General features: G+C 44.1%; 41 protein-coding genes, 1 tRNA gene and 1 pseudogene (1 of these 43 running past the window's edge). 24 read left to right on the forward strand and 19 right to left on the reverse strand.

Going from position 1 to position 57671, the window contains the following annotated elements:
* Together tuf and rimI are read left to right on the forward strand one after the other, a co-directional pair.
* Positions 1–126, forward strand: a pseudogene (gene tuf, locus ACQKCG_RS10645) (elongation factor Tu); the annotation flags it as partial.
* Positions 127–284: 158 nt separating this feature from the next.
* On the forward strand, positions 285–779 hold the full coding sequence (gene rimI / locus ACQKCG_RS10650) for a ribosomal protein S18-alanine N-acetyltransferase (RefSeq protein WP_134292731.1): 495 nt from the start codon (positions 285–287) through the stop codon (positions 777–779).
* A gap of 94 nt (positions 780–873) precedes the next feature.
* Here rimI and ACQKCG_RS10655 read toward each other — a convergent pair whose 3' ends face one another.
* The 3 genes from ACQKCG_RS10655 to trxB are packed head-to-tail and all read right to left on the reverse strand — an operon-like array spanning position 874 to position 3168.
* On the reverse strand, positions 874–1308 hold the full coding sequence (locus tag ACQKCG_RS10655; RefSeq protein ID WP_102078510.1) for a MerR family transcriptional regulator: 435 nt from the start codon (positions 1306–1308) through the stop codon (positions 874–876).
* A 30-nt stretch (positions 1309–1338) separates the two neighbouring features.
* Complete coding sequence (gene aat / locus ACQKCG_RS10660; RefSeq protein ID WP_134292732.1) at positions 1339–2145, reverse strand: leucyl/phenylalanyl-tRNA--protein transferase; 807 nt, start codon at positions 2143–2145, stop codon at positions 1339–1341.
* Positions 2146–3168: a thioredoxin-disulfide reductase gene (gene trxB, locus ACQKCG_RS10665; protein WP_134292733.1), complete on the reverse strand. Its 1023-nt coding sequence runs from the start codon at positions 3166–3168 to the stop codon at positions 2146–2148.
* A gap of 546 nt (positions 3169–3714) precedes the next feature.
* On the opposite strand from trxB, the gene ACQKCG_RS10670 reads away from it, so the two are divergent.
* Together ACQKCG_RS10670 and ACQKCG_RS10675 are read left to right on the forward strand one after the other, a co-directional pair.
* Positions 3715–7089, forward strand: a complete 3375-nt coding sequence (locus ACQKCG_RS10670) for a DNA translocase FtsK (RefSeq protein WP_227543703.1) — start codon at positions 3715–3717, stop codon at positions 7087–7089.
* A gap of 324 nt (positions 7090–7413) precedes the next feature.
* The gene (locus ACQKCG_RS10675; RefSeq protein ID WP_134292734.1) at positions 7414–8907 is read left to right on the forward strand and encodes an amidase; all 1494 of its coding nucleotides are present in this window, start codon (positions 7414–7416) and stop codon (positions 8905–8907) included.
* A 29-nt stretch (positions 8908–8936) separates the two neighbouring features.
* On the opposite strand, the gene ACQKCG_RS10680 is transcribed toward ACQKCG_RS10675, so the two are convergent.
* From ACQKCG_RS10680 to dapC, 8 genes are all read right to left on the reverse strand, one after another.
* Positions 8937–9827: a DODA-type extradiol aromatic ring-opening family dioxygenase gene (locus ACQKCG_RS10680; protein ID WP_134292735.1), complete on the reverse strand. Its 891-nt coding sequence runs from the start codon at positions 9825–9827 to the stop codon at positions 8937–8939.
* Between the two features lie 83 nt (positions 9828–9910).
* The gene (rlmH, locus tag ACQKCG_RS10685; protein ID WP_101204969.1) at positions 9911–10399 is read right to left on the reverse strand and encodes a 23S rRNA (pseudouridine(1915)-N(3))-methyltransferase RlmH; all 489 of its coding nucleotides are present in this window, start codon (positions 10397–10399) and stop codon (positions 9911–9913) included.
* An 85-nt stretch (positions 10400–10484) separates the two neighbouring features.
* Entirely contained in the window at positions 10485–11033 is a 549-nt protein-coding gene (locus ACQKCG_RS10690; RefSeq protein ID WP_134292736.1) for a DUF421 domain-containing protein, read from the reverse strand.
* A gap of 185 nt (positions 11034–11218) precedes the next feature.
* Positions 11219–11704 (reverse strand): ABZJ_00895 family protein, encoded by a 486-nt coding sequence (locus tag ACQKCG_RS10695; RefSeq protein ID WP_057758504.1) that lies wholly within the window; start codon positions 11702–11704, stop codon positions 11219–11221.
* Positions 11705–11773: 69 nt separating this feature from the next.
* A complete protein-coding gene (locus tag ACQKCG_RS10700) occupies positions 11774–13816 on the reverse strand; it encodes a D-alanyl-D-alanine carboxypeptidase/D-alanyl-D-alanine-endopeptidase (protein ID WP_134292737.1) in 2043 nt (680 codons plus the stop codon).
* A gap of 323 nt (positions 13817–14139) precedes the next feature.
* Positions 14140–14745, reverse strand: a complete 606-nt coding sequence (locus ACQKCG_RS10705) for a 3'-5' exonuclease (RefSeq protein ID WP_134292738.1) — start codon at positions 14743–14745, stop codon at positions 14140–14142.
* A gap of 82 nt (positions 14746–14827) precedes the next feature.
* Positions 14828–16777 (reverse strand): DUF294 nucleotidyltransferase-like domain-containing protein, encoded by a 1950-nt coding sequence (locus ACQKCG_RS10710; protein WP_134292739.1) that lies wholly within the window; start codon positions 16775–16777, stop codon positions 14828–14830.
* 153 nt (positions 16778–16930) lie between these two features.
* On the reverse strand, positions 16931–18160 hold the full coding sequence (gene dapC, locus ACQKCG_RS10715) for a succinyldiaminopimelate transaminase (RefSeq protein WP_134292740.1): 1230 nt from the start codon (positions 18158–18160) through the stop codon (positions 16931–16933).
* Between the two features lie 259 nt (positions 18161–18419).
* Between dapC and ACQKCG_RS10720 the strand changes: the two genes are divergently transcribed.
* On the forward strand, positions 18420–19091 hold the full coding sequence (locus tag ACQKCG_RS10720) for a hypothetical protein (RefSeq protein ID WP_134292741.1): 672 nt from the start codon (positions 18420–18422) through the stop codon (positions 19089–19091).
* An 81-nt stretch (positions 19092–19172) separates the two neighbouring features.
* Here the strand turns inward: ACQKCG_RS10720 and glnD are convergent, their stop codons facing one another.
* Entirely contained in the window at positions 19173–21929 is a 2757-nt protein-coding gene (gene glnD, locus ACQKCG_RS10725; RefSeq protein WP_134292742.1) for a [protein-PII] uridylyltransferase, read from the reverse strand.
* 239 nt (positions 21930–22168) lie between these two features.
* Positions 22169–22960 carry a type I methionyl aminopeptidase gene (map, locus tag ACQKCG_RS10730; RefSeq protein ID WP_371548431.1) on the reverse strand — a complete coding sequence of 264 codons (792 nt, stop codon included), beginning with the start codon at positions 22958–22960 and terminating at the stop codon, positions 22169–22171.
* A 298-nt stretch (positions 22961–23258) separates the two neighbouring features.
* On the opposite strand from map, the gene ACQKCG_RS10735 reads away from it, so the two are divergent.
* The 9 genes from ACQKCG_RS10735 to ACQKCG_RS10775 all read left to right on the forward strand — a co-directional run bounded on the left by ACQKCG_RS10735 (position 23259) and on the right by ACQKCG_RS10775 (position 37645).
* Positions 23259–24335, forward strand: coding sequence for an esterase/lipase family protein (locus ACQKCG_RS10735; RefSeq protein ID WP_057758519.1), 1077 nt, complete (start codon positions 23259–23261; stop codon positions 24333–24335).
* A gap of 46 nt (positions 24336–24381) precedes the next feature.
* Positions 24382–25488, forward strand: a complete 1107-nt coding sequence (locus ACQKCG_RS10740) for a lipase secretion chaperone (RefSeq protein WP_134292743.1) — start codon at positions 24382–24384, stop codon at positions 25486–25488.
* Positions 25489–25835: 347 nt separating this feature from the next.
* On the forward strand, positions 25836–26321 hold the full coding sequence (locus tag ACQKCG_RS10745; RefSeq protein WP_134292744.1) for an META domain-containing protein: 486 nt from the start codon (positions 25836–25838) through the stop codon (positions 26319–26321).
* A 276-nt stretch (positions 26322–26597) separates the two neighbouring features.
* Positions 26598–27569 (forward strand): PD40 domain-containing protein, encoded by a 972-nt coding sequence (locus ACQKCG_RS10750; protein ID WP_134292745.1) that lies wholly within the window; start codon positions 26598–26600, stop codon positions 27567–27569.
* A gap of 140 nt (positions 27570–27709) precedes the next feature.
* Positions 27710–28366, forward strand: coding sequence for a DUF1449 domain-containing protein (locus tag ACQKCG_RS10755; protein ID WP_134292746.1), 657 nt, complete (start codon positions 27710–27712; stop codon positions 28364–28366).
* A 278-nt stretch (positions 28367–28644) separates the two neighbouring features.
* Positions 28645–30720 (forward strand): flotillin family protein, encoded by a 2076-nt coding sequence (locus ACQKCG_RS10760; RefSeq protein ID WP_134292747.1) that lies wholly within the window; start codon positions 28645–28647, stop codon positions 30718–30720.
* 174 nt (positions 30721–30894) lie between these two features.
* Positions 30895–37161 carry a DNA repair ATPase gene (locus ACQKCG_RS10765; protein ID WP_264757034.1) on the forward strand — a complete coding sequence of 2089 codons (6267 nt, stop codon included), beginning with the start codon at positions 30895–30897 and terminating at the stop codon, positions 37159–37161.
* Between the two features lie 121 nt (positions 37162–37282).
* Positions 37283–37453: a DUF2256 domain-containing protein gene (locus ACQKCG_RS10770; RefSeq protein ID WP_010196547.1), complete on the forward strand. Its 171-nt coding sequence runs from the start codon at positions 37283–37285 to the stop codon at positions 37451–37453.
* A 45-nt stretch (positions 37454–37498) separates the two neighbouring features.
* Positions 37499–37645 (forward strand): DUF2256 domain-containing protein, encoded by a 147-nt coding sequence (locus ACQKCG_RS10775; protein WP_134292748.1) that lies wholly within the window; start codon positions 37499–37501, stop codon positions 37643–37645.
* Between the two features lie 247 nt (positions 37646–37892).
* Here ACQKCG_RS10775 and ACQKCG_RS10780 read toward each other — a convergent pair whose 3' ends face one another.
* The 3 genes from ACQKCG_RS10780 to metH form a co-directional block, all read right to left on the reverse strand.
* On the reverse strand, positions 37893–38720 hold the full coding sequence (locus ACQKCG_RS10780) for an LptM family lipoprotein (RefSeq protein ID WP_134292749.1): 828 nt from the start codon (positions 38718–38720) through the stop codon (positions 37893–37895).
* Between the two features lie 561 nt (positions 38721–39281).
* Positions 39282–40211 (reverse strand): bile acid:sodium symporter family protein, encoded by a 930-nt coding sequence (locus ACQKCG_RS10785; protein WP_134292750.1) that lies wholly within the window; start codon positions 40209–40211, stop codon positions 39282–39284.
* A 208-nt stretch (positions 40212–40419) separates the two neighbouring features.
* Entirely contained in the window at positions 40420–44223 is a 3804-nt protein-coding gene (metH, locus tag ACQKCG_RS10790; RefSeq protein WP_134292751.1) for a methionine synthase, read from the reverse strand.
* Positions 44224–44795: 572 nt separating this feature from the next.
* On the opposite strand from metH, the gene ACQKCG_RS10795 reads away from it, so the two are divergent.
* From ACQKCG_RS10795 to ACQKCG_RS10805, 3 genes are all read left to right on the forward strand, one after another.
* The gene (locus tag ACQKCG_RS10795; RefSeq protein WP_057758533.1) at positions 44796–45350 is read left to right on the forward strand and encodes a fasciclin domain-containing protein; all 555 of its coding nucleotides are present in this window, start codon (positions 44796–44798) and stop codon (positions 45348–45350) included.
* 214 nt (positions 45351–45564) lie between these two features.
* Complete coding sequence (locus ACQKCG_RS10800; protein WP_134292850.1) at positions 45565–46446, forward strand: IS982 family transposase; 882 nt, start codon at positions 45565–45567, stop codon at positions 46444–46446.
* 314 nt (positions 46447–46760) lie between these two features.
* Positions 46761–47366: a fasciclin domain-containing protein gene (locus tag ACQKCG_RS10805; RefSeq protein WP_134292760.1), complete on the forward strand. Its 606-nt coding sequence runs from the start codon at positions 46761–46763 to the stop codon at positions 47364–47366.
* Between the two features lie 407 nt (positions 47367–47773).
* Here ACQKCG_RS10805 and ACQKCG_RS10810 read toward each other — a convergent pair whose 3' ends face one another.
* Positions 47774–49321: an alanine/glycine:cation symporter family protein gene (locus ACQKCG_RS10810; RefSeq protein WP_101204950.1), complete on the reverse strand. Its 1548-nt coding sequence runs from the start codon at positions 49319–49321 to the stop codon at positions 47774–47776.
* Positions 49322–50277: 956 nt separating this feature from the next.
* Between ACQKCG_RS10810 and ACQKCG_RS10815 the strand changes: the two genes are divergently transcribed.
* The 4 genes from ACQKCG_RS10815 (at position 50278) to ACQKCG_RS10830 (ending at position 54017) form a co-directional block, all read left to right on the forward strand.
* On the forward strand, positions 50278–50910 hold the full coding sequence (locus tag ACQKCG_RS10815) for a LemA family protein (protein WP_057758539.1): 633 nt from the start codon (positions 50278–50280) through the stop codon (positions 50908–50910).
* A 123-nt stretch (positions 50911–51033) separates the two neighbouring features.
* Entirely contained in the window at positions 51034–52218 is a 1185-nt protein-coding gene (locus ACQKCG_RS10820) for a TPM domain-containing protein (protein WP_134292761.1), read from the forward strand.
* A gap of 71 nt (positions 52219–52289) precedes the next feature.
* Positions 52290–52814: a TPM domain-containing protein gene (locus ACQKCG_RS10825; protein WP_134292762.1), complete on the forward strand. Its 525-nt coding sequence runs from the start codon at positions 52290–52292 to the stop codon at positions 52812–52814.
* A gap of 204 nt (positions 52815–53018) precedes the next feature.
* Complete coding sequence (locus tag ACQKCG_RS10830; protein WP_134292763.1) at positions 53019–54017, forward strand: adenosine deaminase; 999 nt, start codon at positions 53019–53021, stop codon at positions 54015–54017.
* Between the two features lie 101 nt (positions 54018–54118).
* Here the strand turns inward: ACQKCG_RS10830 and ACQKCG_RS10835 are convergent, their stop codons facing one another.
* Positions 54119–54919 (reverse strand): NAD-dependent deacylase, encoded by an 801-nt coding sequence (locus tag ACQKCG_RS10835; protein ID WP_134292764.1) that lies wholly within the window; start codon positions 54917–54919, stop codon positions 54119–54121.
* Positions 54920–54954: 35 nt separating this feature from the next.
* Between ACQKCG_RS10835 and ACQKCG_RS10840 the strand changes: the two genes are divergently transcribed.
* Positions 54955–55317, forward strand: a complete 363-nt coding sequence (locus tag ACQKCG_RS10840; protein WP_134292765.1) for a hypothetical protein — start codon at positions 54955–54957, stop codon at positions 55315–55317.
* 241 nt (positions 55318–55558) lie between these two features.
* On the opposite strand, the gene ACQKCG_RS10845 is transcribed toward ACQKCG_RS10840, so the two are convergent.
* Positions 55559–55635, reverse strand: a tRNA-Arg gene (locus ACQKCG_RS10845).
* Positions 55636–55987: 352 nt separating this feature from the next.
* Here ACQKCG_RS10845 and ACQKCG_RS10850 point away from each other — a divergent pair.
* Both ACQKCG_RS10850 and ACQKCG_RS10855 read left to right on the forward strand, forming a co-directional pair.
* The gene (locus ACQKCG_RS10850) at positions 55988–56644 is read left to right on the forward strand and encodes a c-type cytochrome (RefSeq protein WP_101204943.1); all 657 of its coding nucleotides are present in this window, start codon (positions 55988–55990) and stop codon (positions 56642–56644) included.
* A gap of 317 nt (positions 56645–56961) precedes the next feature.
* Positions 56962–57671, forward strand: the 5' portion of a protein-coding gene (locus tag ACQKCG_RS10855; protein ID WP_101204942.1) for an ABC transporter ATP-binding protein. 253 nt of this gene lie beyond the right edge of the window; 710 of the gene's 963 nt are visible here — the first part of the coding sequence; the start codon lies at positions 56962–56964; the stop codon falls past the right edge of the window.

The following is a 57671-nucleotide window of genomic DNA, read 5'->3' on the forward strand; positions in this document are numbered from 1 at the left end:
GGTGATAACGTTGAGATGGGCGTAGAGCTTATCCACCCAATCGCTATGGACAAAGGTCTTCGCTTCGCTATTCGTGAAGGCGGCCGTACTGTAGGCGCTGGTGTTGTTGCTAACGTATTGAACTAATCCTTAAGTCTCAGCAATGAGCTTATGAATTAGTCATAAAAAAGGCCATCCTATCTAGGGTGGCCTTTTTTTTGTGATAAAAAATAAATAATTTGGTCACTTACTTATATAATCTAAGTACAACCAAATGATGAGACTAATTAAATGAAAGGAACATCATGTTTGCGATAGAAGCACTACCAACGAATGCAATAGAACTCGAAAACGTTATTCAAACCGTCGCTAATATAGAAGCGGTCGTGCAACCAGATGATGCTTGGAATCAGAAAACATTGACTGAGTTACTTGAGCAGGACAGTATTTGCCTACTGATTGCTTACGATCAAGCCAAAGAAGAGAGCGTCTCTCATCGTGAGATAGTTGGCTATTGTTTATATCAAACGACTTTTGAGCAAGCAGAAGTGTTGCGTATCGGAACTGATCCAAAATACCAACGCCAAGGCATTGCTTTACAGGTATTGAATAAATTGCATGAGCTGTTACAGCTTAATCAGGTAGAGAGTCTTTTGTTAGAAGTACGTGCCGATAATACAGCGGCGATAGCGTTATACGAGCAACAGGCATTCAATATTATTCATAAGCGTAAAGGATATTATAAAATGCCACATAAACCAGCAGTCGATGCATTGATCATGCAGCATAATTATATTTAATAAAGAAAATAAGGCTTAATAAAAAATAAGCGATTATGATAAAAGTGGCTACAACAGCTACGATATAAAAGCAGAGTTAACTAAGATTTAAGCTTTATTGCAAAGGAATTTTCTTTTTACAGACCTCTACATCAAGCTGATAATCACTATCTGCTTTCATTCGACCTAAAATATCCAAGCGTTCGCTCAGTAACTCCACCATTATGCTGATATTGGCTTGCTGTTTCTTAACCTGTTCTAGCTTCTGCTGAGTGAGTATGAGCTGCGAATCAATATCCAAGTGACCATCATAATAATCATTTAGACTATTTTTGATTTCGGTAAGCGTAAAGCCAATAGCTTGCGCGCTTTTGATCAGCTCTATGCGTTCGATACACTCTGGATGAAATTCGGTATATAAACGTGAGCCTGCCTGACGCTTGCGAGATTTTAGCAGGCCTAATTGCTCGTAATGGCGAACCGTATCTTTGGTCGTATTGGCCTTTGCTGCTAGCTCTCCAATCAATAGAAACGATGTATCAAGTGCCATAATAACCTCTTATTTTTTTCGCTATGATAATCATAACTCTAGTTGCCACGGCGATTCGCTATCCAGTAGCGATACGGCTAACGGTTTATGAGAGTGCCTTTGCCATGGCACAGACTGGCTGCCAATCAGGTTGTCTAACTGAGTCAGAAAGCTAGCACGCGGTAAAGTAGTGGCACCTAAGCTCATCAAATGATCGTTCGGTAACTGACAGTCGACGAGTGCGACATCGCTTTGTTCACATAAGCGCATCAGACCCCAAAACGCTAGCTTTGACGCATTAGATGCTCGATGAAACATTGATTCACCAAAATAGATGCCGTTTATTTTTAACCCGTACAATCCGCCAATCAGTTGACCTGCTTCGTCCCAAACTTCAATGCTATGAGCAAAGCCTTGCGCATGCAATTTGGTATAAGCTTCGATCATCTCATCATGAATCCAAGTATGCTCACCTTCGGGATGATTGTCATTAAGGCCATCACTGCGCGGTAAGCTACAGGCATGTATGACATCGTCAAAAGCTTTATTAAGCGTCAATTGCCAACGTTCGCGATTTGCTTGCTTACGTAGAGACTTACTCGGTTGATAAGCCGAGGGGGCGATCACACAACGCGGCTCAGGACACCACCAAGCAATAGGCTCATCTTCGTTAAACCAAGGAAATAGTCCTTGAGCATAGGCTGATATCAGTGTTTCAGGTGCTAAATCACCCCCCATAGCGACGATGCCAATACCATCAGGATCGATAGAAATGGGATCAGGAAAGTCATAACGCCCAAGACTTTTTAAAGTCTCAGGCGTAATGTGTTTATCGTGCTGTTGAGTAAAGTTGCCCATTTAGGCTTCTTTATCTGCAGTTAGTGTTGAATCATAAGTGTGGTCACGAGCGACGGTTTCGCCCAGTGCATCCAAGTACTTTTCAGCATCTAGCGCAGCCATACAACCCGTACCAGCAGAAGTGATGGCTTGACGGTAAACGTGATCGGCTACATCACCTGCGGCAAACACACCTTCAATACTGGTCTGGGTAGCATTACCAGTCAAGCCACTATTAACGATCAGATAGCCATCTTTCATATCCAACTGACCTTTGAACAAGTCAGTATTTGGCTTATGACCAATAGCGACAAACATACCCATTGTGTCTAGTTGTTTGGTGCTGCCATCAATCATTGATTCGATAACGACGCCATTGACGCCCATGTCATCACCGACCACTTCTTTTACTTGATGGTTCCATTCGATTTTGACATTGCCGCTTTTGGCTTTTTCAAATAGCTTGTCCTGCAGAATTTTTTCAGAGCGTAGGCTGTCACGGCGATGTACTAAGGTCACTTCAGACGCAATATTAGATAAGTACAAAGCTTCCTCAACCGCTGTATTACCACCACCAATCACCGCAACTTTTTGGTTTTTATAAAAGAAACCATCACAAGTGGCACAGGCTGATACGCCAAGCCCTCTGAATTTGGTTTCCGATTCTAGCCCCAAGTACTGTGCAGAGGCACCAGTTGAGATAATGAGCGCGTCACAAGTATAGCTACCGTTGTTACCTGTCAATTGAAAAGGACGCTCGTTTAGGTTTACTTCATTGATATGATCGTAGACCAGTTCAGTACCGAAACGCTCTGCATGCGCTTTCATACGTTCCATCAATGCAGGACCTGTCAAATCATGCGCATCGCCTGGCCAGTTGTCGACTTCGGTAGTGGTGGTTAATTGTCCACCGACTTCCATGCCAGTAACCATAACCGGCTTAAGGTTAGCGCGCGCTGCATAAACGGCTGCAGAGTAGCCAGCAGGGCCTGAGCCTAAAATAATGAGCTTTTCGTGACGTGGAGCAGTAGTGTCAGTTGCCATGAGTTGTTCCTTGCTAAATATACGAATTAAAAATGTAAGTTATAAATATAATAAAAGAGGAATATCAAAAATGACTACGAATATGCTTCTTCTAATTGCTGTGTGATAATAACATAAGGGCACAGCGCACAAAGTGCAAGTTTGCTAAAACAAACACAGGTATCATTAGAATCAAAGAATAAATAACTTTGGAACATAAGTGCAAAACAGAGACTATTTTATAGAATTTAGGCAATACAGTTAGCCATATTTTGCCACTCGTGTTTCGCTAACCAGCTGTTTTCTTACGCAAAGTGTCTACTGATTTACTTTCTTACACGCTTTCTTGATAAGACTGTCGCCACTGTACCTATGTATTTGTTATTATAAGAAGTTATGCCAAGTGTAGTAGGAGCCAAGCGATAACGGTTGTTTAAAGGCTCTACAATCGGCACATGCCAAACAAACACTTCGCTCGGTACATTTATGTCAACACTTTATGTCAGCATGATTAGGCTTAGTCATGCATTGGCGACCATTTAGTATTAATAACAAGGCAGATCTTACGTGATATCAGCACCGCTTATTGAGTATTTAAAAAAGGGAATGTTTACCCTCCTTGGGTTAATACTGGCCGTTTATTTGTTTGTCATTTTGATGACTTATACAGGCAACGATCCTAGCTGGTCGCACATCAGTAGTGATATGACCACGATTAATAATATGGGCGGCGAGGCAGGCGCATGGTTATCCGATTTGCTTTACAGCTTTTTTGGGTTTGGTGCTTGGTGGTTTTTGGCATTCGTGGTTTATGAATCTATTTTGATTTGGTGGGAAAACAAGCCAACGTTTTGGCTCATGCGATTGGTCGCTTATGTGTTTTTGCTATTAAGTGCTAGCGCATTATTTGCACAATTGGTTTCTCTAGTTCAGCAAGTCACAAACCCTGACGCAATCGGTCTTGAAGGCGTCGCTGGTGGTATCATCGGGCTAGAACTACAAGCGCGTTTGGCACAGCTACTATCGCAGTGGGGGAGTGTGATTTTCTTAGCAGTATTCGTTGTGATTACCGCTACGTTTGCCTTTAATATCCATTGGATGACGATATATCAAAAGGTTCGTGCGCTGTCATGGCTTGGTTCAGGTGTAAAAAGTCAGGATGCTATCAACGCTACTGAACCGAGCAGTACATCACAAGATGATAGCCAAAACTTAGATGAGTCGGTAGATAAAAAAGTAGAGCATGAGCAACTGCCACTTGAGTTACAGTCTGCGGAAAATACTAGCGGTACTCAAGACGTCAACAGCAGTGGACGTTTCGGTAGTGTATTATCAGAATTTTTGGCAACCTCAGGATTGGCAGATAGTGTCAAAGCCTCCGTCATCGCAGCAAAAGCAGCGGCGACACCCAATAGCTCAAAAAGTGATCAGGCAAATACCGATACAGAAACGCTTAAAGATGCTACTGATAGTACGGTCAACAGTACAGTCCAGCCATTAGTTTCAAACTTGACTGCACCTATTGCTCGCAAAGTTGAGCCAAGCTTTGCGTGGAATGATGCCAATACTGTCGATGATTTACTCGCAAGTGAGCAAATGGTTTATAATGCCAATAGCATGGACAGCTCGGCTATGCCTGTACCTAACTATTCCCAAGCGGGTACTAGTAGTACAGCATCGTTAGAGAAATCAGTACCTGCTACTGTTGTGACCACTACAACGATGGAAGCGGTTGATCAACCAGATATACATGATAAAGAATCACTAGCTCAGCCATCAGTTGATGAGTCAGTGAGCAGTAATTTAGCCAGTCAGCCAGTCATTGAACCTGCTGATCCTAAAATCTCTACGACACATGAGACTGAGGAAGTAGATAAGTTGGCAGAAGCATGGTTGGCAGAGCATGCTAACATATCAGAACCTACTGAATCTGTTGTAGGAACGTATGAAGACTCTAAGCCTGTTCAGGAAATCATAGCAGCTGAGCCAATAGTACAAGAGAAAAACCCAGAACCTATCTTAGAAGAGCCTATTAGCTTTGCACAGGAGTCAGCCAATCAACTGTCTGATACGCCTGTAGAGTTGCCACATACTGAAAAAACAGCAGTAGCCCCTGAGCCTGAAGTTGCTCCGGTAACAGTAGAGACTGAGCCTGCATTGCCAGATGTGCCAGATGTGTCAGACATGACACCAACCAATACGCCTCCTGCCAATCCAAAAGCAGCGCCAACGGTGGAAGTGACTAGCCCAGTCTCAAATGTACAGCCTGAGCCGAAAGCGTCCGTGCAACCATCTGTTAGCTTTGCTGTCCCAGAGGGCGATAGTAGCAACCATATCACTGATATGATGTCAGAGGATGATAGTAATGACGACACCAATGTACCGGTCATGCCGCATATTAGTGATGACGCAGCCTTCAGTCAAAAGTCACGCTCGATGCAAACGGCAGCTTATCGCAGCAGCCTGACGCCTATTCCAGAAGTCTCTATATTGGATAAGCCGGATCCTGACCGCAAGCCTAGCTACACTGTGGCTGAACTTGAAAAACTGTCTGAGTTGCTAGAAATTAAGCTACAAGAATTTAATGTAAAGGCTTCTGTGGTTAATGCTATCCCTGGCCCTGTTGTCACCCGTTTTGAAGTAGAGCTGGCTGCTGGGGTGAAGGCTAGTAAAGTCACAGGTATCTCGCGTGATTTAGCACGTTCATTATCGATGGCCTCTTTACGTGTGGTCGAAGTGATTCCGGGCAAACCGTACATCGGTATCGAAGTGCCTAACAAGAAACGTGAAATGGTACGTTTGATTGAACTGCTAAATACCGAAACGTTTAAAGATCCTAAAGCGCAGATTAGCATGGCAATGGGTAAAGACATCGGTGGTAACCCAATCATTACCGACCTTGCTCGTGCGCCGCATATGCTGGTGGCTGGTACCACAGGCTCTGGTAAATCAGTATTGGTCAACTCGATGCTACTATCGATGCTACTCAAATATACACCCAATGAGCTGCGTCTTATCTTGATTGATCCAAAGCAGCTTGAGCTTGCTAACTATAATGATATTCCGCATTTGCTAACGCCAGTAGTCACCGATATGACGGAAGCGGCCAGTAGCTTGTCATGGTGTGTGGCCGAGATGGAACGTCGCTATCAGTTGATGAGCTTGCTAAAGGTTCGTAAGCTCAATGAGTTTAATAAAAAAGTCATCGCGGCGGAAAAATCAGGCAATCCTATGCTCGATCCTCTATGGCGTCCAAATGACAGCGTAAGTATTAGCCAAGCACCAAAGCTAAAAACCTTACCCATGATTGTTATTGTCGCGGATGAGTTTGCCGATATGATTATGCAGGTTGGTAAACAAGCCGAAGAGCTCATCACACGTTTGGCGCAAAAATCGCGTGCTGCAGGTATTCATTTAATGCTAGCGACTCAGCGTCCATCAGTCGATGTCATTACAGGTCTGATTAAAGCCAACATCCCAGTGCGTGCGGCACTACGAGTCAACTCAAAAGTCGATTCACGTACGATTCTAGATAGTGGCGGTGCTGAGGACATGCTGGGTAACGGCGATATGTTGTTCTTGGGGCCAGGACAGATCGAGCCAGATCGTGTACATGGTGCTTACGTCAGTGACGAAGAAGTTAACCGTGTCTGTGATGCGTGGCGTGAGCGCGGTGCCCCTGACTATATTGATAATATGGCAGGCAATTTTGAATTGTCTAGCCCAGGCGGTGGTAGTACAGCCAATGCCTCTGGTGAAGATGATGATTTATATAATGATGCTGTGGCCTTTATCATGGAAACACGTAAAGTTTCTGCCTCAAGCATTCAGCGTAAATTTAGTATCGGCTATAACCGTGCCGCGCGTATTGTCGACTCTATGGAAGAAGCTGGATTGGTCAGCTCGATGGGCAAAAGTGGCAAGCGTGAACTATTGATGTAGGATTAATCCTTAAGTTGATAACGAGAAAGCGAGTCATGAGAATGGCTCGTTTTTTTATGGAAGAAACTTAATAATACTTTTATAAATTGTGGGTTTAGAAGTAAGCTCTTATTATTCAGTATGTTCTAGGGCTCGAAGAGTAGATTCGTATATTGGCTCATTAATTACTTAAACCATCCAGATGACTAACGAGTCCGTTTATCAAATATCAGGCACGGTTTTTTATACTAAACTGACAGGAGTTTATGAAAAAATAGTCATTAGTTTTAGAAAGTATGCGTGCTACATAGTCTTAATAAAATTACTCTCCAAGGAAGGTTAGTTATGTTTAAAGAATATACTCAGTATGATGGGCTCGCCTTAGCAGCCTTGGTCAATTCAGGTGAGGTTAGCGCAAAGGAATTGCTAGACGCTGCTGTCCATCAAGCCAATCAAATCAACCCTAAGCTAAATGCTATCGTGCATCGTTTTGATGAGCGTGCTTACAATGCTGCGCAGGCAGGTTTACCTTCAGGTGTATTTACTGGCGTGCCGTATTTACTAAAAGATTTATCATTTAGCTTCGCCGACGAGCCAATTACGATGGGTAGCCGCAGCGTCAATATCATTTCAGAGAAAGACAGTGAAATCGTCAAACGGATGAAAGCGACAGGCGTTAATACTTTTGGCAAGACTAATACTCCTGAGTTTGGTTTGATTATCACCACTGAGCCAAAAGCGCATGGTGCTACTCATAATCCTTTTAAAAAAGGCTACAGCTCTGGCGGCTCGTCAGGAGGTAGTGCAGCAGCAGTTGCGAGCGGTATTGTCCCGATGGCAGGCGGCGGTGATGGTGGCGGCTCCATACGTTTCCCATCTGCTTGGTGCGGTACGTTTGGGTTAAAGCCAAGCCGTGGACGTAATCCAATGGGCCCTAATCTTGGTGAAGGCTGGGAGGGGGCCGTGGCTGACCATGTGATTACGCGCTCAGTGCGCGATAGTGCAGCGATGCTAGATGCAACTAGTGGAGCAGAGATTGGTGCCCCTTACATTATAGCTCCGCCAAACGGCACCTTTCTGCAAGCGGCAATGCGTGCACCGCGAAAGCTAAAAATCGCTTTGCATCAGCAGCCTTTGATAGCCAATACGACAGTGGACAAAGAGGTGCTGGCGGTACTTGATCAAACGGCTAAGCAATTAGAGTCTATGGGTCATGAAGTAGTACCAGCCGAGCCAAACATCAATATCGAGCAGTTTTGGCATGACTTTATCGTTGTGGTCTGCGCGCATACGGCTTTTACGATTGATAATATCGAGCGTGAGTTTGGTACTGACCACATCAAAAACCTAGAGCCACAAACTTATAATATGGCACTGCTTGGGCGTTCGCTATCAGCGGTTGATTTGGCACATGCCAAACATGGCTGGCATTATAGCCAGTATCAGACGGGGCTATTACTAGAAGACTACGATATGATTTTGTGCCCGACTGTGCCCACGCCTGCGGTAAAGCATGGTGTACTACCGCCTAGCCGTATGGATGAGATGATGATGCGTAGCGCCGAGGTGCTTAACAAGGGCTTTAATATGGGTAGATATGCCTTTAGCTCAGGCATGATTGAAAAGCTCAGTGCACCTGTATTAGGTAAGATGGGCTTTACACTATTGGGTAATGTTACGGGGTTACCCGCGATGTCAGTACCCGTCGGTATGAGCAAAAACGGCCTACCGATTGGCATGCAATTAATCGGGCGTATGAATGATGAAGCGACATTATTCAGCGTGGCAGGTGAGATGGAGCGCGCAGGTTTATTTACCAAACACGCTTTTGAGAAGTAGGGTTAAGCTATAGTTTGGATTGATAACACTCAATCAAAGCGATAGATATCCATACCCAAACTATGATGGGCCATACTTTGATGAACGACAGAGACGCGCTGACCAGTACCTAATGCAAAAAACAACGGTAGCAAGTGCTCATCACTTGGATGAATGTCCTTGTAGTCTGGGTACTGCTGCCAGTCGAGCGCCGTGGGAATGTCTATTTTGAGCTGCTGCAACAACCACTGCTTAAACGTTTTGGCTGCTTGATCGATGCTGTCAGCTTCCCAGCGCAATGCTTGTAAATTGTGCGTAATGTTACCTGAGCCAATGACGAGGATTTGCTCATCACGCAGATGTGCCAACTGCGCGCCTAACTGATAGCAGGCGATACTGTCATAATGCTGCGGCAGTGATATCTGTACGATAGGCACATCGGCTTCTGGGTACAGATGTCTGAGCGGCGCCCACACGCCATGATCACAGGCACGTACTGGATTGACACTACAAGTAATGCCACGTGCGGTCAGCTGCTGAGCAAGTGTCTCAGCCAGTGCCGGCTGGCCTATAGCAGGATACTGAATGTCGTAAAGTTCAGGCGAAAATCCTGAAAAGTCATGCCACGTCTTTGGCTGTGGATTACTGCTAATCTCTAGCTTTGCTGACTGCCAATGCGCTGACATAATAACGATGGCACGTGGCTTAGGTAAGTTTTGACCGATACGAGCCAGTGCACTGGTCGTCGCAGACTGCTCAATCGCAAGCGTAGGTGCGCCATGCGAGATAAAGAGCGCTGGTAGCTTAGATGTATTCGTCGCTACATCAGACGTATTTTCCCATGCGGCAGCCGCTGTGATAGGCGTCTGCACACTATGATGATCATCACGTTGATGAGAGTGCTTAGAGGCGTTGGGTGTCGCACGTTTTGGATATTTCATGTTGCATTTATTAGGGCGTGCGCCAGTTTTTCAATCTATTTTAGGGTTGATGTTTCAAATCAAAAAATAGATTAGTATTTTATTTAATTACCACGGTGATAAGGGTGGTTATTGTTGATACTCATCGCGCGATACAATTGTTCCATAAGTACGACGCGTACTAGCGGATGTGGCAATGTCAGTGCTGATAGTGATAACTTTGCATCAGCCTTTGCCAATACTTCTGGCGAGACACCATCTGCACCGCCGATGACCAAGGCAATATCATCGCCTTGCAGCATGCCATCAGAGAGCTTATCAGCCAGTCCTTCTGTCGAAATCATCTTGCCTTTGACATCTAATACCCACAATTGCTCTCGGCTTGATGCATTATGAGCGGCTAATATAGCCTGACCTTCCTGCTCACGGTACTGTGCCAAATTAGCATCTGAAGGGTTTTTTGCCCGCTTGGCTGCCGCAATTTCGACAATTTCTGTGCTTAGCATCGGTTGAATGCGTTTGTAATACTCGTCAAAACCCGTCTGTACCCAGCTAGGCATTTTATTGCCAACGGTCAAAATCCTTACTTTCATAATGCTTACCATCTCGATAATTAAATTCAAGCTTACTAGGCCGTGTTCTTAATAGTTGTATCGTTCGTTCTTTATTGTCTGCAATTTACATCAGAGGGTTAATCGTCTCTGATACGTTGCTATTCGTGTTTTGATCATCGTCGCTCTTATCACTTTGGCTCGGCTTTGGAATGACAGTCAGCTTTGCGTCAGACTCAAAAACAATGGCTTCGACATCATCAAAACTATTAATCCCTTCAGAACGCATGGCACATTCGATTTCTTGACGCGTCAAGCGCTCATCACGCATGGCGTCTGGCAAAAACTGCCCTTGATAAAAAACGATACGCGGCTCTGATAAAATAAAGTTACTAAATTGCGGTGAAACAGACGCATATTTGGTCACCACAAATTGCAATAGGTACAGCACTAAAATAGACGAAACCCCTTCGACAAAGGGAATATCTTTGAGCAAAATTGTACTGGCACCTAACGAGCCGATCATGACTGTCACGATCCAATCGAAGTTGTTGAGCTGTGACGTCGAGCGTTTGCCAGAGATTTTGGTAACTGTCACGATCAACACGTAAACCATAACAGTCGTCAAAACAATACGACCAAGCTTGTCTATGTTGTCAAAAAAGATCATGTCCATAATGTTCGCTCCTATTATAAAGGTAAAACAAGTCATCGCTAAAATACTACTTACTAGGGCGCGTCTTACTTTGTCTCATTTTTAGTACTATTCTTAAAATAATGACACGCCTTAAACTTAGCCTAACGGATTTTACGCATTAGCAGGGGAAAACTTTGTAGCACCTTGTAGATGATGGTTTGTACTTACGTTGATTTGCGTATAGGGTCTAATAATCGATTGATAGACCATAGACTGATTCGCGCACTGACTAGTGTGAGAACCAGCATCAGCATCAGTGATGAAAGCAGGGGCAGTGGACGCTGCATCGCCATCTCAAACAATACCTCACGGCTTATCGTATCAAACAGCCAAAACCAGATGGCTGAAAAATAAATGACCGTCAGCATCCAGACAATCACAACCCCACCAAACATCAATTTATTAATCTCATCACGCGCTAATGCTCGCTTCTGATGTTTGATGAATTTACTGACAGCGATGTAAGCACCCACGATAATAGAAACCACCATAACCAGTTGTGGATTGAGCGCAAGTTTGGTCTGTATCATCATAAATATGGTACTGGCAAGCGTGTATCCAATCGCAAAAAAACCAACATATCGAGCCAGTTTAGGCTGCACTTGTACAAGTGTCTGGGGTTTGTTAAGACTGGTTGTCTGGCGTGACATAAGCTAACCTTTATAAAGGTAAAAAATAGAGTATTGATAATAAGTCGACTTAAAGCGTTAATTAAAATATCAACGCTGTGCCGTCCAGTCGAGCATGGCATCTAATACAGGTCGCGCTGCATAAGGATTTAATGCTTGATCGGTGTTAATTATACCGACGACAACGTAGTCCTGTCCTGACAGTCCTTTGACATAACCTGCCATTGAGGTGACGTTATTTAACGTGCCAGTTTTTATCCATGCGCGGCCAGTGGCTACCGATTCAGGCAAGCGATCGCTATGAGCGGCAATAGTGCCACTAACCCCAGCGACCCCTAACGAGTCGACATAGGCATCAAAATTTGGTCGACTGTAAGCATAAGTCAGTAGCTCACTTAGGTTGGCGGCGGTGATTGTACACTCACGGCAAAGTCCTGAGCCATTGGTCAAATGAGGCGGCGGTGTACTGAGATTGGTTTGCCACCATTGATTGATGGTTTGTAAGGCCGTAGGATAGTCTGTTGTAGCAGGTTTACCAAACTGATATAAGCTATCAGCCTTTTTGCTACTAGATTTATCAGCCGTTACTTTATTATCCACCTCATTATTAGTGCTGGCTTCATGACTACTTGGATTAGTGGCAGTTGTGCTAGCAGGTATTGTTTGAGTCAGCCTTCCTTTACCGTAAGCGCCTATAGATAGCGCCACTTGCTCAGCCATGACATTGTTTGAGAAGTGGTTAATGTCATGAATCTGCTCGGTTAGATTCAACGACGGATAGCTGACCATAGGCAATGGCGACATCGCGATAGCCGTAAGCCCGTGCGCTCGTTTTGTCGCCTTGCTCATATCGTAAGGGGTTTCTTGCGAAATTACTTGTCCACTCAAAGTATTCCCTAATGCTTGCCATTTGGCAGCGATGACGTGTGCGGCAAACTCTTTGGCATTAGGATATGCCACGTAAAAAACATGCTCACCGCAGCTCTCTGGCAGACTGGCATTTAATACGAGCTGCGTGTTTTGCCACTGCGGCGCTAGGCTATAGCTTGCTTGCCCACAACTGGCTGCACGGGTATTGATTGTAGCAGGCAGCTGATAGTTGGCTAACCGCGGCTTATAGGTCACACTTGCTTGGCCATTATCTTGAGGGTAAGTTTTGATACCAATGGTGCTAAAGTTAACCAAAAACCCATCAGGGCTGGCGTTATAAGGGCGTAGAGGTGAGTTGTCAAAGGCGGCAGGATCTTTACTAACATTGTTAAAAACAGCGCTGTCGATGATGATGTCACCATCGATATGACGAATACCGGATGCTTGCACTTTATACAGTAACTGCTTTAAACGCTCGTGGGTCATTTTTGGGTCGCCACTACCTTGAATAATCAAGTCACCATGTAGACGGTTGCCGATGACAATACCTGTGTGATAAACCCGTGTATGCCACACAAAATCGGCCCCTAAAGTGTCCAAAGCGATAAAGCTAGGCACAAGTTTCATGGTGCTGGCAGGCGTACGAGGGATGTCAGACTGGTGATCCAGCAAAGGCGAAAATGAAATCTTTATAGAGGTTTTATTATTGCTCGCGGCATCTTGGGCTTTGGTGTTCTGAGTAAGCGTATGCTGAGATTCATCAGGGATGACTGTTGGAATGCTCTCTACGCTCTGATAAGTATAAGGGTCATCGGTATAAGCATGTATTTTTTGCTCGTGCTTTTCAATGGTGCGCTGCTCTATGGTAACTAAGGCGCTCTGGTGGCTCGGGTCGCTGCTACTTGTATCCGTAGAGGTGTCTGTAGTTGGGTGCTCAGATACTATAGTAGATGCAGATTGGCTGTCAGGTTCATCACTATCAATGACTTGAATAGGAGCAGGCAGACGGCTAGCAGCCTTGTCACCCACAGGTGTAATAACGATACTGATATCCGCTTCTGTCAAATCGGCACGTGCCAAGGCTTTTTGAATGGCTGCTGGTAAAACGGCTTGAGCATGTATCGGTGCGACCACAACCGCTGCCAATAACGCTAACCTAGATAGACGTTTATTAGGTTGGTTTAGCAGTCGCAAATGACGACAAAGCGTGGTGATTTTGGTTGCAGCAGTAGAGTAATGGCGGCGTTTAGAAGGGTATCGCATGAGCATCTTTCATCAGGTGGCAAAAACAGCCTATGGTAACATGAGTTGCTGTTTTCGCACACGATGTCAGCAGTACAATTTTAGGGCGTGTCATCAATCTGAACAATAAAATTTAAATGGGCTAAAAATGGCTAAATCTTTGCCAAACTGCGTCAAGTAGCTGGCTAATATCTTGATATTATTTGTACTCCTTTCTTTGTTTGGCTGCCATTTATCTCATCTTTACTACCATTTTCAAAATGAGGACACGCCCTAGCGATAATGACGCTCTTATTTAGATAACTAACTCTAACTATCGATTGAACTGCGAGCATGCTTTACTGCTAACGCACATGCAAAAAAGCCATCGCCGTCATAACAGCATCGTTATAAGCATCATGCGCGCCCAGTTCAGGAATGTTGTAATGGGCTAATATCCGATTCAGATGTTGGGCTTGGTTAGAGAGCCCTTGTGTGTGACCACTGATACGCCGACTGTAAAGGTGACGCAAATCTATGACTTCGTTTGGTAGAGACGTTCCCATGTAGCGTTTGACCAAAGGATTCAAAAAAGCTATGTCTAGCTGTGTGCAGAATCCAACGATTGGTCGATTACCTATGAATGGTAGCAGCAGTGCCAACATGTCATCGTAACTCATGCCATGTTCAACATCGGCGGTACGTAGGCCATGGATTACAATGGTGTCGCGGTCTGGCATTACAGGAGGTCTGCAAACCAAATGCATGCCATTACCCGTGTCGATGATACTGCCATTAATATGTATCGCTGCTACAGACAGCAGGTGATGCTTTTTGGGGTTCAGTCCTGTCATCTCGCAGTCAATCGCCACCCATTGCTCAGCCGAAGATGTCGTAAACATTAAGGCAAGCTCTGGACGCTGTAATTGCGTCTTTTGCCAAGCGCAAGATAACTGCTGTAACCAGTTCATATTGGTTGCTCATCCATCTATGTTATTTTTGTATTTATAAAATTTCTCTATTTATGAAGCCTCTGTACTAAGACTGCCACATTTATGCGATTTCTAGCTGATAGTGTTGACGCAATTGATTCTTAAAGCTTTTGACCACGGCCAGACACTCTTTGAGTAGGTCACGTTCAAGCGCAGTCAAAGTCGTAGGGTCTACTTGCCGTGCATGCTTATCGTCGGTCGAGAGCGCCACAGATAAGCGCTGCGCCATAAAAAATTCTAGTGCTTCTAGCAAAGTATCGGCGCGCTCTTGGGTCATAGCATCAACCTGTACTAGAGCCTTTAAACGCGCCTTGGTACTAGGCACATCGAGCACATTGTTTTCTAATGCTAAAGTGCGGATACCATGCACCAAAGGAAAAATACCGGCTTTTTTTAGATCAATGTCGGATGATGCTGATTTACCGCCTAGTAAAGGTACAAACTTCTGCCACCATTGATTAACATCGCCAAACTGTAGCGCTGCCCGTGCAAACTGCCTGACAAACATAGGGTCTGCTTTTTGATGAGCAAGCTTTAAATGCTGACGTACTTGAGTAAGCAGTGACTCATCGCCGCAGACGTATTCAGCATCTAGTATTGCAGACAAGTAAATACCATGCATCGGGTCGGAATTCCTAAACCATAGGCCAATTTGCGCAGTGAATTGCTTGAGCGGTTGTCGCCACATAGGATTGGTCATCATGATATTGCCATCACACAGTGGGTAGCCAAGCGTTGCTAAATGGCTATTAAAAGTATCAGCAAACTGTGCTAAATCGAGGTGTGTATAGCCATCACGAATGATGAGCGCGTTGTCTTGATCGGTACGCATGATTTGCTCACCGCGCCCTTCTGAACCCATAACGATAAGGCAGGTATTGGCCATCACTTCATCAGGTACGATTAGCTGCCATAGTTTGGTAAATACCTGCGCATTTAGCGTCTGTACCATACGACTGATATTGCCGATTTTGACACCATTGTGATGCTGTGCTCGAATATAGCGACCGATCAGCTCAACAGCGGTATCTAGGCTTGATAAGTCCTGCGCCTGTTCGATTTGAATACTAATGAGCTGTGAATGATGGCCTATGTGAGCGAGCATATCGCTTTGCCCAAGCACACCGACGACATCGCCACTCTTATCAATGACTGGCAGTCTATGAATACGATAGCGAGTCATGGTCAGCAGCGCATCGCCAATCTCATCACTGGCTTTGATGGTTCGCAGATTAAAATTAGCATAGCGCTGGCAAGGAGTAATAGCTGGATCTTGTCTGTCACTCACCGCGCGGCAGATATCAGTATCGGTCAAAATCCCTAAAAGTAATCTTGTCTCATGTTGCGCTGTTTGTGAGCCACTTAAGCCATGTAACGGTCTGACCAGTACATGTTTTAATCCAGCTTTGGTCATGATGCGGGCAGCTTCGTACAAGCTATCATCGGCATCGACGATATGTACTGGTAACAGATGAACATCTATCACTGGCTGCAGCATGATTTGCTGTACTTCTTGTTGGTTGGTATAGCTGGCAGGATCTAGCGTTTTATTATGACGTCGTTGGCGCAATGCTTTTAATCGCTCAGGCAGCTTGTCTGATAGCATTTGGCGTACCAAATGATTTTGCGCGCTGATTTTATCGATAGCAGTGCCAGCGACTTGGAGCAGTAACGTCTCTTCATTAGCTCGGAATTGATATGGCTGTATAGGAGTGCTTTCAGGCTCTAGCTGATTATCCTTGGCAAGTGGTTCAGGCAGGCGGCGACTATCAAACCAATCATTATTGTTCAGACCGTCAGCGTGATTGCTACCTACATAGGACGCGACAAAATCACCATCTAGTGATTGCTCGATTTGCCCTTTGATGACCACATATAGACATTGCAGTTCTTCTACAGGCAAGCTCTCGTTTTTGGCAAGGTAGCGTATCTGGGTGTTTTTTCTAATGCTTTGACGCTCGGCTAAGCTCAATACATCAAAGGGCGGTTGGCTAAAATCAAGATGGGGCATGGCATCATCCTTGATGGCATATTTTCGGTAGAGACTTTACTATAGCATTAATAAAACAAAAAGCCTCCAATAACCATAATATAAATAGGGTTATTGAAGGCTTTTTAATATAGCGAAATTTATCTCAGCTACATTAGATTTTTCTAATTAGCTTTAAGCACCTAATAATTTACAGATACGACTGATTGCTTCTCGGCTCTCATCGACACTCGCGACCAGAGCGATACGCACATAACCTTGTCCAGGATTGTGACCATCAACTTCACGTGACAAATAGCGTCCTGCCAATGCATGGATATTGGCTTGCTCATACAGCGCTTTGACAAATATTTCATCATTACCATCGAACTGTTCAGGCACTTTGACCCAGAAGTAAAACCCAGCATCAGGCATGCGTAACTCTAGCAACTCCCCAAGCTCGGACATCCATAGGGCAAACTTCTCTTGGTATAGCGAGCGATTATGAGCGACGTGTTTTTCGTCTTGCCATGCAGCGATAGAGGCCAGCTGATGAGGTATCGGCATTGCACAGCCTTGGTAAGTGCGATATTGCAAATAAGCCTGCAAAATTTTGGCATCACCGGCCACAAATCCAGAGCGCAAACCCGGTAAGTTTGAACGTTTGGATAGAGAGTGGAACACGATACAGTTTTTGAAATCGCGGCGACCAAGGGCCGCACAAGCTTGGAGCAGTCCAATCGGTGCTGTATCAAAATACAGCTCGCTATAGCACTCGTCACTGGCAATAATAAAACCGTACTGATCTGACAGGCGAATGAGGTATTCCCAATCATCCATTGTCATGACGGCGCCTGTTGGATTGTTTGGGCTACAGACAAACAATAGCTGTGTACGCGTCCAGACGTCTTTTGGTACCGCGCGATAGTCACCTTTGTAGTCATTAGCTGATGTACAAGGGACAAAGTAAGGCGTTGCCTGTGCCAATATCGCTGCGCCTTCATATATCTGATAAAACGGGTTGGGCATGACGACTGTAGGCGATGTATCAGACGCTAGAGAATTACTATCTTTGTCAGCTACATCATGATCAACGACCGCTTGTACAAAGCTAAAAATCGCTTCACGTGTGCCCATTACTGGTAATACTTGAGTATTGGCATCGACATGATTTAGAAAAAACCGCTTCTCTAGCCAGTGGGCGATAGTTTGACGGAGCTCAAACATACCGTTTGTAGTCGGATAACGACTTATTTTGTCCAAGTTTTCGCGTAGGACGTCCAGCACAAATGCAGGGGGCTCATGTTTTGGCTCACCAATACCGAGCTTTATTTCACTGTAACCGTTGGCAGGCTTACTGTCGGCAAGTAGTGTTGCCATCTTTGCGAAAGGATAAGGATGCAAATACGTTAAGTTGTGATTCATAAGTGTGGTAACTATAATAGACAATTAATAATAAAGTTATAAAGAAAATTTACATTAGAGCAGTGTAGCACTTCTCTAATTTTTTGTCCTTTGCTTCTTATATCGTGAATTTGCCTTTACTGAACATAAGCTATTCAATTTATGGCTAATAAATAGGTAGTCGTCGAGAAGCCTTTCAAAACTTTCTTTATTTATAACCTATAACAACATAAAAATGATTACTCACAAGAGTATTAGGTCGTTTTAAGGATAGTCTGATATGTCTAGTGTGCTAAATAATGATGATCTCATCGCTAAAGATATCAATAACAAAAACCTTGATAATAATTTGCAGCGTTCCAAACTGTATAAACTGCTCAAAGAACGTGAGCAGTGCTGGTGGCAAGCGCGTCAGCAACTGATTGAGCGTCAGGAAAAGAAAATGTTTTGGTTTGGCGAAAACAGCCTAATTATGTGGCTGTTGTGGCAATTGGTCGGTTATGTGGTAGTAGCCATGGCATTGATGCTACTCAATAATATATTTGGTATCTCATTACCGCTATGGCAGTACGTTTCTTTGTTTGTAATACAGACCCTACTTTTTATCAGCGCCCTTGCTGCTAAAGGCCAGTTGGAAAACAAACTCCAGCGCAAAATAGATAACGACGAGCTGATGGGCGAAGAGGCGCTCAATGAAATGATTATTTTGGCAGAGGATAGCCTGTATCCTGATGTACATGCCAAATCGCCTATCTCTTTGGAAGCGTTAGATGATTATCTAGACGGACAGTTTCACCTAGCAAGCTTGCAATGTCTGCTACAAAAAGAAGTTGATGCTGGACGATTAATTATGGAGCAGCAGCCACCCGAAGTAGGTGTTTTGCCGCCAGAGCTTGCTGACGATGAACTGAACGAACATGCTAGCGAGATAACTTATAGAAGTACGCTATAAAACGTACTTCTATGATGACTATCAGACTACTTTTGCTAGTTAATATTCAAAATAATGGCTAACCAAAACTATCTAGCCGTATCAAAAATATATTACGCTATTATGCTCTTTCTGAACGGTAAGACTGGCTAACAGAGCTGCCTTTAATGCTTCCAGTCTATCAGGTGAGAGTGGCTTATCGTTTTGATCACTGATATAAAACATATCCTCAGCACGCTCACCTAAAGTGGTAATACGCGCAGCATGTACTTCGATTTGCTCTTGCAAAAACACTTGCCCAACTCGCGCCAATAGCCCTGGCTGATCAAGCGTTTCTAAGCTCAAGATGTGCTGATCTGATGCTTCATTGAACTCGAAGTTAATCACTGTTTTTACTTCAAAGTGTTTTAACTGACGCGGCATACGCTTGTTCGTCAGTTTAAGTACAGTAGGGTCTTTGAATGAGTCAATTAAGCGTTGTTTTAGCTCTTGTTGACTGTCTTCATCAACCAACAATGTGCCACTAGGATCTAGCAATACATAAGAATCCAAAGCAAAGTCACGGGTCGCTGTGATAATGCGTGCATCTAAAACGTCGAGATTCATCTGATCAAATACTGCCATGGTAACGGCAAACAGGTTCATCTGATCTTGGGTGTAAACAAAGACCTGTACCGCATCAAGTGCCAATTCGCGATGTTCACGCAAAACGACCAATGGTGGACTGTCAGCGTTAGAGGCCAATCCAATCGGTGGGTGATTCAAAATAGCTTCGGTATGCCATAAGATATCTTCTGCAATCTCTCGCAAGAAATACTCATCGCCCAAGTCATCCCATAGACGCAATACTTCATCGCGGTTCATATGTTGGTTATTGACATTATCTAGCATCGTCAACGCTTGCTTGCGTGTGGCGCTAATCATATCTTGACGATTGGTGGGCGCATCGATATCAGCGCGCAAGATGCGCCGCGTTTGTGAGTATAGCTGTTTCATGAGAGTCGCCCGCCAGCTGTTCCATAGCTGTGGGTTGGTCGCATTCATATCAGCCACCGTCAGTACATATAGATGGTTTAGATGAGTCACATTACCAATGAGATCAGAGAAAATAGTGACTACTTCAGGGTCTGAGATATCTTTTTTCTGTGCAGTAATCGACATGAGAAGGTGATAGCGTGTGAGCCAGCCTACTAAGTTTGCATCCGCCAAGCTCATACCATGCGATAAGCAAAACTCAATCGATTCGGTTTGACCAAGCTCACTATGGTCACCGCCACGGCCCTTAGCAATATCATGGAACATGGCTGCCAGCACCAAAATCTCTTTACGCTCGATACGCTGAAAGATAGAGCTGACCAGTGGAAACTCTTCTTGAAAGGTCGGATCTGTAAATCGGTGCAAAATTCTAATCAAAAACAAGGTATGCGCATCTACTGTATAACGATGGAACAAGTCATACTGCATAAGGCCAGTGACTTGCGCAAACGCAGGAATATAGTTACCCAGTACTCCATAGCGATTCATGGTACGCAGACGATGAAACAGGTAATTCTGTTCTTTTAGATTTGATAAAAACAATGTTTTGTGAGTAGGGTTGTCTCTATATATCTGATCGATGCCGCGTGCGGCAATTTTGAGTGCGCGCAGGGTATGGGTGCGAACTTTATCGATGCCATGCTGACCCATCAATAAAAACATCTCTAAGATAGAGTCTGGGTGCTGTGCAAACACTCGATGATGCGCAATGGCAATCTGGTTGCCAATACGATTGAATCGCGCATTTATAGGCTGTTTTTTTGGACGTTCATCGTCAGGCAGCTGTGGCTCTATTATCGTTTCATAATAATGATTGGTCAGCATCTCAGACAGCGTTGATATCTGCATCGCACAGCGATAGTAGTCGCGCATAAACCGTTCGACCGCAGCATTAGGCTGGTCATCAGGCTGGGTCTCGTAGCCCATTAGCTGAGCAATCTCACGCTGATAATCAAACAACAGCTTGTTTTCGTTACGGCCAGTCAGTACATGTAAGTAATGACGAATTTGCCATAAATACCCTTCGGCAAAATTCAGCTCATCAAATTCTTTTTCGGTCAAAAAGTTCTGTTGCACTAAATCATATAGCTTGCTCACGCGAAAATAACGCTTGGTGACCCAGCCGATGATATGGATATCACGTAGCCCGCCTGGTGCTGTTTTGATATTGGGTTCAAGGTTGTATTCGGTGGCATTGTGCTGCAAGTAACGCGCTTTGGATTCTTCCATTTTTACATCAAAAAATGCGCGCGGAGACCACTGTTTATTAACGATTTGAGCGGGCATGTCTTGCAATGCTTCGTTACCGATTAGGAGTCGAGCCTCTAGCTGAGCACTAGCAATCGTATGGTCAAGCGCGGCCTCTAGCGCATCATTAACACTACGTACGGAGAGTGCAGGCTCTAGTCCTATGTCCCATAGTAGAGCGACCAGTTTGTCGATTTTGCTACTGGCATCAGTACCTATCTCACCAGGAGACAGAAGCAAAATATCAATGTCTGAGTAGAGCGATAGCTCGCCGCGCCCGTAGCCACCAGTCGCAAAAAACGCCAAATCAGTCTTATCCAATTCAAACCATTTAAACAACGCAATCAATAGGCTATCGATAGCGCAAGCACGTGCTGCAACCAGTTGGCGAATGTTAGTACCACGTTCTAATGAGCGGCTGATATCGTCATTGATTTGGGCCAACCATTCAGGAATGCCAAGCAGATTCTTGTCTGTCACATTTTTGGCTGACAGTGGGGATGAGTCTGTCGCCACCTCACTTGGTAGTATCGGTAAAGGCGTCAAATCAACAGAGGCGATATCACAATTAAACATGAGTGTTATCCAGTTAAGAGTTTAGAAATAGAACGTTTGAGCTGAGCGCTATTGGGCGTCTAATGTACTGATGGCTAATAAAAGTCACGAATAGCAATTATCAATAAAAGTGCTGATAAGTATATCAATAGAAGTTATTAGGTCATCTGAGTATAAAGACAAAGCGCCTATAAGCACAATACTCAATATGCCCTAATTAAAGGCCAAAAAAAAGACCGCCTAAGCGATCTTTGATTGTACTACTGCGTCAAAAAACTTAAATCTTCTTCGGGGCGAGTAGTAAATACCTCACAGCCGTTGTCTGTTACGACCATGGTGTGCTCCCATTGAGCAGACAATTTACGGTCTTTAGTAATCGCCGTCCACTCATCAGGTAAAATCTTAGTCTGCCACGTGCCTTGGTTAATCATAGGCTCGATGGTAAACGTCATGCCTGTTTTTAGCTCAAAACCAGTGCCTTTTTTGCCATAGTGCATGACTTGTGGCTCGTGGTGGAATTCATCACTGATACCATGACCACAGAACTCGCGAACAATACTAAAACGCTCAGGCTCGACAACGGCCTGAATAGCAGCGCCAACATCACCTAGGCGTGCACCGTTCTTGACCACGCTCATACCTGCGTAAAGGGCATCTTGCGCCACTTTGCAAATACGCTGTGCCATGATAGAGCCGTTGCCGACGATCCACATTTTTGAGGTATCGCCATAGTAACCGTCTTTGATAACAGTCACATCGATGTTGATAATATCCCCATCTTTTAGCAGCTTGCTTTCAGTTGGGATACCGTGACAGACAACATGGTTGACTGAGGTACAGATAGATTTTGGAAAACCATTATAGTTAAGTGGGGCAGGGATAGCCTGCTGCACATTAACAATATAGTCATGGGCGATCTGATTGAGTGCTTCGGTACTGACGCCCACTTTGACATGCTCGTCGAGCATGACAAGGACATCACTAGCGAGTTTACCGGCCACACGCATTTTTTCTATGGCTTCTGGAGACTGGATAAGGGATTTTTTAGTCATCATCGTATATCTTATAATTATGGGTTCATTGTAGATAGATTATACCATAAACGTACTAGTGACACTTTTACGTTAAGTGATAGTGTACCTATCATTATCATTGAAAATAATTGCTTTACAGCTTGGTAAGGGCTTATATGACTCATTAGTCAGACTAATATATTCATATTTTGACAAATTAGTTGAATGTTGCAGGATATATAAGTAATGTAATTTTGCCTGCTAACGGAATTAGCAGCAATTTTTACTGTAGTTGTACAGTAAAAATAACCAAATCAATGATAACAAGGATGTTGTTATGACGCTTTCTTTGTACATTCGTGCAGCTCTCACACCAAAGACATTGTTACCAATACTGGGTTCAATCAGTGCTGGTGTGCTTCTAATGACCATGCAAACCACTTCTGCTCAAGCTGCAGGACAATACTATAATTGTGCCAATGCTAACGGTTGCAAGTTGGTGGACAGTAAATATTTCACTTCTAGTTACACTAAAACTCAATATCCGGTCGTCTTAGCACACGGGCTTGGCGGCTTCACAACGCTATTTGGAGTCATTGATTATTTCAACGGGATTCCAGAAGACTTGATGAAAGGTGGCTCAGAGGTATATACCACCAAAACGTCAGCGGTCAATAACAGCGAAGTTCGAGGTGAGCAACTGCTACAACAGGTCAAGACCATTGCCGCGATTTCAGGTGAATCTAAAGTCAATTTGTTTGGACACAGTCAGGGCGGTATAGATATCCGTTATGTCGCTGGCGTCGCGCCAAAGTACGTGGCTTCAGTAACCGCGGTATCAAGTCCAGAGCAAGGATCAAAAACCGCTGATTTTGTTAAAGATGTCCTTGAGCCAAATAATACTTCTGGACAGCCATCTAATGTCACCACCCAGCTAGTATCAGGCGTGTTCAATCTGATTGGTGGCTTCACAGATATTGGTTCTGGTATCAGTTTCAACCAAATTCAACAACAAGATGGCTGGCAAGCGCTCGTGGCTCTATCGACCGATGGTGCTGCTAAGTTCAATGCCAAATTTCCTGCAGCAATGCCAAAAAACTATTGTGGTCAACCGACTAGTACGGCGGTCAATGGCATCAAGTATTATTCATTTAGTGGCGTTGGGCAAATAACGAGCGCACTTGACCCTAGCGATTATCTATTAGCCGCAACGGGCGTACCATTCGCAGGGGAGTCTAATGATGGATTGGTATCTGCTTGCTCAAGTCGTCTTGGCTATGTGATTCGTGATAATTATAGAATGAACCATTTGGATTCCGCCGATCAAGTCTTGGGTCTGACGGCATGGGGAGAGTCTGAGCCAAAATCTATCTATCGTACTCAGGTAAACCGTCTGAAAAACGCCAACCTATAAGCTGAACTGTAAAATAATAATGCTCATTGATTGAGAAATATCGTTTATGTCAAATAACCGCCGTCCAACCTATGCAACAATTGCTATCATCGCCGTGGTTATCATTGCCACAGCGGCGGTTATTTTGTGGTTTAAGCCTAGTAATGATGTAAATTCAGCTTCAATCAAACCGTCCGTCTCTAATAATGAGAGTAGCGAGTCAGTGACAACTGAGCTGGCTGCGGGACAAGTTGTGAAATCGACAACGCCACCCAGCCAGTCTCAATTTGTTACAGGATTAGAAAATTTACCACGCTCATTAAAGGGTACTCAGATTGATGGTGAAATTATCATCGATGAAAATAAACAGTTGGTCGTCACTGAAGGTCTGCGGCGTTTGTTTGATTATTTTTTATCAGCCCTAGGTGAGGAGGAAGAAGCGACTATATTGGCCCGTGTGGAGAGTTATATTCGCCATCACACACCAGAGCCTGCCGCTAGCCAAGCGGTCACTATTTTTAATCAATATGTTGCTTACCTTAAAGCACTTCCTGAGATAGAAAAGCGTTATGGTAATCTGCAATTACAGGCGACCAAAAGTGGTGAGCTGGACTTGAACGCAGTTGCCCAGCAAAAACAAGATATCGCTAATCTACGTCAGCAGTACTTTGATAAGTCAACCATCACAGCATTTTTTGGCGCAGAGGATGATTACGATAGTTATAGTATAGAGATGGTCAGAATTGACCAAAATAAGCAAATGTCTGACGCACAGAAACAAGCTGCCCGTCAGGACTATATCAGTCGATTGCCAGAGAATGCTACTAAAAGCAATATCATACAACAAGCCAATATTAGCGAGTTGATGACTCGCACTGAACAGATGAAAGCTCGCGGTGCAACGCCCGAGGAGTTATATAATATGCGCCGAGAGCTAGTAGGCGCACCAGCAGCAGAAAGGCTGGCACAAGTAGATCAAGAAGACGCTAATTTTGACCAACGCTTCACCCAGTATGAAACTCAAAAAAATCTCCTATTAAGCCAAGGTGTCGATGTAGCCCAAGCGCAAATTCAGATAAATCAGCTTGAACAGCAGTTATTTGATGATACTGAGCGTAAGCGTCTGGATGGTTACGCGGCATTGCAACGACAGCAAGCTGTGAACAATCCATAATTGCCGTCAATAGTTATCGTTAATAACCATCGTTGATACGGATAGATAGAGTAAGCAAAATTATAGTTAGCAGGTCATCTTGGTACTGGCAAGAGCAAGTAGCTATATATTTGCAAAGTAGTACAAAATGCATTCCGAATAACTACCCAGTTTATGATGACACCTCCCTGTGAGTCATGCACAATATTGCCATTGTTTAGAGCATTAAATAAAACAATAAATGAATCATAATAAGTCTGAGCTTTTACTATGTTTATTAGCGCTTACCGCCTGTCTATTAGCGCTGATGGCTCAAGCAGATAGGATGTCTAGTAAAAGTATCGGATGCAATAAAGCGAGGAGTTGATATGAAGAATATGACTAAAGTAATGATGGCCGCGACATTGGCAGTTGGTACACTTGCTGCAGGTTGTCAGACGACGAACTTGCCTGCGCCAGTTGACCAACCAATCACTGCAGATGTCTTGCAAGCACACAACTGGCAGCTCGTTGATGCCAAACGCAGCAATGGCGATAAAGTGACTCAGCTATTTTTTGACCCAGCCAAGCCATTAACGTTGAATTTTATGAATGATAACGGTAGAGATTACGTGGCATTTATGAATACCTGCAATAACATGGGTGCTGGATATAGCGTTGCAAATGGTGAAGTCGAGATTAAAAACGGCATTAGTACTATGATGGCATGTCCTGAACCGCAAGCCAGCTTTGATACAGCAACATTAGCCACTGTAAAAGGTAAATATAGCCTTAGTAAGAATGCCAACAATGTGCCGATCTTGACCATTAAAAACGATGATCAAGTTGCTTATTTTAAAGCCGTTGCGAAGTAACTTAATGATTGAGTAAACAGTTTGACTGGTTCGTGAACTTAAGCAATTAAAGTTGCTCATTTAAAGCTACTCTTCTTGAAACGCAAAATGCCTCGCTATTAAGTGGGGCATTTTTTTATCCAAAGTTTGACTCAGTTTAGACTACACTAGAGCAATAACCCTATAATACCTTTGATATCGTGAGATACTAGCTATGGCTTTGAGTCGGCAACAGTGACGATAGTTTTTTAATTATTCACAATACTTTTATCATTAGGATCTATTGGATACCACGCTATGTTTGAAACCATAAAAGTCATTACTACGATAGCTATAGTTACCGTCCTCACTGGCTGTCAGACATTACCTAATACCTCAGTAAAAAAGCCAACCAGTACAGTCGAGACCAATCCGCTGACTGCACGTATGCCAGCGATTGATCGCCGAGGATACATTGCCTACATAGAAGAGCAGGGCGTAGGTACGGCAAAAGTATCGTCACTCTATAGTATCCGTCCTGACGGTAGCGATCGTCAGCTCATCGATCAGCTTAATGGCTATATCTATGCGCCAGCATGGTCGGCAAACGGACAGCTGCTTGCATACAGCAAACAAGCCCCGCGTGAGCATCCCAAAATTTATATCTATGATCGTAGTAGCAATACGCGCAACCTAGTAGTAAATGCTGAAGGCAGTAATATGTCAGCGTCATTTTCACCCGATGGTCAAGATTTGCTCTATAGCTCTACAGTCGGGGGTAATTCTGATATCTATAAGATGCGTCTGAGCGATGGTAAGACCCAGCAGTTAACGACCCTGCCGAGTACAGAGGTACAGCCTAGTTATGCTGCTGATGGCAAGAGCTTTGTCTATACCAGCGATAAAGTCCGTGCTGGACGACCGCGAATTTATCGTTATGACTTCGCTACGGGCAATGCGACACCTGTATCAACAAATGGGTATGTGGCCAGTCCTCAGCTTAGCTTAGATGGTCAGCGTATGGCCTACTTAAATGGTCGCAAGGCGGCTGTCATGACCTTGACGACGGGACAGGTGGTCAACCTGGCAGAAACAGGGCTTGATGAGCCTGCACGTCTATCTCCATCTGGCAATTATGCCGTCTATCCAACTCGCCGCTTGAGTGTGGGCGGGCAAGCAGCAGGCCAAAGTAATGGTAGTCTAGTTATCCATTCGCTGTCAGGTAATACCAGCTATGCCATCAGTGGCCAAGATGGTGGAGTCGTGCGGTCACCGATATGGGGTCGTTAGAGAGGTATATCTTAAGTCGTGACATTTATAAACTTATTTGTAAAACAACATAAGTTTATAAATATTAAGTGAAGAGCCTTAGCTTTTGTAGTAGGTTATTACAAATAGAAGATTAGGTTCACAAAGGGAGAACCCGCGTAATGCAAGAGGCTTTTTTCGTGTTTATCACCAAAATAAGTTTATATCCAACGATTGTTTTCACCGGTCTTGTGATGTTCGTTACTCTATATTGGGTGGTATCCTTACTCGGCATGGCAGATATGGACAGCGTGGATGCTGTAGAGACAGGTAGTGATGCTGCTGTCTCTGATTTATCATCGACCGGTTTTTTTACAGGCCTCATGCTGAAGTTTGGTCTCTACGGTGTGCCTCTAGTCATTATATTGAGCTTAGTTAGTTTAATCGGTTGGTTATTGAGCTATTTGTATACCAGTTTCTTACATCAAAATTTTGACTCTGGTGTTCTGTATTACGTATTTGGCACAGGGGCACTAATATTCGTATTGGTCGTTTCTATGTGGCTAACAGGCATGATCATTTCACCCATCCGCAAAAACATTGCCAGAATTCCCAAACGTAATTCTGCTAATAATGTAGGCAAAATCGCGATTGTGCGCACACTTAGTGTGACGGACAAGCACGGTGAGGCAGAATTGAATGATGGCGGTGCAGGTTTGATACTCAAGGTTCGTTCAGACAACAGTACTAGCTTACTGAAAAAGGGCGATAGAGTGATGTTGATCGCGTATTTAGAAGAAACAAATACCTATCAAGTCGCTCGTGTTGAAGATAAATAATTATAAATCGTTTAGTTGATACGACTTTCTATTATCGCTTTTAGCATAGAGTAAACTCGAAAATAAGATAAACCCTGATAAACAATAAACAGCCATTGAGCTAAAAAACCTCTATTTTTACATCATACGAACGGTTTTAAATTTAGTTATGGTCGGTTCAACTAGTTTAGATATGAGAAAGGCAAGTGAAACTGCTACATAGAGGAGTTGAGCAAACCGGATCGAACATCTGATGGATATAGAACTGACTATAGAATGTTTCAATTAAAGGAATAAACATGGACATACTCATTATCGTCGGCGTGGTTGTGGTGCTGGCGTTTGTTTTCATTATGGCAGCACTGTTGATGCTCAAAGCCTTTTACTTCAAGGTTGAGCAGGGCAAAGCACTAATTATCAACGGTGTGAGCAAAATAGCCGTACGTTTTGATGGTGGCTTTGTTTGGCCAGTTATTAATAAAAAAGAGCTGATGAGAATATCGCTCATCACGTTAGAAGTGGATAGACGCGGTAAAGAAGGACTGATTTGCGCCGATAACATGCGTGCTGATATCACAGTCGCATTTTATCTACGTGTCAATGAAACCGAAGAAGATGTGCTAAAAGTCGCCAAATCGGTTGGGGTTGAGAGAGCTTCAGATAAAGTCGCTGTTAATGAGCTGTTTAATGCCAAGTTTTCAGAGGCGCTAAAAACAGTTGGTAAGCAAATAGATTTCGTTAAATTGTTTGAAAACCGCAGCGAGTTTCGTGACAGTATCGTTCAAGAAATCGGTAACGATCTAAACGGCTATGTCTTAGAAGATGTCGCAATCGATTATCTAGAGCAAACACCGAAAGTATCGTTGGACTCAAGTAATATTCTAGATGCTGAAGGTATCAAAAAGATTACTCAGCTAACGGCTTTTCAAAACGTTATTACCAATGAGCTTGAGCGTGATGAAGAGCTAGCGGTTAAGAAAAAGAACGTTGAAACCAGAGAGGCGATGCTAGAGCTTGAGCGTCAACAAGCCGATGCTGAAGCCAAGCAAAAGCGTGAAATATCGTCAGTGATTGCCCGTGAAACGGCTGAAACTCGTAAGATTGAAGAAGAAGAGCGTAAGAAGTCAGAAACAGCCGTCATCATGGTTGAGCAGGACTTAGCGATTCAGCGAGAGAATCAGCAACGTGAAATTGAAGTAGCAGGTCAAAATCGTCTGCGTGCAGTTGTCATCGAAGAAGAGAAGGTTACGCGTGCCCGTGACTTAGAAATCGTCTCTCGTGAGCGTGAAGTTGACTTGCAACGCATCGAGGCTGAACGTGCGATTGAACTTGAGAAAAAAGAAATCGCCAATGTCATCCGCGAGCGTATTGCGGTCGACAAAACAGTGGCGCAAGAAGAAGAGCGTATCAAAGAAGTTCGCGAAGTTAGTGAAGCGCAGCGTTCTAAGCAGACACGCGTGCTAGCAGCAGAAGCCGATGCGGAAGAAATCAAAGTACGTCAGGTGAAAAAAGCCGAAGCCGAAGAGCTGTCAGCCAAGCATAAAGCCGTTGAAATCACTACGCTTGCTACGGCTAACCTTGAAGCCTCTGCCAAAGAGTCAGAAGCCAAAATCAGAATGGCAGAAGGTATCAAAGCAGAAGAGTCAGCGCACGGCTTTGCTGAAGCCGCGATTCAAGAAGCCAAATCAGTATCGCTTGAAAAAGAAGGTATTGCGAGAGCCAATGTCATCAAAGCGACGGGACAGGCTCAGGCTCAAACAGACCGTGAAAAAGGCATGGCTGAAGCCGAAGTTATCGCAGCTCGCGGCGCCTCTAAAGCAAAAGCTGAGCGTGACATCGGTATGGTCGATGCAGAGATTGTTGCCGCTCGCGGTGAGTCTAATGCCAAAGCCGAGCGTGATGTCGGTATGGCCAATGCTGAAGTTATCGCCGCTCGCGGTGAGTCAAACGCCAAGGCCGAGCGTGACGTTGGAATGGCAAAAGCCGAAGTCACTCGTGCGCACTTCCAAGCCGAAGCAGACGGTCTGGTCGAGAAGTTCAACGCCATGGGCAGCATGAGTAAAGAGGCTCGTGAGCACGAGGAGTTCCGTATGGGGCTTGAGACCGCGCTACAAGAAGCGATGGCTTCTATTGATGCAGGTAAAGAGATTGCCAAAGAAAACGCCGAAGTCTTGGCAGTGGCACTCCAAAAAGCCAAAATCGATATCGTCGGCGGTGAAGCGCATTTCTTTGACAACTTTGCCAAATCACTATCGATCGGTAAAGCCATTGATGGCCTAGCGGGTAAGTCAGACACGTTAAGCGGTATCATCAATGGGGTCATGGCGAACCAAGCCATGAAAGCGAACCAGTCAAATGATGACAGAACTGCTTAAATGATGTGCGACTGGTATACATGTCAGTATTTATAAGTACGTTGCATTTATAAGCATGCTGTCATTTAGGTCGCAGCGTGCTAGCTATGACTCATTCGCGCTAAGCGTGTTAAAGCGCGATAGCCAGCTCATTGTTTATGATGAGTTGGCTAATCTAAAAAATCAGTAGAAGTGATGCGATTTTTTAGATTAGCCAAGCGCTTCTTTACTTTCAATGATTCCTTATTGCCAAAATATAAAAATGGACGAGCAACGATGGCGGACACGCAAAACCAAACCAATTCAGATAGCAACAGTGATCCTAACGCGAACCAAGCAACTCAAACTGATCAGGCAGTGGCCGCCGGTAATGCTTATGAGCTCATCAAAAAACGCCTGACAGAGCAAGGCCGCCGTCTAGAGCAACTGACCGCCAAATTAAATGCTGCACGCCTGATGGAGTTTGGCAGTACCCAAATGCAGGTCGTGGCGCGCACGCGCATCCGTACCGAGCACAACTGTGTGGCGCAGGATATGGTACAGGTCGGTGATTATTTGCTGTTTGGTTACAACGTCTTTATGGGGCTAAAGCGCGCTAGCAATGTTAAGGATGTACTGTCGCTATATCGCTTGATAGACCCTGCTGATAAAGGCGACAGCGATGAGAGTCCGCAGAGCAATGTTGGTGGTGATAGTGAAGAGCAAGAGTATCAGCTCGAAGAGGTCGATTTAAAAGGCACTTTTTTAGATCAAGATGCTTTTGTACAAGACTTCAATGAGCTCTATCGCTATTACAAGCAAACACGCCTGATTCAGCTAACCGTGAAAGACAGCAAGCTGCTATTGGCCTTTCAGATCGGTGAGCGTATCACCGATATTCGCGTGTTTCGTTTTGCGTTAGATTTTAGCCAAGGCACACCAGAGGCGGCGCAAGTGGCTTATGTCGACAATCGCGGTGAGCGCGATATTGAGCTACCACCTGCTTATGATTTTGAGTGGATAGAGACCACGCGTGAGCAGATGATCAATGGCAAATATCCGCACATGAATATCTTGGACACCATATTTGTGGAAACGGTTGGCGGTGACTTGACCATCAAAATCGAAAACAATACCGAGTCAGGGCAGGGCATTTATAGCGAGCCTGTCGAAGATCGTACTCAGTCGTTGACCGATGCCGAGATTGCTTATGCCAAAGTTGGCAGTTTAATTCTGCTTAAGATATTACCGTATCGCGAGGATAGTTATCGCTATTTTGTCTATAACACTTTAACCGAAGGGGTATTACGTTTGGATGCGATTGGACAATCGTGTGTGCAGCTACCAGAAGACCACGGCATCATATTTCCGGGTGGCTACTATCTGCAAACGGGCGAATATAAACTGTTTGATGCCAATAATGTGGACGCCAAAGACTTAAAGTTCAAACGCAAAATCATATCGCCAAATGGCGAAGATGTTCTATTTTTATTTTATGACAGAGACTTGGGTATCACGGGTCTGTTTCCTTATAATTTGATTAAAAAGCAATTGGCAAATCCTATTTATTGTAATGGTATGGCCTTGGCAGACAATGGTCGCTTGGTGCTGTTTAGCGACCAAAGCGAGCCGTCGCGCATTCATCCGATGCAGATATGGCACACCCCTTACGCCTCGCCTGAGTATGTGAGCGAATTGCCTGAAAGCACGAGCTTCTATGGCAAAATCGGCAACAAAGAGCTAGTGCGCGGTATCTCAGATCTTTATAGCATTACCCGCCTAATCGACAACCAAAGCGTGTCGCAAAAACTCTATGAAGAGCTGTCGGACAATACCAGTCGCCTCTTTGATAGCTACTACTGGCTGTCTGAGCCTGAGCTGAGCGACGTCGCCAGTAGTATTAAAGAAGTGACGGCGACCGCTGAGCTGGTCATTGATGAGTTTGCCAAAGTACAAAGTATCCAAAAGCAAACCCAAAACGCGCTTGCCGATGCCGAATCTCAGCAAAATGAGATTTTGCGGCTGATACGGGTCACGACGTTTGAGTCTGCCAGTGACTATGTCGATCAGCTGTCGGCATTAAGACGACAAAAAGGTCGTTTGGTTAGCCTAGAGGATTTGCGTTATTTAGACAGCGATAAATTAGAAGCGTTACAAGCGCAGCTAGAAGAAGCAGAAAGCGATCTTGCCGAAAAAACCGTACTGTTTTTAAGCGGTGATAAATCGCTATCAAGCTACGAAGGGATATTGGTCGATGTCAGTGAGCGCTTAAACACGGCGGAGACCAATGCTGAATTAAAGCCAGTGCTGGATAAAATTGACGATACGGCGCAAGGGTTAGATTTATTGACCGAGCTGCTCGGTACGTTGGATGTTGCTGACGCCACGGTACGCACCCAAATCATCGATGACATCTCGACTATTTATGCCAGCCTTAATCAGAGCAAAGCCAAGCTCAATCACAAACGCAAAAACTTAGGATCGGCTGAAGCGCTCGCGCAATTTGGCGCGCAGTTTAAGCTGTTTGGTCAATCGATTGCCAATGCCTTATCCATTGCTAATACGCCTGAGAAATCAGATGAGCAAATGGCAAAGCTACTGGTGCAATTAGAGGAATTAGAAAGCCAGTTCGCGGATCCTGAGACCAATAGCGGCGATCAGTTTTTAGCCGATATCATCAGTAAACGCGAAGAGATTTACGAAACCTTTGAAAATCATAAGCAGCAACTGCTCGATGTCCGCAATCGCAAAGCACAAAATCTAGGCGATGGCGCGCTGCGAATGCTTGAGAGTATCAAGAAGCGCACGCAAAGTACTGGTGTCACGGGCTTTACCGAAGAAGAAGCGCTCAATACGTACTTTGCCTCTGATGGTCTGGTGCAAAAAGTCCGCAACATCGCAAAAGAGCTACAGGCGATGGGCTTTAGCGTCAAAGCCGATGACATTGATGCGCGCCTAAAAGCCATTCAAATCGAAAGCTATAAGAGTCTAAAAGACAAGTCGGACTTGTTTGAAGATGGTGGCCAAATCATCAAACTGGGCAAGCATCGTTTTTCGGTTAATACTCAGCCATTAGACTTAACCTTACTCAGTCGCCAGCAGTCAGATGGCAAGCGTGTGCTCAATTTGCATCTAACGGGTACCGACTATTACGAAGCGCTCAATAATACTGAGCTAAATGCCTTGCGCCCGTATTGGGAGATGAATATTGCCTCCGAGTCCGACAAGGTATACCGCGCCGAGTACTTGGCCTATAGCATCATCGAGAGCGCCAAAAATAGTCAAGACGGTCTGACCGAAACGCGTCTCTACCAAGCATACGACGAAACCGTCATTACTTTGGACGTCAATGGTGATATCGATAATGACAGTCCGCTAGCAAAATTGGTCAAAGCGTACGCAACCCCGCGCTATCAGCTTGGGTTTGACAAAGGCATTCATGACCATGATGCCACGCTACTATTGATGCAGATACTGCCAACGTTGCGTGAGGCCGGGCTACTGATTTATACCCCGCAAGTCCGCGCACTGGCGCAATTATTCTATTGGCAGTTAAATATCGTACAAGCGCTGGGTTTAGACAGCCTACGTCAATTTGGCTACGACAATTGGCTGAACGAATCTGTGCTGACTCGCGCGAGCAACTGGACGGATAGAGCGGCGACCGCCGAGCAACTGCGCCGTGCCCTTGGTAGCGACACTGCCAAATCCTTACTGGTCGAGGATATGAGCCAAGTGATGCATCGTTTTGTCACAGCCTATCGTGACGAACGTATGGGTAGTAGTCATAATGCTAAGCAGCCATCAGACGCCGCATTGGCGTCAGAGTCAGACTCAACGACCAGCGATATTCATAATACCAATATCTTTAAACCTAGCTATGTGCAGCTGGCTTGCGAATATTTAGTCAGCGTCATGGGTGGTCAGTCAGCAGAACCAAATGCCGCCGCATATAACACAATGAACTGGCAAACCAGTAGGCAGGCCGAGCAGCTGTGTGAGCAGCTAAGCCAAACGCTGAGTAGCTCGCCCGTCAGTACGCAAAATACGGCCAGTTTTGCGCAGCTACAGTCCTCAATTGGTAAGCTGGGTTTCCAACCCAAATCAGCCTACGAGCTACTAGCCACATGGTTTCATGCACTGCTTGATAAGACTTACAGTAATAGTGAGTCGGCTAACGTAGCAGATGATGGCCTGAATGAGGCAGGCGAGGCGCTCAGTGAAGCGCAGCTGGCTGAACGTCAAGAAAAAGACGCGCTACGTCAGCAGCAGCTAGAAAGCGGTCGTCATTATGTGCCAGAAGCAATTGCTGTACTACTCACTCAACTGAACGATGCGCAGCGTGAAGCCTTGGTACAGCGACTCATTGACTCGGGCGCAAGTTTCGATAAAGGCGGCGCGCATAAAGGCACAGCTAATGCCGCTTCTACTTTGTCTTTCTCTTCACCTCCAGCGTCATCATCAACGTCACTGACCAGTATCAATAACCCGCTCAATCAAGTGCAAAGCTTTGCGCGTCATACAGGTAAGGTGTCGCTTGAAATACAAGTTAATGGTTTATTGGGTGAGCATACACGTATTCATCAGCAGAGCCTAACCTTTGCCGTTGACGACTTTCTAAATCGTTTGCATCACCATGACACCCAAGTGATCCCTGCTTATAAACGCTATCTGGCGATGCGCTCAGAGATATTACATGAGTCAAAAGAAACCTTGCGACTGGACGAATTTATGCCTCGTCCCTTGTCCTCATTTGTGCGTAACCGCCTGATTAACGAGAGCTACTTACCACTTATCGGCGATAACCTTGCCAAGCAAATGGGTACGGTCGGCGAGGATAAGCGGACCGATTTGATGGGTATCCTCATGATGATATCGCCACCAGGGTATGGTAAGACCACCTTGATGGAGTATGTGGCAAATCGCCTCGGCCTGATCTTTATGAAGATTAACTGTCCGTCACTCGGTCATGATGTCACCTCATTAGATCCCGAAAAAGCGCCCAATGCCACGGCAAGGGAAGAGCTGAATAAAATCAATTTAGCCTTTGAGATGGGCAATAACGTCATGCTCTATCTCGATGATATTCAGCATACCCATGCGGAATTTTTGCAAAAGTTTATCTCGTTGGGTGACGGTACACGCCGTATCGATGGTGTCTGGCAAGGCAAAACCAAGACCTATGACATGCGTGGCAAAAAGTTCTGCGTGGTCATGGCAGGTAACCCGTATACCGAAAGCGGCGAGGCTTTCAAAGTGCCGGACATGCTCGCCAACCGTGCCGATATCTATAACTTAGGCGATATCATGAGCGGCATGGAAGAGGTGTTTGCACTCAGTTATATTGAAAACTCGCTGACCTCTAATACCGTCCTCGCACCAATGGCCAACCGTGACTTAAGCGATGTGCATCGTTTGATTAAAATGGCAAAAACGGACAATGCGAATCTTGCTCAAGCACAAAGCAGCGATTTGACGTATCCGTATAGCACTTCAGAAGTTAACGAGATTGTCGCTATTTTGCGCCATATGTTTAGGGTGCAAGAAGTCATTCTGGACGTCAACCAAGCCTATATTGCCTCCGCCTCGCAAGATGATAAGTATCGTGTTGAGCCGATATTTAAGCTGCAAGGCAGTTATCGTAATATGAATAAGATGACCGAAAAGCTATCAGCGGTCATGAATGAAGAAGAGCTGAATCAGCTGATAGACGATCACTATCTGGGCGAGTCGCAGCTATTGACCCAAGGCGCAGAGAGTAACTTGCTCAAGCTTGGTGAGATGCGTGGTGTCTTAACCGAATCAGAAAAAGAGCGTTGGGCGCAAATCAAAGCCGACTTCCTACGTAACAAAGCCATGGGCGGTGAAGATGGCGATACGGGCGCACGTATCGTCGCCCAGTTGGTCGACTTGGCCAGTGGTTTCAATGCCATCAGTAGCCAGTTTGAGACATACTTAACGAAAAATGATCCTGAACAAATCGCTCGCTTACGAGAAGCAGGTCAACAAGCGCAACTCGATGCCCAGCTAAACGCCCAATTAGAAGCACAAAAAATACTTGCCGATAGTGTCATTAACAATGCCAAAGTCGTCAGCGATAGTATCGATAATGGCTTTGAGAAAAGTGTGAGTCAATTGCTACAAATATATAAGCACGATCATAAGTCAGAAGGCGAGTATCTCAAGCAAAACCAATATGCACAAAAACAGCTCATGGTGCAGCTGGTCAACGCTGTTGAACAACTGGCGCAAAAAATGGCGGATAGCTTGGTTAGCAATAATGATAATCAAACAGCCGATAGCGATATCCCTGATATTCATCAGCAAACGGCACTGATGGCAACTGCCCTCAAGCAAGCGTTAGAGCCATTGACGATGCGGATGGATGAGAAGTTGGCGATTGATACCAGCGCCGATCAATCTGGTAAGTTAATCGTTAATAGTCTCAATCGCCTAAATAAAATATTTGACGACTATGATTAGTAGACTATAGTGCCCAGTGCCCAGTGCCCAGTGCCCAGTGCCCAGTGCCCAGTGCCCAGTGCCCAGTGCCCAGTGCCCAGTGCCCAGTGACTAATGTAGTAAACAAACCAATGAGAAAATTATGGCGCACAAAAAGAAGAACGTTCGCAAAAAACTCTGCCCTGTCTGCGAGCGCGAGTTTAGTTGGACTAAGAAGCTTGATAAAAACTGGGAGAGCATGGTCTATTGCTCCGACCAATGCCGACGGGTAAAAAAATATGAAGGGCTGGATCATCAAAAAGAAGACAAGTAGTCGTTAGTAATGAAATAGGGTTATATAGATATAAGGGAGTAGACGATGGCACATAAAAAAGTAAACCTACCGCAAAAAATCTGCCCCGTCTGCCAGCGCCCATTTACATGGCGTAAAAAGTGGGAGAAAGACTGGGAGCAGGTGATTTATTGTTCTGAGAAGTGTCGGCGAGGGAAAGCAAAAGATGAATAGACCAAAATATAAAGCTTCAGCCGATCATAGATTGGCTGAAGCTTTATTAAGTTGATGGCTTATTATTAGTAATGTTCTTTCATAAGTACTTCTTCCATTCGACACCGTCGTCTAATTTACAGAAGATGAGATATAGGTCGTTTACTTATAAATACTTTTGCCTAAAAAGACTAAAGTCATTCTCACTAGAAAATAGAGAATAACTCTAACGTTTTTATTGGCTATCAGTGGCTATTACACTGTTGGATTAGGGTCTTGAGAATTTAAACATCTCTTCATAGTCTATGACATCGTCTTGGTTATCGTCCACTTCAATAGTAAGGGCAGTATTGCCTGTTACTCGAGCGTAACGCGTGCGTGGTTCTGATAATCCAGTCCCCGCATTGCCATCATAAATTATAGTAGTAGTTAATTGACCAGTAACAGCATCAACAGTGTAGTTACCCCATTCCATACCATTTTCGGAATTATCGACTGACCTATCCTCGTCAACTTGCACGTAGATATAAGTACCGTTTTCTAAGAATGCTAAGCCCAGTAGCTCGTTGTCATCAGCATCATCGAAATCCCAAGGTCCTAAAATACTTTCAGACTTAGTTTCTGAGAAACGATAGCTTTCGTTACTATCAATGATGCCATTTCCGTTTTCATCTACTTTCAGGATAAATTTACCGTTAGATACCTGAGCATAACGCATGACAGAATCTGATAATCCAGAGGTACCGTTTTTATCAAAGATAGGCGTAGCGGTTAGTTTGCCTTCTGTACTACTGACGCTATAACTGCCTAATTCCATACCATTTCCAGCTTCACTGGTTGATTGGATACTATCGACTTGGGTCTGTATATAAGTCCCATCATCCATGAATATAATAGTTGATAACTCTCCACTAGCGGTATCGTCGCTACTCCACATGCCGACGATTTCAGTATCAATATTGGGCTGATCAGGTTGTGTAACATCTGGTTGATCAGGTTGCGACGTCGGTGATTCATCAGAATCAGAGTCACTACCACATCCCTGTAAAATCAGTGCTGTTGTCATGGCTAATAATGCTAGTTTAAATGATTTCATTTTTATCTCTCCTTGATTTAAAAATATAAAATCTCACTCAGCTGAAAGTCAGTGCCTTGCATCTCCTTATTATGTTAATTAAAGAATATATAAATCAGTATTTATGAATATAACAAACATTTTTCAGTTAATCCAATCCAAAAAGTATTTTCTAAATGAGTAAAATGGAGAGGTTGGTTATGAAATAAAAAGAGTGTAAAAGCGAGAAGAAGCTGTAAAAAGTAAATTTATTAGCGAAAAGGTCAAAGTATTAAAGGTTCGAAGAGCTTTTTCGAGATACTGTCGCTGGAAGATAGTGAGCAATAAAAGTATTTATTTAAAAAATTGGCAGATATATAATTAAACGCCGTCTCCTTTATTGACTGCATTTCTACTGAATGAAAAAGATAAAGGAGACGGTATATTTAAACGTCATAGCTACATATATTTTTTGAAATCGATTTAAACGTAAGAAAGTTAGTTACTACAAATTGGGTTTCAACCATTTTTTAGCAGTTTTTATATTCTAATTTTCACACTCAGTATAAATTTCTAATTGATCACGACTGAATTTACCGCTGGTTAATTACCATCTCTCTTAGCAAAAATATTCGCAACCAGCGCACCACTAAAGTTATGCCACACACTAAATATAGCACTAGGTAAGGCAGCGACAGGATTAAAATAAGTCGCCGCAAGGGCAGCACCTAGACCAGAGTTTTGCATGCCCACTTCCACCATAATCGCGCGGCGTTGTCTCTCCGTAAAGCCAGACAAGCGAGCGATTACATAGCCCAAGGTATAACCCGTCATATTATGTAAGGCAACCACGATAAATACGATAGCACCGCTATCTAAGATGGTCGCTTTAGACACGGCAACCACTGCCGCTATAATGATGGAAATACCCAATACCGACACCATCGGTAATACCTCGGTGACGAACTCGATCTTTTCACCCAAAAATTTATGAAAGATAACACCTAGTAATATGGGCAAGATGACGATTTTCGTAATGGTTATCATCATACTAGCCAAATCGATATCAATCAGCTGCCCCGCAAAAACACTGAGCAGAATAGGGGTCAGAAAAGGCGCAAGCAGGGTAGAGATAGAGGTGATCGCCACGCTTAAAGCCACATCACCTTTGGCCAAAAACGTAATCACATTACTAGACGTACCGCCAGGGCAGCAACCAACCAAGATAACACCGACAGCTATTAAAGGATCGAGGTTGAAAATGACCGTTAATAGGTAAGCGATAAGAGGCATTAGCGTAAACTGCGCTAATAGGCCTACCAATACAGGTTTGGGGCGTTTGATAATCTCTAGGAAATCTTCTGTTTTGAGCGTCATACCCATCCCAAACATAATGATGCCAAGTATGGGAACGATCAAAAAAGCCAACGAGGTAAAAAATTCAGGAAAAATAAATCCCAAAATAGCACTGACCAATGCCCAGATTGCAAAGGTTTTGCCAATCCAACTAGAAAGTAATGCAATCTGATTCATAGCCTATCTCACAAAGACAATAATAATAGAATAGACAATAATCTAGCATGGTTATTGTTAGCAAATGATGAAAGTATTTTGCTATGAACGTAGCGATAAGTTTGCTGATGGTGGGCAAAATAGACTGCCATAAAAAATGGCTTACCCATATTAAATGAGTAAGCCAAAAAATAACTATCAGATTTCTATCACTTGATTAGCCAATCGACTACAAATTCGGATTTAACCACTTCTCAGCCGTTTTCATATCCCAGCCTTTACGCTCAGCATAACTCTCTAACTGGTCCCGGCTAATCTTACCGACGTTGAAATACTCACTATCAGGATGCGAGTAATAGAATCCGCTGACCGATGACGCAGGCCACATCGCATAGCTTTCAGTCAACGTTGTACCAATTGCATCTACCGTACCGAGCCAGTCAAACAATTTACCTTTTTCGGTATGCTCAGGGCAAGCTGGGTAGCCAGGTGCAGGGCGGATGCCGACGTATTTTTCTTTAATCATCTCATCATTGGTGAGTGACTCGGTCGGCTGATAGCCCCAGTACTCTTTACGGATGAGCTCATGTAAATGCTCGGCGAATGCTTCGGCTAAACGGTCAGACAGCGCCTGTACCATAATGGCATTATAGTCATCGCCTGCTGCTTTGTATTGCTCAGCCAGTGCTTCTGTACCGACGATAGAGACAGTAAAACCGCCCAAGTGATCGGTATGCGTCTCTGATGGTGAGATGAAGTCTGCCAAGCTAAAGTTTGGCTTGCCACTAGCTTTGTCGCTTTGCTGGCGTAAGTGTTCGAACTGGTAGATCGGTTTACCGCCATCGGCAGGCGCATTGTCATAGACTGTGACCGTATCGGCTCCAGTACGGCGCGCGGGCATCAGTTTAAACACCCCTTTCGCTACGATTGATTTTTCATCAATCATCTTTTGCAGTAGCTCTTCTGCATTTTCAAATAGATCGCGAGCCGCTTCACCAACCACATCATCTTGCAATATTTTCGGGTATTTACCGGTCAGACCCCAAGAGATAAAAAACGGTGTCCAGTCAATATAAGGTAGCAGATTCGCGATTGGATAGTCATCCAATATCACTTGTCCTAGTTTATTTGGCACTGGTGGTACATAGGTTTCCCAATCATACTGAAAGCCAATCTTGACCGATTCAGCATAGGTGACTTTGGCAGCTTTTGGTTGACGCTTAGCCAGACGCTCACGCACTTTGACATACTCTTCACGGGTCTCATCGATGAGCGCTTGACGGTGCTCTTTCGATAGCAGTTTAGTGACCACTCCGACTGAGCGCGAAGCGTCGGATACATAGATGACGCCATCATTCTGATATTGTGGCTCGACCTTGACGGCAGTATGCGCTTTCGAGGTCGTCGCACCGCCGATCATCAATGGTAGTGTCATGCCGCGCTCTTGCATTTGCTTGGCGACATAGACCATCTCATCGAGACTTGGGGTAATCAGACCAGATAGACCGATGATATCGACTTTTTCTGCGATGGCAGTATCGAGGATTTTTTCACATGGCACCATAACGCCCAGATCGACAATGTCATAGCCGTTACAACCAAGCACCACGCCGACGATGTTTTTGCCGATATCATGCACGTCGCCTTTGACAGTTGCCATTAGGATTTTACCTTTGACTTCGCCTTCGACTTTTTCCGCTTCGATATATGGGTTTAGCCATGCGACGGATTGCTTCATCACGCGGGCAGATTTCACGACTTGCGGTAGGAACATTTTACCGGCACCGAATAGGTCACCGACGATATTCATACCGTCCATGAGTGGCCCTTCGATGACTTCTAGCGGTTTAGGGTACTTCTCCCATGCTTCTTTGGTATCCGCTTCGATAAAGGTGGTCACGCCTTTGACCAGTGCGTGGGCAATGCGTTCTTCTACCGTACCTTCGCGCCAGCTCATATCGACAGTACTGTCTTTTTTCTTGCCGCCATCTTGGTAGTTTTCAGCGACGGTCATCAGACGTTCAGTCGCATCTTGACCAGTCTCACCTTGATTGCGGTTGAGCATGACGTCTTCGATAGCGTCACGGGCTTCCTTTGGAATATCATCGTACAGCTCAAGCATGGCTGGGTTGACGATACCCATGGTCAGACCGTTTTTGATCGCGTGGTATAAAAATACGGAGTTGATCGCTTCACGGATTGGGTTACCACGGAAACTAAACGAGACGTTGGATACGCCGCCTGAGACCATGGCGTTCGGCAGGTTTTCCGTAATCCAGCGTGTGGCATTGATAAAGTCAGCACCGTAGTTGTTATGCTCGGTGATACCCGTTGCAACGGCAAAGATATTTGGGTCAAAAATAATGTCTTCTGATGGAAAGCCCACTTCATTGACCAGTACGTCATAGCTGCGTTTAGATATTTCAATCTTGCGCTCGTAAGTGTCAGCCTGTCCGTCTTCATCAAATGCCATGACGATAATCGCAGCACCATAACGCATGCATAATTTGGCACGCTCAACGAACTCAGCATGACCTTCCTTTAACGAGATAGAGTTGACGACCGACTTACCCTGTGTACGTTTAAGACCTTCTTCGATAATGTCCCATTTAGACGAGTCAATCATCAGTGGCACACGGCTGATATCTGGTTCGCCTGAGACCAAGTTGACAAAATGAATCATCGCCTGCTTGGAGTCGAGCATGCCTTCGTCCATATTGATATCGACGATTTGCGCGCCGCCCTCGACCTGATCGCGAGCGACATCGAGCGCTTCGGTATAGGCTTCAGTTTTAATCAAACGTAGGAATTTTTTAGAGCCTGTAACGTTGGTACGCTCACCGACATTGACAAACAAGCTATCAGAGTTGATTGTAAATGGTTCGAGTCCTGACAAGCGGCAGGCAGGGGCTATCTCAGGAATAACACGCGGTGGATAGTTCGCCACGACTTTAGCGATTTGACGGATATGCTCAGGCGTCGTACCACAGCAGCCGCCCACGATATTTAGGATACCTGCTTTGGCAAAACCTTCGAGTAGGGCAGCGGTTTCTTCAGCGGTTTCATCATACTCACCAAACTCATTGGGTAGACCAGCGTTTGGATGCGCAGAGACAAAGGTATCAGCGATGTTTGACAATGTCTGAATATGTGGACGCAGCGCATCAGCACCTAGCGCACAGTTAAAGCCAACAGATAATGGCTTGGCATGGCGGATAGAGTTATAAAACGCTTCAGCCGTTTGACCTGATAGCGTGCGACCTGACGCGTCGGTAATCGTACCTGAAATCATGATTGGCAACTCAAAGCCAATATCATCGAATACACCAGTGATTGCAAATATCGCCGCTTTGGCATTGAGCGTATCAAAGATCGTCTCAATCAAAATAATATCGACACCGCCTTCTATCAGGCACAAGGTCGCTTCACGGTAGTTGAGTACCAACTCATCAAAGGTAATATTACGAAACGCAGGATCATTGACATCAGGCGATAGCGAGCACGTACGTGACGTCGGTCCCACGACGCCCGCAACGAAGCGCGGTTTCTCAGGCGTTTTTGCGGTAAATTCATCCGCCGCTTCTCGAGCAATCTTGGCCGCTGTCCTATTTAGTTCTGGGACCAAATACTGCATGTCATAGTCAGCCATCGACAGACGCGTACCGTTAAAGGTATTCGTCTCGATGATATCAGCGCCCGCTAGCAGATGATCGTGATGAATATCTTTAATCATGTGCGGCTGAGTCAGTACCAGCAAGTCGTTGTTGCCGCGTACATCTTGGTCAATATCAGCAAAACGCTCACCACGATAATCCGCTTCTTCTAGTTTATAGGTCTGAATCTGCGTACCCATCGCACCGTCTAACATCAAAATGCGTGATGCCATCTGCTCAGTGATACGTGCACGTGCGGTTAGCTGCTGCTCTTTAAACGGAAATACAGCAGGCGGCGTTAATATAAATTCATTAGCGGATGAGGAACTAGAAGCGGTAGCGGTATGAGAATCGGTTGGTGAGGTCGTCGTTGGAATCATAGGTGTGCTGCTTATATCGTAATTATTAAAAAAAGAAGGAATAACAAACCAGTAGCGTGCAGAGTCTCACGAAGAGGACCGCAAATTTGCATTATTTTAGCATGAAAAGTTTGCTACATAGGGATACTGCATATTCCTCTTTGGCAATAGATAAATAAGAGGAGAGCTAAGTAACAAAGTAAGACATCAGAGTCTATTTCATAAAGCAGATACGCACAAATGAATATCATTTCGCTAAGGGGTTACATAAAGCTTTTCTTTTGTAAATGAAAGCCAACGGGAACGCCCAGAAGTCAGACAGAATTTACACCCATACCACAAAAAATTGCGCAAAGTCAGGTTGATAAAGATTGCTTACATGTTAATTTAATTTCAGAAATACAAGGTCTTAGTAAGTCCTACTTATAAATATAGGCTCATTTATTAGCAGCAACTGGTACCAAAAGTATCGGTATTAGCAGTACGGTATGGTGAGCAAATGGCATTAGCAGGCAGAATGATCTGTAAGACAGTAATATCATAGTCGAAACAATACCAACGTCAAAGAAATTCAAATCATTAAGGAAAATGTTATGAAACTTACTAAAATTGCCACCATCGGTACATTGGCTATCTCAATTGCAGGTCTAAGTGCTTGTAATAATATGATGCCAGCAAAGACGGGCGATATGAAAGCACCAATGCATAGTCAGAGTATGGCTAAGATGAATGTTGTACAAATTGCGCAAAGCAATCCTGACTTTTCAGTATTGGTAGAAGCGGTACAAGCAGCAGGCCTAGTCGATATGTTGTCTGATCCTAACGCTCACTATACGGTATTTGCACCGACCAATGCCGCCTTTATGCAAGCATTGCAAGAAACAGGTATGACCAAAGCACAGCTATTTGCTAACAAGCCACTATTGACCAAAGTATTGGGTTATCACGTAGTCGCTGGTGATATGGCTATGTATGCCAAAGATGTGAAGCCTGGTAACGTAATGACCGCTAGCAAAGATACGTTGATGGTAACCAAAGAAGGCAAATTGATGGATGAGAATGGTCGCACAACCAACATCGTGAAGACTGATATCGCTGCCAACAATGGTGTTGTCCATGTAATCGATAGAGTATTGTTGCCTAAATAAGTATTTACTGAGGCATACCTACTGTATTTATTATAAGACTAAGCAGCCATTGTTTGTGATGATTTCACTATTAGACAACGGCTGTTTTAGACTTTAGAGCTTTATCTATATAAGTTCCTATTTAGACCCCACTCTCAACTTCGAAAGTGATTGAAAAAAGAAGAGCACCTCACTAATCTATTGTTTTCGACCAAGAATACAATGGAGTTGTGAGATGCCCATAGACGAATTTATCATCAATATCTATTTAATGGTAGAGCAATATTACAAAATAGTCGTCACCAAACCCTTGCGAAGTGCAGGTTACGCGCCAAAGCTAAGTGATCCTGAGGTTATTTGCATGGAGATGGTCGGTGAATTTTTACGCCTTGATCAAGACAAACAAATTTGGCAATACTTTACCCAGCATTGGCAAGACTGGTTTCCAGCCATCGGCTCATACCCTAACTTCGCAAAGCACTGCGCCAATCTGTGGCAAGTCAAACAGCAGATACAAGATAACGTCAGTCAAATTGAAGGCCGTGACAACATCCATTTTATGGATGGTTTTCCGATACCCGTCTGTCATTATGGACGCGCTTATCGGCATAAGAATTATCAAGACTTAGCAGCTTTTAGCTACTGTGCCGCTAAGCAAGAGAGGTACTATGGCTTTGAAGGCCATTTGCTTGTTAACTTATCGGGCATGATTAAAGGCTTTACCTTTGCTCCTGCCAATGTTGATGAAAGAGCGGTTGCCCCAGAAATCACCACTCATATTCATGGGCTACTTGGCGCTGATAAAGGGTATATCAGCCCTAGTCTGACATCGTACTACGACGCTCAAGGCGTGGATTTACAAACGCCACTCAGAGCCAACATGAAAGAGGATAGACCCAAACCTGTGGTAAGGCGGCTAATGAAAGCCCGCCGTATCGTTGAAACAGTCATTGGTCAGTTATCAGAACGATTTAATATACAAAGGGTACGAGCAAGAGATTTATGGCATTTGTCTCATCGATTGATTCGTAAGATTCTTTCACACAATCTGTGCTTTGTACTCAACAAAAAACTTGGTAACCCGCCTCTTCAGTTTGAATTGCTTATTTCAAGTTGAGAGTGGGGTTATTTAGGTTAGAATTTTCTAAATAAAAATCCGAAAATAGTTAATCCACATCATTTTGTCTCAAATATCGCAATAACTGATATACAAGCAAACAATGCTATATACGTGATTGATACAGTGTTGCTACCTAAGTAAATACCATTTGAAAATTAAACAGTTAGACTGAGAACTATCAATATAACGGACTAAATAGTATGACTAAGTAATTGGTAAATTTATCAATCATTGGTCACCATTATATTTATCGAAAATTATTAATTTAAATAAATCCCTTAATCAATTATTTATCCAAAAAGGAATTACCTATGTTAAAGAAGAACTTGTTATCTATCGCAGTTGTAACCGCAGCCATGTCACTAGCAGCGTGTAATGACACTGAAACTGTTGCGGAGCCAACTGAACCAGAAGCGACTGAAGAAATGGCAGTTGAGCCAGTTGCTGAGACAGAAGCTGTTGAAGCAGAGCCAATGGCCGAAATGGACATGGAAGCGACTCAAACTATCGCTGAAATCGCAGCAGAAAACGAAAACCTAACTATTTTAACCGCTGCGCTACAGGCTGCTGGTCTTGATACTATGCTAATGGAAGAAACTAAGCATACTGTATTTGCCCCAACTGATGATGCGTTTGCGCCAGTACTAGAAAAACTAAGTGTGACTAAAGAAGAGCTATTGGCCAATACAGACTTGCTAAAAACGGTTCTTCCTTACCATGTACTAGCAATGGAAGTTAAAGCGGCTGATATCCCATACGGTACTGAGATTGAAACGGCGAATGGTAAAACTATCACTATCAGTGAAGACAATGTAATTACTGATGCTACTGGTAACACAGCAAATATCACTGGTACAGATATCATGGCAACCAATGGTGTGGTTCATACTATCGATGCAGTATTAATGCCTGAATAAGCTATTTATTAACGCGTAGATTTATAATCTATAAGTTAAAGAAAGCCTAGCCATCGCGCTAGGCTTTTTTACGTCTATAGATTAAGAATAGGGGAACTGTGGCTTACCTATACTGGTACGACGACTTAATTAATATAAAGTAGTCTAATGCTAAAGCGAACTCTATAAAGAGGACAAGCAAAAGATAAAATAACAGTTATACGTTACTTAAAATACAGATTAACTTTAGAAGATAAAAGGGTGGTTTTAAGGTATTCAACTAGGTTGTATGAACGTGAATTTTGATATTTTTTCAGCAAGCTATTCTGTAGCAGTGTATACAACTAACCAAACAAAAAAGCCCGAGAACATAGTCTCGGGCTTTTTATTTATTCAATAAGATTAAGGAGCAATCCTATTAAATCGATTTACACTTTATCTTTACGTAATGGATCAGCGTTCATGCTTTTTTGCTGTGCTAGATGACGCTCTTCCCAATACGGTGCGTTTTTGATGCCGAATTTAGCAGGGTCAAAACTATAGCGAGTGACGCCAGCTTTACGCTGAGCTTCATAGTCTTTAAGCATAGTAAGAGTTGGACGAGCCACGATGAAGATGACAAGAATACCAACAATGTTAAGCCAAGCCATAAGACCAACACCGATATCACCGATTGCCCAGATATAACCAGCTGAGTTTAGACCACCATAAGCAACCATCGCCATGATAAGCACTTTCACTAGGAATAGACCAGTTCTGTTCGCACTACGACCGAGGAAACGTGTTAAGTAAGCGACGTTTACTTCAGCGATGTAGTAGTAAGCCAGAATTGTCGTAAAGGCAAAGAAGAATACAGCGATTGCGATAAAGACATTACCAAACGTACCGTATACAGATTCCATTGCCATTTGCGTGAAAGCAGGAGCATTGATTTCAGTAGCAGCGGCGACGTTCTGTACGATGAACTGACCATCTGGTAGCGTACCTTGAATGTTATACATACCAGTAGACAAGATCATGAATGCAGTAGCAGAACATACTAGTAATGTATCAACATATACTGAGAATGCCTGAACTAAACCCTGCTGTGATGGATGCTCAACTTCAGCAGCAGCAGCAGCGTGAGGACCTGTACCCTGACCAGCTTCGTTGGAGTAGATACCACGTTTCACACCCCAACCGATAGCAGCACCAAAACCTGCTTGTGCAGTGAATGCATCACCAACGATCATACCAAACACATCTGGAATCAAGCTGAAGTTGCTGAACATGATGATCAACGCTAGGGCAATATAACCTAATGCCATGAAAGGTACTGCAAACTCAGTAAAGGTTGCAATACGCTTAATACCACCAAAGATGATGATACCTAGCACGACTAAAATGATAGCCAAGCCGACCAAACGCATAGAGCCAACTTCTAGGCCTGCAACGTTCATGATCGTACCTTCGCCCATTACCTGTGCAAATGCACTGATAACACCGTTCGCCTGTACACCAGGTAAGAACATACCACATGATAAAATAGAAGCGATTGCGAAGAGGATACCGTACCACTTTTGACCAAGGGCACGTTCAAAGTAATAAGCTGGGCCACCGCGATATTCGCCAGTTACCACATCTTTTTCTTTGTAAATCTGAGCAAGGGTAGATTCGACATAGGCTGTAGATGCGCCTAGGAAGGCTACGATCCACATCCAGAAAACGGCACCTGGGCCACCGAAGCCGATAGCAGCAGCTACCCCAGCGATGTTACCCATACCCACACGACCGGCGAGTGAGACGGCAAGTGCCTGAAATGATGAGATACCCTGTGCACTAGATTTACCAGTGAATAGGAGTTTGATCATCTCACCGAATAGACGTACTTGTACAAAGCGCGTCATAATGGAATAGAACAGACCGGCACCCAAGCAGAGATAAATCAGCGCTGGGCTCCAAATAATTCCATTTACTAAGTTAACTAAACCTTCCATATTTATGTTCCTAGTACTGTCTCAAGGTGGCACTGTTTGCTAGGAGTAAACTAACTGGTTAACTTACTTATTTAAGTTAAGCAGTTAAAGTCTCTGCATCGACTTATTTATTGTCTAAGTCTCATGTGCTTGGCCACCAAGAATGGACTGTAGTTGTCTGTATTTACCCGCGTATCTCATCAGTAATACGGACTATTTGCATAGCGCTTATCACTGATAATATAAATATCAGCTGCGTTTACTATTATTCTACAACCTCAACTACTGCGGTCTTCTATCATCATGTTATACATCAGATGAGTCATAAGTTGACCGGCGGATAAAACAGGCGGTTATATAATTAAATATCCATCACCATGATGGCATTCAACTTACTATGAGCTGTCTTGAATAAATACATGACTGGTATGGCGAATTGACAGTATTTAGCGATAATTTGACAGTTAATTGATGTTTTTATTAAGAAATTAACAACTTGCTAATACTAATCAAACTATAAGTCCACTACCAAATGTATTCAAACCGTACGGCTACGTAACTGCAATTTGCCATATTTTTGTACTAATTACTAGAAATTTCTTTATAGACAGTAGATATATTCGTATTTTATTTGGCTGATACATTAGCAAGATTTAAATTATATATAAATAATTGTTTGTACTTTCATAACATTTAGTCTGATTCCTCTAGACTGCTAGATTTTTGCTCTATATCTATCATGATAAAAACACGTTATCGTTGATGCTATGCGGTTGTGTTTTGGTAACGGTCAATTGTAAAAAGCCGTATATAACGCCATCATTAGGACAACTTCTTTTGATATCATGCTGATAGAGTGATGCGCAGATATACAGTATATAGAGCGTATGACTGCCGTATGAATACCAAGAAAACTTAAAAATATTAAAAACGTGGTACTGGATATTTGTTATTTATCATTATTAGGAGAATCAACAATGACGCGTAAATCTATTATGAAGCCGATGTTGCTAGCCGCTTTATTGACAACTTCTACGGTTGGTCTAAGTGGCTGTGGCTACAATAACCTGCAGGCACAAGATGAGCAGGTCACTGCTTCATGGTCAGAAGTGGTCAACCAGTATCAGCGCCGTTCTGATTTGGTGCCAAACTTAGTCAAAGTCGTACAGCAGTATGCTGAGCAAGAACAAGAAGTCTTCACCCAAGTGGCAGAAGCTCGCTCACGTGCGGGCGGTATCACGGTGACGCCAGAAGTGCTTAATGATCCAGAAGCGATGGAGCGTTATGCAGCAGCGCAAGAGCAGATGACAGGTGCATTGTCACGTTTGATGGCAGTGTCTGAGCGTTATCCAGATCTAAAGTCAGATGCACTGTTTCAGGACCTGCAAGCACAGTTAGAAGGCACTGAGAACCGTATTGCTGTGGCTCGTAACCGTTATATCCAAGAAGTGCAGGGTTACAATACAACGGTACGTCAGTTCCCAACCAACATCACTGCAAAAGTATTTGGTATGGACACTAAGCCCAACTTTAGTGTGGCCAATGAAGAGGCGATTTCAACCGCACCAAGTGTTGATTTTGGCGATTCTACAGAAAAGTCAGCTGAATAAAATTTAGAATGAACGTGAAGACAGAGCGGCATAGGCAGCTCTGTTTATTTAGCTAATGGTTTGATAATGATTAGTTAGAGTCTATCAATTGGTAAAGATGTTATCTGAGGTGGTATAGATTAGATGAATAATTCAAAAGCAATCTTATCAGCATTACTGTTTACGTTAGGTGTCGTCAGCGTGCCTGCATTGCACGCTGCACCCAATGAGACAGCGGTGGCGACAGATAGCACCTCGGATCTGCAAAACCGTAGTGTTGAAGAATTGGTGGCCGTTGCTAAAGCAGGCGAGTCTAACAAAGCAATCAATGATGCTGTATTAAATAACGATGCTATCAATGGGGCGGTGCTCGGCAACGACGCTATCAATCAAAACGCAGATAACCAAAGCACAGCAAATGGTACTGCCAATGCTCAAACAACCGCTCAGCCACCTGTAGGCTCCAGTGCCGAGGGTGTTAACGCTGACAAGTTGATACTTAATGAACCAGTCGTTGATCAGGCCAATATTTTAAATCCTCAAGAAAAGCTACGTCTAGAGGCGCAGCTTCGAAGTATTTACCAGCAGGGCTTAGCACAAGCAGCAGTGGTTATCGTACCAACTACCAATGGCGTACCAATATTTGATTATGCCTTGCAAGTTGCTGAGAAGTGGGAATTGGGTGATGAAGCTATCGATGACGGTCTGCTGATGGTCGTTGCTGTCAATGACCGTGATATGTATATTCTAACGGGTTATGGACTAGAAGGCGTCTTGCCCGATGCGGCAGTCAATCGTGTCATTCGCGAAGATATCACACCGTTATTTAAGCAAAATAACTATGGTGCGGGGATAATCGCTGGCGTTGAAGCGCTCAAAACACGCCTAACTGCTGATCCTGAAGTCTTAGCCCGTGCTGATGCACAAGCCGCAGAACATACTGCTCAGCAAAGCTCAGACGAGCTGCCGTCACCTATTTTCTTATTTATCATGGCGATGATTTTTGGTAGCTTTATTACGAATATATTGGGCCGAGTATTTGGTTCTATCATTACCGCTGGCGGGTTTTTTGCAGGTTCGATAGCCTTAGGCGGCGGCTTCTTCATGACGCTGATTATGGCAATCTTTATCTGGATGTTTTTGATCTCACGCGGCGGTGGCGGTGGAAAAGGCGGCGGCGGTAAAGGTGGGCGCAGAGGCGGCATGATTTTCTTGCCCGGTATGGGCGGCGGCAGTGGAGGCGGCTTTGGCGGTGGTGGTTTCGGAGGCGGCGGCTTTGGCGGCGGCGGCGGTGGTTTCGGCGGCGGCGGCGCAGGTGGCTCGTGGTAAGTATTCCACACACGCAAACAAAATAAACTCTACATAACCATCGAAAACGACGTACTTGAGGAAATAATATAATGGTAGAAGACAACGCTTCAAACCCCAGTTTTGCCCGCTGGTGGCGTCAAGTTTTGTTCGTCCCTTTATTACATAGTAAGTGGCTAACAACAGAATCTAAGGCGCGTTTAACAGATGCTGTGACACGAGCCGAACGTGGGCATCGTGGTGAGGTGTTCTTAATTGTAGAAAACCATCTGCCTATCCAAGAAGCTTATCGCATGAACTGCCGTGAGCGTGCGATTGATTTGTTTAGCGAATATCGCGTCTGGGATACTGAAGAAAATACGGGCGTCTTGATCTATGTCAATATATGCGAGCGTAAACTAGAGATTGTCGCAGACCGAGGTATCAGCGCTCACGTTAGTCCAACAGTATGGAATGCAATGTGCGAAAAGGCAGTATCTGGTATTGCTACTCAAAAGACAGAAGAGAGCTTAGCTGAACTGCTAGACGAAGTGGGGCAAGTGTTACGTCAATACTATCATTTAGAGCGCGATCCAGAAGGCAATGAGCTGTCTGATACAGTCGTATTTTTAAAGTAATTTGCGCCTTATACGGTTGTATTAAGAAGGTTGCTTTTATAAGTAGCTTATCTATACGGTCAAAGGGTTTTGTTTTAGGCGATATGCTTTTAGTGTTAAAATAACTCTTCTGAGACAGATAACACCTCATATATGCATGGTTTGATTATCCTACTGTGCAATATCTACTAGGGCTCGTCTCGATAACACCATTATTGGAATACTATGATTGAATTAATAAAGAAACTACCGAAAGCCGAACTTCATCTACATATTGAAGGTTCGCTAGAGCCTGAGCTGATGTTTAGACTGGCCAAAAAGAACAATGTAGAGATACCTTATGACAGCGTAGAAGACGTGCGCGCCGCCTATAACTTTAACAATCTGCAAAGTTTTTTAGATATTTACTATGCCGGCGCAAATGTTTTACTCACCAAAGATGATTTTTATGATTTGACGTGGGAATATATTCTTAGATGTGTCGAAGACAATGTCATCCACACAGAGATATTCTTTGATCCGCAAACGCATACCGAACGCGGCGTGCCTTTTGAAGCGGTCATCACAGGTATCAAAGAAGCGCTCGCAGATGCCAAAGCAAAATACGGTATCACATCATGCATCATCATGTGTTTTTTGCGTCATTTATCGCAAGAAGAAGCTTTTGAAACGTTAGAGCAAGCACTGGACTATAAAGACGACATTATCGGTGTGGGTCTGGACTCATCAGAATTAGGCAACCCGCCATCGAAGTTTAAAGAGGTCTTCCAAAAAGCTAAAGAAGAAGGCTTTAAGTTGGTTGCTCACGCAGGCGAAGAAGCAGACTTTTCGTATATCTACGAAGCGCTAGATTTATTGAATATCAATAGAATTGATCACGGTGTGCAATCTATAAAAAGCCCAGAGTTGATGCAAAGACTCAAAGACGAACAAATGCCATTGACCGTTTGCCCGAACTCGAATATTGAGCTAAAAGTCTTTGAGACTTATAAAGAGCACAATATTAAAGAGCTTTTAGACTATGGTCTGAATATTAGCGTCAACTCAGACGATCCAGCTTATTTCAAAGGGTATGTGAATCAAAACTTTATCAACCTCTACGAAAATCTACCGATTACGGAAGACGATGTTATTACATTAGTAAAAAACTCGTTTAAATCGGCATTTATCAATGATGAGTTAAAAGAAGCTTACTTGGCGAGAGTTGATCTTGCATTGAAATAATTTTAACGAGTTCGTTATGAGTAGTAAAGGCGTAACGGTTTATATAAACTGTTACGCCTTTTTTGTTGCCTGTCGTTAGTAGTACTTACGAGCAGTAGTAATTATAAAGCAGTAATTTCTTCTATCAGCAGTGGCAGTACTATTCCAGCCTTTTCTGCTAATGTGATATCGACAATGGTATTTGGTGTTGGGTCAGGGTTGATCTCGATAACTTGCGCGCCATTCTGTTTGGCTGATTGTGCCAATCCAGCAGCAGGATAAACCAAGCTTGAGGTACCGATACTGATAAACACCTCGCAATTAGCTGCAGCTTCTTCGGCAGTCTGCCATGCCTGTACAGGTAGAGCTTCGCCAAACCAAACAATATCTGGTCTAATATAACCGTCGCAATGCGGACAGTTAAGCAGTGATTCATCAAAGCTCATAGTGCCTTGATTATCGTACGATGCTCTCGATTGATCTTGATAGGGTATCTCACACTGACCACAGCGGTTACGCCACAGATGACCATGCAGGTGAGTCACCGCGCTACCAGCTTGCTCGTGCAAATCATCGACATTTTGGGTGATGAGTGTCAGCTGCTGATCGGAGGTTTGCGCATGATACTGCCACTGAGCCAACGCATGATGGGCAGGATTTGGCGCTTTGTCTGCGACCATTTGCCGACGCCATTGATACCATGACCACACCAGCTTTGGATCACGAGTAAACGCTTCAGGGGTGGCTAAGTCTTCGATACCGTAGTTCTCCCACAGCCCTGTTTGCTTATCTCGAAACGTTGGGATGCCGCTTTCTGCTGAAATACCAGCCCCAGTCAAAATACAAATACGCTGTTTCGATGCCAGTAGTTGTGCTGCAAGTTTTACTTCTGCTATTAACGCTGGTGATAATTCTGCTAACATGAGCCAACCCTTGCTAATAATGGATATTTTTACTTATGATAGACGGAATTTGGTGGCTTGTCATATTGTTCGCTGTCATCGCAGTTTTATGGTTCGTGGCAAAATCGCGCGGCGCAAAAGTAGGCGAAACGCATAGCGGCGCAAAATCAAAAAATGCAACACCGAATGATGCGCTGCAAAAAACAACAGCGATATTAAAACAGCATTTTGCCGATTATCGAGTCACGCGTAAGGCAAATCATTTGCTCGTTAGCAAACAAGACAAAAAAATTGCGATGATTACGATTGATAAAAAGATTGCTGAAGGTCAGCGCCGTTTGGGTGATGTGCCAGTGATTAATTATCACCATATACCTAGCCGTGCTCAATTGACTGCCAATTTACAAGATGCAGAGTAATTTTGCTATATAGTCAATCCTCTATAAATTGGCTACGGTGTCAGTCTCGCTCAGTCTACTACTTGTAGTACTTTCACTCGGCTTCCTTGTATCCAAATTATACTGAATCGACTATAGGTAAGAGCCTCAGAAGTATACAAGCACAGAAAAATCGCAAACATTTTGAAGTGTAGGTTTGATGAGTGTAGGTAGTTTAAAATAGTACTAAGGAAGTGATAGAGCGAGGTTGGAACATAATGATTGGTGCGCTCGGCGGGAATCGAACCCACGACCCTCGGCTTCGGAGACCGATACTCTATCCAACTGAGCTACGAGCGCATATGATAACGATATGTCTGACTGTCACGCTTAGATGCGCATGATAATTAGCATAAGGTGTCTAGAAATAAAGACCGCTTAGTCTAACAAATAAAAAGCATAAAGCCAATAAATGACAGTCGCGATTGAGGTTTTTTAAGAAAAAACAGTCAAGTCATTAAACAAGCATGGCAATTTACCTGCCTTTTCCCTTATAATGTTGGGGAGAATTCATATTTATAATCACCGATTGCAAGTGCGCTGGCACGCGGGATGGCTGTCTGCTATTGAAGACTTAGAGGTCGTCAAAGGAGGACAGACAGAATGTCCGAGCCGTGCTAGTCCTTGTATACGTAATAAGAGAACGTGACGAATGAGAAAAGTAGTTATGTTATCGGCAGCTGCCATTCTAGGAATCGCTAGTATCGCGGTGAGCCAAGCTGAAGATGTTGTAGACACTCCTGTAACTGCATCAGACGTAGCAGAAGGCCAAGAGGTCGTAGAAGCTGCTCCTGAAACGCTAGGTGACGATACCCAAGCTGCTGCAGATACGACAGATGGTGCTGCACCCACTGACGAAGCCGCTCCAGCAGAAGGCGAAGAAACTGCCGCTGCAGCGCCTGCCGCTGATGAAGAGCCAATTCCACAAGATACGCCGCAAGTACAGAAGCTAATTGCTTTGTACCCTAATCTGATTGCGCGTATCCAGCCTGTTGCCAATATCTGTTTTGAAGACGGTGAAGCTTGTGATGTAACGGCACGCTCATCTGGCCCAGCTGCTGGCGACGGTCCTCGTGACGGTAAAGCGGTATATAACGCCGTATGTCATACTTGTCATACAGCAGGCTTGCTAGGCTCTCCTATCTTTGGTGATGCTGGCGCTTGGGGTCCACGTATTGCAAAAGGTAAAGACACGCTATATACCCATGCTATCAATGGTTTCAATGCGATGCCTGCTAAAGGTGGCGCGGATATTCCTGATGAAGAAGTTCAAAATGCCGTAGATTATATGGTCGCAGAAGCAAGCTAATCTTTGTTGATTACCTTCCAAGCTTTTACGATGTATATCTATAAAGCGCCTATTTCAGTGATGAGATAGGCGCTTTTTCATGATGAGTATTATTAATATGGTACTTCGAATATAAGGCAGTTGAAATTCGTCATGAGTAGCCTCATTTTATGAGATTAGTTCGTTTATTACCGTACATTGTCACCTTTAGAGAGTAGAGTGTGTTGAACATTCTTATACGGCTTTTGCCTATATGATAATGATAGTCGAATGTTCAACACGGCCTATTATTCTAAAATCGCATTTTATATAAATTGATAACAAATAAAGAGGTCTTCATGTCTGATGCACCAGCACTCTCCATAAAAAACCTATCCAAGACCTATGACAATGGGTTTTCGGCATTAAAAGGGGTTGATTTAACAGTACCACAAGGTGGTTTCTTTGCGTTACTTGGGCCAAACGGCGCAGGCAAATCTACCATGATTGGTATTATTAGCTCATTGTTTAAGCCAACCACCGGTAGCGTTCATATTTTCGGCACAGACCTATTAGAGAACCCTTCGATTGCCAAGCAATACCTTGGTGTTGTACCGCAAGAATTTAACTTTAATATGTTCGAAAAAGTCGAAGATATCTTGATTACGCAAGCGGGTTATTTTGGCATTCCAGCAAAAGAAGCCAAACCACGCGCAAAGAGACTGTTAACAGCGTTGGGACTATGGGATAAACGCGACAGTAAATCACGTGAGCTATCTGGTGGTATGAAACGCCGTTTGATGATTGCGCGAGCATTGATTCATAAGCCAAAGCTATTGATTCTGGATGAGCCAACAGCGGGTGTCGATATCGAGCTACGCCGCTCAATGTGGGAATTCATGCAGCAGATTAATATCGAAGAAAACACCACTATTATTCTGACGACTCATTATCTCGAAGAAGCTGAGCAATTGTGTAAACGCATTGCGATCTTGGATCATGGTGAGATTCGAATCAATACAGAAATGAAAGAGCTACTGGCGCAGTTGTCGGTAGAGACGTTTGTATT

Origin of the sequence: Psychrobacter sp. NPDC078929 (assembly GCF_050267985.1) — a bacterium.
Classification (GTDB): domain Bacteria; phylum Pseudomonadota; class Gammaproteobacteria; order Pseudomonadales; family Moraxellaceae; genus Psychrobacter.

What these genes read in the sequence shown, in the direction of transcription:
- ACQKCG_RS10675 (WP_134292734.1), top strand. Translation starts at nt 7,414, where the DNA reads ATGTTTAAAGAATATACTCAGTATGATGGGCTCGCCTTAGCAGCCTTG.
- ACQKCG_RS10690 (WP_134292736.1), bottom strand. Translation starts at nt 11,033, where the DNA reads ATGGACATGATCTTTTTTGACAACATAGACAAGCTTGGTCGTATTGTT.
- ACQKCG_RS10760 (WP_134292747.1), top strand. Translation starts at nt 28,645, where the DNA reads ATGGACATACTCATTATCGTCGGCGTGGTTGTGGTGCTGGCGTTTGTT.
- ACQKCG_RS10710 (WP_134292739.1), bottom strand. Translation starts at nt 16,777, where the DNA reads ATGCCCCATCTTGATTTTAGCCAACCGCCCTTTGATGTATTGAGCTTA.
- ACQKCG_RS10705 (WP_134292738.1), bottom strand. Translation starts at nt 14,745, where the DNA reads ATGAACTGGTTACAGCAGTTATCTTGCGCTTGGCAAAAGACGCAATTA.
- glnD (WP_134292742.1), bottom strand. Translation starts at nt 21,929, where the DNA reads ATGTTTAATTGTGATATCGCCTCTGTTGATTTGACGCCTTTACCGATA.
- ACQKCG_RS10775 (WP_134292748.1), top strand. Translation starts at nt 37,499, where the DNA reads ATGGCACATAAAAAAGTAAACCTACCGCAAAAAATCTGCCCCGTCTGC.
- ACQKCG_RS10655 (WP_102078510.1), bottom strand. Translation starts at nt 1,308, where the DNA reads ATGGCACTTGATACATCGTTTCTATTGATTGGAGAGCTAGCAGCAAAG.
- ACQKCG_RS10850 (WP_101204943.1), top strand. Translation starts at nt 55,988, where the DNA reads ATGAGAAAAGTAGTTATGTTATCGGCAGCTGCCATTCTAGGAATCGCT.
- metH (WP_134292751.1), bottom strand. Translation starts at nt 44,223, where the DNA reads ATGATTCCAACGACGACCTCACCAACCGATTCTCATACCGCTACCGCT.
- ACQKCG_RS10770 (WP_010196547.1), top strand. Translation starts at nt 37,283, where the DNA reads ATGGCGCACAAAAAGAAGAACGTTCGCAAAAAACTCTGCCCTGTCTGC.
- map (WP_371548431.1), bottom strand. Translation starts at nt 22,960, where the DNA reads ATGACTAAAAAATCCCTTATCCAGTCTCCAGAAGCCATAGAAAAAATG.
- dapC (WP_134292740.1), bottom strand. Translation starts at nt 18,160, where the DNA reads ATGAATCACAACTTAACGTATTTGCATCCTTATCCTTTCGCAAAGATG.
- rlmH (WP_101204969.1), bottom strand. Translation starts at nt 10,399, where the DNA reads ATGAAAGTAAGGATTTTGACCGTTGGCAATAAAATGCCTAGCTGGGTA.
- ACQKCG_RS10825 (WP_134292762.1), top strand. Translation starts at nt 52,290, where the DNA reads ATGGTAGAAGACAACGCTTCAAACCCCAGTTTTGCCCGCTGGTGGCGT.
- ACQKCG_RS10835 (WP_134292764.1), bottom strand. Translation starts at nt 54,919, where the DNA reads ATGTTAGCAGAATTATCACCAGCGTTAATAGCAGAAGTAAAACTTGCA.
- ACQKCG_RS10700 (WP_134292737.1), bottom strand. Translation starts at nt 13,816, where the DNA reads ATGCGATACCCTTCTAAACGCCGCCATTACTCTACTGCTGCAACCAAA.
- aat (WP_134292732.1), bottom strand. Translation starts at nt 2,145, where the DNA reads ATGGGCAACTTTACTCAACAGCACGATAAACACATTACGCCTGAGACT.
- ACQKCG_RS10815 (WP_057758539.1), top strand. Translation starts at nt 50,278, where the DNA reads ATGACGCGTAAATCTATTATGAAGCCGATGTTGCTAGCCGCTTTATTG.
- ACQKCG_RS10750 (WP_134292745.1), top strand. Translation starts at nt 26,598, where the DNA reads ATGTTTGAAACCATAAAAGTCATTACTACGATAGCTATAGTTACCGTC.
- ACQKCG_RS10780 (WP_134292749.1), bottom strand. Translation starts at nt 38,720, where the DNA reads ATGAAATCATTTAAACTAGCATTATTAGCCATGACAACAGCACTGATT.
- trxB (WP_134292733.1), bottom strand. Translation starts at nt 3,168, where the DNA reads ATGGCAACTGACACTACTGCTCCACGTCACGAAAAGCTCATTATTTTA.
- ACQKCG_RS10735 (WP_057758519.1), top strand. Translation starts at nt 23,259, where the DNA reads ATGACGCTTTCTTTGTACATTCGTGCAGCTCTCACACCAAAGACATTG.
- ACQKCG_RS10830 (WP_134292763.1), top strand. Translation starts at nt 53,019, where the DNA reads ATGATTGAATTAATAAAGAAACTACCGAAAGCCGAACTTCATCTACAT.
- rimI (WP_134292731.1), top strand. Translation starts at nt 285, where the DNA reads ATGTTTGCGATAGAAGCACTACCAACGAATGCAATAGAACTCGAAAAC.
- ACQKCG_RS10840 (WP_134292765.1), top strand. Translation starts at nt 54,955, where the DNA reads ATGATAGACGGAATTTGGTGGCTTGTCATATTGTTCGCTGTCATCGCA.
- ACQKCG_RS10820 (WP_134292761.1), top strand. Translation starts at nt 51,034, where the DNA reads ATGAATAATTCAAAAGCAATCTTATCAGCATTACTGTTTACGTTAGGT.
- ACQKCG_RS10720 (WP_134292741.1), top strand. Translation starts at nt 18,420, where the DNA reads ATGTCTAGTGTGCTAAATAATGATGATCTCATCGCTAAAGATATCAAT.
- ACQKCG_RS10805 (WP_134292760.1), top strand. Translation starts at nt 46,761, where the DNA reads ATGTTAAAGAAGAACTTGTTATCTATCGCAGTTGTAACCGCAGCCATG.
- ACQKCG_RS10695 (WP_057758504.1), bottom strand. Translation starts at nt 11,704, where the DNA reads ATGTCACGCCAGACAACCAGTCTTAACAAACCCCAGACACTTGTACAA.
- ACQKCG_RS10785 (WP_134292750.1), bottom strand. Translation starts at nt 40,211, where the DNA reads ATGAATCAGATTGCATTACTTTCTAGTTGGATTGGCAAAACCTTTGCA.
- ACQKCG_RS10745 (WP_134292744.1), top strand. Translation starts at nt 25,836, where the DNA reads ATGAAGAATATGACTAAAGTAATGATGGCCGCGACATTGGCAGTTGGT.
- ACQKCG_RS10795 (WP_057758533.1), top strand. Translation starts at nt 44,796, where the DNA reads ATGAAACTTACTAAAATTGCCACCATCGGTACATTGGCTATCTCAATT.
- ACQKCG_RS10680 (WP_134292735.1), bottom strand. Translation starts at nt 9,827, where the DNA reads ATGAAATATCCAAAACGTGCGACACCCAACGCCTCTAAGCACTCTCAT.
- ACQKCG_RS10800 (WP_134292850.1), top strand. Translation starts at nt 45,565, where the DNA reads ATGCCCATAGACGAATTTATCATCAATATCTATTTAATGGTAGAGCAA.
- ACQKCG_RS10755 (WP_134292746.1), top strand. Translation starts at nt 27,710, where the DNA reads ATGCAAGAGGCTTTTTTCGTGTTTATCACCAAAATAAGTTTATATCCA.
- ACQKCG_RS10765 (WP_264757034.1), top strand. Translation starts at nt 30,895, where the DNA reads ATGCGATTTTTTAGATTAGCCAAGCGCTTCTTTACTTTCAATGATTCC.
- ACQKCG_RS10810 (WP_101204950.1), bottom strand. Translation starts at nt 49,321, where the DNA reads ATGGAAGGTTTAGTTAACTTAGTAAATGGAATTATTTGGAGCCCAGCG.
- ACQKCG_RS10740 (WP_134292743.1), top strand. Translation starts at nt 24,382, where the DNA reads ATGTCAAATAACCGCCGTCCAACCTATGCAACAATTGCTATCATCGCC.